Raw genomic sequence first — 47583 nt, 5'->3', positions numbered from 1 at the left:
CCCGCCCACGACCGGGCATCAACAAGAACCCCACCCATGAACAATCCAACGACCGACCTGTCCAACCGTCACAGCAAAGACCGTTGCAGTACTAGACCGGCGGGCCCTCGACCGGCGGGCCCTCGACCGCCAGGGCCCGCTGCAGGCAGTCGGTCAGGCGGCCGGCGATCGTCCCGTCGGGGTCGAGTCGCGGGTTGAAGATCGTGACGTCGAACCCGACAGCACGCTCGTGGCCCAGGGCAGTCCTCAAAACGCCCTCCAGTTCGGGCCAGCTCAGCCCGCCGGGCTGCCGGTAGTCGACGGCGGGCATGATCGCGTCGTCCAGGACGTCGACGTCAAGGTGGACCCAGAACCCGTCCCGCTCGGCGAGCCGGGCAACGGCGCCGCGCGCGGCCTCGACCGCGCCGGCCGCGCGCACGTCGTCGAGGGCGAGGGCGTACAACCGCGGCGGGAGCGGTCGACTGCCCGCCGCGGCGGACTCGTCGGCGTCCCGGAACCCGAACGCGACGACGTCCTCGTCCCGCACCAGCGGCCCCCGCCCCTCCAGATCGGCGAGCGGCCGGGGGCCGCGCCCGGTGGCCAGGGCGAGTTCCATCGACGCGACCTCGCCAGTGGGCTCGGCAGACGGCTGGTAGAAGTCCGTGTGTCCGTCGAGGAACACCAGCCCGTACCGCCCCCTGCGCCGCAGGGCGAGCAGGTTCCCGAGCAGGATGCTGCAGTCGCCACCCAGGACGACGGGAAAGCGCCCGGAGTCGAGCGCCTCGCCGACGACGTCCGCCAGCTGTACGGAGTACCGCGCGATCCCGCCCGGGTTGAGCACCCCGGTCACGGCGTCCCGCACCGGGTCGTACGCGGGCGGTTCGACCCGTGCGACCCGCGCCACTCCCCCGAGCACGGCCTCCGGCAGCTCCTGCACCCCGGACGGCCGCAACCCGAGCACGGACGGCGCCTCGACGACGGCGAGGCCACGCTCGCCGGGCAGCGTCATACGTCCATGGTGTCCCCATCGGGCAGACCGTGCTCGCGCCGGTGAAATCGGCCTGCTCAGGGCGTTGCCCGGGCAGTAGCATCCCCGGATGCGAAGCATCGAGACCCTGATACCGCAGGCCGGATCCGACGACACCGCAGGCCTGCGGGAGGTCGGCGCGGAGGAACTCGCCCGGTACGTGGCGGACCCGGGGCACCCGTGGTGGCGGCGCAGGCCGTGCGTGATCGCGCTGACCGGCCGGGTCCCCGAACGGTACGTCCCCGAGCTGATCGCCTGCGTCCAGGACCCCCAGGACACCTCCGAGGTGCGCAGAGCCCTCCTCGACCTGCTCGCCGACCGGGTGGAGCTGCTGCCCTGGCTGCGGCACGAGGACCGTGCGTCCGACACCTCGTACGGAATGGGAGAGGCCTTCCTCAAGGCGCGGGGCCTGCTCGGCGACCGTTCGGCCGCGCGCGAGCTGGCGACGCTCGCCGCCTCGCCGGGGCGGAGCGCCCGCGACGCGGGCGATGCCGGTCTGGACGGGCTCGTGGACCGGTACGGAGCGGACGCGATCCTGGCCGAGCTCGGCGAGGACCGCCCCGAGGACCGGGAGTTCCGTGTCTGGATGCGGTACCGCGCCGACGAGGACGTGACCTACGCGCTCGCGGACCCGGACCGGCGGGTCGCGTACGTCGCCCAGTCGCTCGCGACCGACGCGGACCGACTGCGTGCCTACCTCGAAGAGGCTCCGACGACCGAGGCGAAGGTCTGGGCGGCGTACGCGCTGTACGGCCTCACCGAGGACAGGGCCGAGGCCAAGGCGGTCTACGAACGTCTGGGGTGCCCCCGGGTCGAGGTCGAGGGCTTGGACGAAGAGATCCGCCGTGCGATCGTCCACGAGTACGGTCCCGGCTGTGAGCGCCTGAGCGACCCACGGTGGCGGATCGAAGCCGTCTGCGCCGAGCCGCCCGCCCGCCCCGACGTGGACGGCCGGCTCCGCCGGGCGACGGCCGCCCTCACGGCCGCCGGCCTGGCGCCGAAGCCCCCGGTCTCCTGCGGCGAGGACAACCAGCAGGGGGACGGGACGTACCACGTGATCGAGGTCGGCGGGGACCGGCTCCTGATCAGCACCCTCGGCCCGTTCGCGACCGCCGAGGAGGACGCTCCCGACGCCGCCTGGCGTGCGCTCGAATCGGCGGGCTTCCGCTGGATCGACGGGGAGACGGGAGCGATCCGGGTCACGGACCTCTGCGTCTACTACTTCGGCGGACGGAACGCCATCACGGTCGACACGGCGCTCTTCTACTGGCAGGACTAGGCCCTGTCCGGCGGACCAGGCGGATCATGTGGCTGTCGGGCTGCCTGCTCGTTGTGCCCGGCATGGGGCGGGGTGATCCGACGGGTGCCGGGTGGGTTCGGCTGGAGCCGCACTGCCGGCGTCGGGACAGCGTGGCGGGCGGTGGAACGATCACCTCAAGGTGATCGGCGCGATCGTGTTGCGGGTCCGGACGGGCATACCGTGGCGGGAACTTCCCGCCCGTTCAAGGAGGGGTCGGGGCCGGCAGCGTGAGCCGCGGGTCGCCGAGCCTGGAAGCGCACAATCCCGGCGCCTGACCTCACGGAAGACCCGACGGTCCGTTGCGCGGACCGTGTGCGACGTCATCGTCGTCAGGTCGACCTGGCCGTCAGTGCGGCGGGAAGGCCAGTGCCGTCGGAGCCGGCCCCAGCGTCGTCGTGCCAGGGGGCGACCGGTGGCCCAGCCCCGTGCGGTACGCGTCCAGCGCGGCCTCGGTGCGGCCGCCGCGGCGCAGCAGGTCACCCAGTAGACGGCACAGATCGGCGAGGTCGCCGCTCGCGCCGCTGCGCTCCAGCAGCCCCAGCGCCATGACGTAGTGCTCCTCGGCGGTCTCGCTGTCCCCCCTCTCCTCGGCGATCAGCCCGAGCAGCCTGTGCGCACCCCCCGCGTGCACCGCGCCGTGCCGGTCACCCAGTTCAAGAAGTGCAGAGAGCAGTTCCGACGCCTCGTCGTGCCGTCCGAGCCGCCGGAGGACATCGGCCAGCTCCACTTCCACCTGCGCGGTGAACAGTGCCGCGCGTTTGACGTTCAGCATGTCCCGGGCGGCGCGCAACTCCTGTTCGGCTGCGACCAGTTCTCCGTTCTGAGCGTGGACGTAGCCGCGCATCCAGTGGCAGTGCGCAAGATCGGTACGCAGGCTCAGCTGCTGGTAGATCGCCTGCGCCTTGGCCAGTGAGGCGTCCGCGTCAGCCGTGCGCCCCTCGGCGAGGAGGGTGCGGGCCACCTGCCGGTGCATGCCCGCCACCAGCGCCGGGTCGTCGACCTGTGGAGCCAGCGCCAGGGCGAGCTCGGCGGCGTGTGCGGCACGGGCGTGGGCGCCCATGTCCATGTACGGGCCGATCACGGCGGCGTACAGGACGACCAGCGCCTCGGGGTCGGCCAGGCCGCTCGTGCCGAGCTCGTCGATGGTGGACTCGAGGAGGTAGCAGGCGTAACGCAGCTCCCCGGCCAGGAGGTGTGCGACGGCACGGCCCCGGATCGCGCGTGCGCGGCGGGGCAGCGGCTCCTCGGCGAGGAGCCGCTCGGCGGCCTGGAAGTGGTGGGCCGCGTCGACCAGTTCACCGGTCTCCAGGGCACAGTCACCGAGCCCGAGCAGCGCCTCGGCCTGCTCGGGCACGAGTCCGAGGTGCTCCGCGTCGGTGAGCAGGCGCCGGTAGCGCACGGCGGCCTCCTGCGCCGTCCCGGTGGCCAGCTGCCTGCGCGCGTCGACGAGAGCGAGCCGCAGCTCCGTGGCGAGGTGCGCGGGCCGGCCGGTGGCCAGCTCCTCGTACGACGTACCGAGCCGCTCCGCGAGGAAGCGCAGTGCGGTCTCCGAGGGCCTGACCCTGCCCGACTCCAGCGTCGAGACGTACGCGGGGGTGTACGAAGGCTCGGCCAACTGCCGCTGCGTCAGCCCGCGTTCAGCGCGCAGCCGTTGCACTCGGTGGCCGATCGTGGCCGGATCGTCCATGTGGACCCCCTGGTTCGTGAACTGCCCAGTATCCAGAAGCAGTAGGCATTGCGCACGCCATCGCCTTCCGCCTAGGTTAAGCGACTCGTTCAGCACATTTACTGATGCACTTAACTCGCCTGGCAAGGGGCTGATTTCATGCGTTCAGCACGACGAGGAGCCATGGCGGTCGGAGTGGCCGTCGCCCTCACGGCCGTACTCGCCGCCGCACCCGGCAGCGCCGCCGCGGACCCGACGGCACCCCCCACGGCCGGGGTCGAGGTCGAGATACCGGGGCCGGAACACGGGACGCTCGCCGGATCCGGCCACACGCATGTGCCTTCGGAGGGCCGGAACCAGGCGGCCTCCCGCCTGACGGCGACCGAGGTGGCCGCTGACGGCGAGGTGGCGAAGATGGTCGACAACGGCCCCACCGCCGACCGGCTCGACATCGTCGTCGTCGGAGACGGCTACACCGTCGCCGAACTGCCCCGCTTCCACGCCGACGCCCAGCAGAAATGGGCCGAGCTGACGGCCGTCGAGCCGTACACCACCTACCGCAACCTCTTCAACGTCTGGACCGTCGACGCCGTCTCGAACCAGTCCGGCGTCTCCGGCGACCCCTCTCCCGACACCCTCCGGGACACGGCCCTCGGCTCGTACTTCTGGTGCGACAACATCGAGCGGCTGCTCTGCATCGACCAGGACAAGGTCGACGGATACGTCGCGAAGGCGCCTGAGGCCGACCTGGTGCTCGTCCTCGCCAACAGCACCAAGTACGGCGGCGCGGGCTACAACGAGCCCAGCGAGACCCTCGGCTACGAGGGCATATCAACGGCCTCGGCGGGCAACGAGAAGTCCGGCCAGGTCGCGATCCACGAGACCGGCCACTCCCTGGGCAAGCTCGCCGACGAGTACTTCTACCCCGACTATCCCGGCTACGAGCGGTACCTGGGCCCCGAGCCCGCCGACTCCAACATCACCACCCTCACCGCCGACGACATGGCCGACCGGGGCACCAAGTGGCACCGCTGGCTCGGTGAGCAGTCTCCCGACGGCGACACCGTCGGCGCGTACGAAGGCGGCGGCTACTACGTCACCGGGCTGCGGCGCCCCACCGAGGACTCCCTGATGCGCTCCCTCGGCAAGCCCTTCAATCTGCCCGGAGTGGAGGCGATGATCGCCGGCTTCTACCGCGAAGCGCGCATCGCCTCCCCCATCACGGCCACCGATCGCACCCTCCGCACGGGCGACACCGCCAAAGCCCTCGTACCCCGGCTGGCGGGGGCGGACGGGCGTCAACTCACGGTCCGCTGGTACCTGGACGGGTGGGAGATGAAGTCCCTCGCGGGCCGCACCGATGTACGCGTGTCCGACCTGGCCCTGCGGCCGCTCGACCGTCGGACGCACACGCTGTCCCTCACCGCCGAGGACCGCACGCCCTCGGTCCGGGACCGCGGCATCGCCCGGACGATGAGGGCCACGGTCAGCTGGACGGTTCGGCGCTGACGGGCGCCGACAGGCAGGCGCCGCGGTTCGTGGCCGGCTCTCGGACACCCTCGAGGAACGCGACGCAGGGGCGGTTTCGCCAGCCCCGCGGCATGCTCGATCCGGCAGCCGTCGCCCATACACACTGAGCCGCGCCGTGCCCCCTGCCTCCCGCCCGCGAGGACGTCGACGCGGCTCGGGCAGCCAACGGCGCGGGCCGTCTCGTGGGCGACGACTGGTCCAGCGCGGCGAGCATGGAGCCCAGGTCGCTCGGAGCCGCGCCCTGTTCCACGATCAACTCGTCGCCCTCGCCCCCCCCCAGGGCAACGGACGCAATAGCGGACTGGCCTGCGATGATGACGGCGTGCCAGAGCCAGGGACCACTGCCGTCGTCATTGTCTTGCCCGATGCCGCCCCGCTCCTCGAGGCGGCGTGGCGTATCGACCCGACTCTGGTGCGTCGTGGGGTGCCGGCGCACGTCTCGCTCCTCTACCCGTTCGTGCCGGAATCGGCGCTGACAGATCAGGACGAGACGGGTGTGCGTTCCCTGGCTGCGAGTTTTCCGGCAGCTGATCTGCGCTTGGAGGAGGTCGTGACGGCGTCCGGCTTCGTCGCCGTCACCGTTCCGGGACTCCAACCGATCGTCGATGCGTTCCGCTCCGAGTGGCCCGGGTTGCGCCCGTACAGGGGCCGCTTCGGGGCGCGGCCCGCCGCCCATGTCACGGTCGCTATGGGTGCGGACAACCCGACAGCTGCAGCCCATGTCCGCGCTGCGATCGGCCGCCTGCTGCCGCTGGAGACCCGTGCGACGGCGGTCCAGCTGGTGGTGCTGACGGAGGAAGGCTGGCAGCCGCGGTTCACGGTGCCGCTCGGCGTCCCGGACGGGCCGTAATCACCGCCCTCCAGTCCCTCGCCCCTGGCCGCAAGCACAGCCCGAGGGCAGGCGCCTCGTCCCCTGCCACGGCAAGGTCCTCGGCCGCACCCTGGGCCCCGCGACCTCCTGGAGTTGCTGCGGCGGGCAGGACTGGACCCGGAAAACGTCCACATGGACGACCCGCTGCTCATCGAGTGGCGCGGCGGCGGGCCAGCCGTCTGGAGCCACTATCCCTCCGATGAGTGAACACAGCAGTGCGTGCCGCCACCCAACGAGGGCGGCGGCCCGCACTGCTGCGCTACTGCTGTTAGCGGGGCATCGCAGGCCCGTTGGCCTTCACCGGCTACTGCGCCCCGCCGTCGGCTGTCTTTGGCTGAGGGTGATCCCCGATCAGCGGCGGCCGGTGGCCAGGATGACAAGGAACTGGCCGCCGCCCGCCTCGATGTCGGCGGTCACCGGCAGCCCTGGTAGCAGCCGGGAGAACCGGTCCACCAGCCAGTCCGCCGCCTCTTGGGCATCCTTCCTGGTCGGACAACGGCCCACCATCTCGCGGCCCCCCTTGCGCTCCAGCCTGTCGGCAACGGCGGTCAGCGGCGCGGGTTCGACTACGTACAGGCGCTCCGGCCAGGCGATGACGACCTTGACCGCACCCTTGCGGCTGTTGCACCCGCGGTGCGCGAGCCGCTCGGCGACCTTGGCCTTCCGGTCGGCGGTCCGGCTGTCGACACTGGGCCCCCGCGGGTCGTTCACCGACTCGTCGGGGTCGACCGGTTCGTCACACACCCAGCACCGCCAGCCGTCGCGCTCGGCCACATCATCAAGAAGACTCATCCAAGCAAACTAGCCTGCCCGGCCGCCACTCGCGCACCAGGGCCCCGGCAACGTCCCACCACCGGACAAACAGCGCTGCAACACCAGACTGGCTCTATAGACGACCGTCCGAGCCGCCCTCCTCCTCGGCTACCTCGCCGAGCACCGCTCGGGCCGGCCTCTGGACCGGTCACCGAACTCCAGGCCTAGGACGACGAGAAGGGCCTGATCACCTGGGATGTCCGTGTCGAGTCGACGGTGTGCCGCGCTCATCAGCACGCTGCCGGGGCGGTCAAAAGGGGGATCTCCGGAAGCAACCGCCCGGCGACATCGAAGTCGAGCCGGACGACCACGGGCTCGGGCGCTTGCGAGGTGGGCTGACCACCAAGGTCCATCGGGGATCCGATGCACGATCCCGGAGAAGAGGGACCAGATCCGCAACCGCAAGAAGCGCGGTTCCCAGTTCCCACGGCGGCCGGCCCCTGGCGTTCGACAAGACCGATCACCGCGAGCGGCACTCTGTGGCTCGCCGTTCGCTATGAGGCAACCGTACTGATCACGGCCATCAACGAGTGGCTGTGACCCCACGGTCGCACCTGCCTTCAGTTAACCCTTTGCCGAGGAACCGATGGGCCAGCTACGTTCGCCCAAGCCGTCCATGGTGTTCCGGACCGGCACTGTCGACGAGGAGGTGTGGAGCGCATGCGCACGAGTGCCCAGCAGGTGAGCCCGCGTACTGACCTTCGCCACCTCCTCACGACGGAGACACCTTGTCGCTTCGCATCACCCCACTGACCGACCCCGCTCATGGGGCGCACAGCCGACGCCTTGCATGGCTGGCATCCGACGCCGATTCCATCCCCGTTGGGACGGCCTTTCTGCGCCTGTTCGATGGCGGACAAGAGCACCTGGCCGAACTGACCCTCCAGGTCCATCCCACGGAGCGCCGCAAGGGCGTCGGCTCCAGACTCCTCGACACCGCCGTGGCCGCCGCCCGGGACAACGCCCGACGCTGCGTCAGCGCGCAGGCCCAGGCCGGATCGCCCGGCCATCACTTCCTGCCGGCCCACGGCTTCCGCAAGGTGCTCACCTTGAGATTCGCCCGCTTGCCACTGGCCGACGTGGACCCCACCGCCCTCGCCGAGATCATCGAGGGTCCGCACCCCGGCTACCGGCTGGCGTCATGGCAGGGAACGGTGCCCGACGACCTCGCCCAGACGTTCGCCGCCTCACGCCGTGCCATGGACGACATGCCCACGGAAGACACCGACTACGGCACCGTAACCTGGGACGTGGACCGGGTCCGGGCCGCAGCGAAGGCCGTCCAAGACCGCGGAAACCAGCTGCACACGGTCGTCGCCATCGACACGACCGACGACTCGATCGCCGGGTTCACAGAACTCGTCGTCCCCGGCAACGGCACGGGGGATGGCCAGCACTACGGCACCGGCGTGCTGCCCGAGCACCGCGGACACGGCCTCGGTCGATGGATGAAGGCCGAGTCGATCCGACAAGCCCACAGGCGCTATCCAGACCTCGGCGGCCTCCTCACCGACACCGCCGACAGCAACACGCACATGCGACACATCAGCGACAGCCTCGACTACGTGCCCACACACACGACAGTCCAGTACCAGCTCGACCTGTAGAGACAAGCGGACGACGGGCCGGACCTGGGCATCCCCTGGTCCGACCAGTCGGCACTCTCACAACAAACCCAAGTGCCTTGCGCAACGGCTAACTGTTGGGGTGGTAGCGGCAGGAGGAATCGTCGCAGGAGGTGGGTACCTCCCACCGGCTACTGATGCGGTGCAGCAGGCCCTGATCCGCAGGCCGGGCGGGGAGGTTGCACAAGATTTCGGTCGGGGAGTAGATCGGGCGCGCGTCGTCCTCGATGTGCTCGGGGTCGGTGTAGTGGAATTCCTCCCGGCGTTCCCAGGGCAGGGTGATGTGCGGCCGATGGTCGAGAGGGTTGTCTTCGGCGAAGGAGGGGTGGAGCTGCCACTGGGTGCCGAAAGCTCGGTTGTGGACCTCACCGAGGTACCAGGCCGCAACCGCGACCAGGGGCGCGTCCATCACCTGGCGGGCCTGAGCGGGGCTGTCGAACGCGTCCCGGATGAGTGTCTCGAGCCTGGGGAGGGAATCCACGGTGAAGTCCCACGGCCCGCGGCCGGCGCGTTCCTTCGCCCAGGCGGGGAATCCGGTGCGCTGCTGTTCCAGCCAGTTCTCCAGCACCGCGTTGTGGGCGCTGACGTGGTCTCGGGTCTTCTCTTCGCGCAGGTACTCGGCGTACTCGTCTTCGTCCATGTCGCGCGGGTCGGTCCACTCCATGCCCCGAGAGTAGGCCAACCATGTGTGTGCGATGTAAAGATCCCGCATGGCACGTGAGTTGTCGGTGCACCGTTAGTAACTCCGGTGCGGGCGGGGCCCGTTGTGGTCCTAGGGTTGGGTGCTCCCGCAGAGGCGCCGAACTGACCACGGGGGCCCGTGGCGCCGCGCGAGGAAATCTGACTGACCTGGGGCCCCCAGGGGGTTTTCGTGACCCAACACATACGTTCTCGACGCCGCTGGTGGGCGCGGGCAGCAATCGCGCTGGCCTGCGCCGGCGCCGTCTCGCTGACCGGCCTGCCCGGCTGGGACCAGGCCGAGGCGAAACCTTCGCTGAAGCAGGGAAAGCGCTGCGACGAGGAGTACAAGGACTTCTACGACTTCTCCGACGTCGTAGAAGGCGGCCTCCCGGACGACGGATACATCCGGCCGGACGCGGACCTCGACGAGTACGACTACGTCAACGGGCAGAAGCAGTGGGACGGCCTGCGCGCGCCGACCCCCGACGAGCTCAAGGAGATCAGCGACGACCCGGAGGACTACAAGAAGGGTGACAAGCAGCGGGTCTGGGCCTACTACAAGAAGGCCCTGAAGACGTCCCGGTGGAGTGGGGTGCCGTTCGAGACGTACCGGGACGACTTCTACATCCCCAAGGGCGGCAACGACCCCCGCGGCAAGGCGTACATGGCCAAGCTCGTCTACGACTTCGGCCTGGTCGGCCCGGACTGGATCTGCGAGAAGGAGTTCGAGGTCGTCGACCCGGACACCAAGGAACGCTACGTACGGCGGGCGGACGCCTACAACAAGCGCACCGGTGAGATCGTCGAGGGCAAGTCGAACGACAAGCCCGACCCCACGCAGCGCCCCAAGGACAAGGCGCTGCTGAAGGATCCGAACCACAAGGACAAGAAGATCTCCTACGCCTACGGGCGGGAGACGAAGGGCGGCGCGAAGAACCACGACGCCGACCTCCGGCGGATCGCCCCGGACCGGGTGAAGAAGATCAGCTACCGGGCCTCCGCGGTGGAGAAGGCCCCGAGCGGGACGTCGAACAGCCCGACGCGTCGTGTCGACCCGTACATGAACGCCAAGCCCGGCACCGGCACCGGTTCCCGTGGCGGCGGCAACGACATGATCCAGAAGTCGCCGGAGAGCCCCAAGCAGCTCGCCGACCGGCTTCAGCGCATGGGCCGGATCCCCGGTGTCTCCCAGATGCCCACCCCGGGCGGCATCGACTTCTCCACCCTGGAACTCCAGTACGTCGGCACACCCGTCAAGGGCAAGGGCCTGGACTACTCCTTCGGCGCGAAGGAAGACCCGGACAACGACACGGTCGGCTGGGGCGGCAAGGCGAAGGCGCAGATGGCCTCGGACGCGTTCTTCACATGGCTCGCGCTGACGCCGGACAAGTTCTGGGTGAACCTCAACCCGGACACCCCCGGCACGATCATGGACGACAAGTTCGCCTCCACGGACGCCGGCCGGGTGCTGCTGGAGGCCGACCTCCGGCTCAAGCATGACTTCTACAAGGCGATGGACCCCAAGACGGACCTCGGCAAGAACACCTGGGACAGCCTGTCCAAGGTCAACGGCTGGCCATGCCTGACGTCGATGCGGAACTGGATCGAGCCGAAGCCGGCGAAGGTCCGCGAGCAGGACGGCGGGATCTACATCCTCGACGCGCCGCTCAAGCTGCAGTCCGAATACGCCGACGTCAACACCCCCGGCCCCGGAGGCGGCAGGCCCTGCCAGGACTCGCTGACCAAGGCCGAGATCGAGCACAACGAGCGGGTGTTCCGCCGCACGATCGTGCCCGAGGTCGAGAAGTGGATCAACGAGGGCCCGCAGTACGCCGACCTGCGCCGCGTCTACAAGTCCCGGGTGGCGGCCGAGTTCGTCCGCCAGCAGGACGCGCAGCGGCCGACGGACTACCGCACCATCATCAACAGCAACAATGTGATGCAGTGGCCCATCCGTGCCCCGCACCAGGACTGGAAGAAGACCGACGTCTTCAACAAGTACGTCAAGGTCTTCAAAGAAGGCGAGTTCAAGTACGAACTCACCAAGGGTGAAGAAGTATGGGTCATCAGCATCGGTGGCGTGGACCTGTCCAAGCAGCCCAAGCGCAACGTCACCCAGGCCGAGTTCCGCCTCCAGAACCGACACCTGCCCCGCCAGACCAAGACCTCGGTCAAGACCATGACCGAGGACACCGAGCGGGAGCGGCTGCTCCTCTTCGGAGGGAACTCCAATGGTCAGAAGGACGACGGCGGCGGCACCACCCCGTCGCCGAACCCGACCGACCCGCCGAGCCCGACCGACCCGCCGAACCCGACCGATCCGCCGTCGAGCCCGGCTCCGGACCCCACCACCCCGGACCCCACCACCCCGGGCCCCGGTGAGGGTACGACGGCCCCGCCGGCGAACAAGCCGGACCCCGAGGGAAACCTCGCCGACACCGGCTCCGACACCCCCATCGGTCTGATCACCGGCATCGCCGCGGCGATCGTCGCCCTCGGTGGTGGCCTGATGTGGTGGATGCGCCGGCGCAAGGGCCTCGGCGGGTAGCCTGAACAGGCAGGACACGCCTCTTGGACAAGGGCCCCAACCCACATGCCTCGGCAGGGTTGGGGCCGTTGTGCAAGATCGTCGGCGTTCCTGTCCCGCCTTTGCGGGGAGGTACCGAACCACAACGCCGACCTCCGGAAGATCAGGCCGTCCGCCCTGCCCGCGCGGGGCTGCCCCGACTCGGCCTGCGTCCGCCGACGCCTGGCGGAACCCGGCACGTCGGCGAAGGGCGGACTGTTCGCCTTGAAGGTCGTCGGCGACACGCCCCGACGCCACAGCCGCCGCGTGGACCGACGACGGCTGCTTCACCCCCGGAGACCTCGCCGTCCGCGACGCCGGGTTCCACCGTATCGTCGGCCGTGAGACCGGGCCGGCTGTGTCAGTGTCTGCCGGGGCGCCCCTTGCCAGTCATCCTCCCCTACGGCGCGAGGAGATGGCTCGCCGCGACGGCAGAGGCCACCGTCCCTCCGGCCACCACCGCCGAGGCAGCGAACAGCGGAGCCCTCAGGGCCCAGGTCCGCAGCGCCGGGGAGCGGGAAACCCGGTCCAAGAGTGCGTCCCGGCCGCGGAGCACGACCAGACCGACGCCGGTCAGTGTCAGCGCCATGCCGAGTCCGAAGGCTGCGACCATCCCGAGGGCCAGGGCGACCTTTCCGGTCAGCAGGCCGGTGAGCAGGACGAGGAACGCGGAGGGCGAGGGCACCAGACCGCCCGAGGTGCCGAGAAGCAGGATCCCGCGCCAGGTGAGCAGCGAGGGCGCGTCCGGGATGCGGTGGCTGTGGCTGTGGCCGTCCCCGTGCTCGTGATCGTGATCGTGATGGTGGAGGTGCATTCGGTGGTGGTGCTTTCGGTGGCGCAGATGCCGCCTCAGCAGGTCCACCCCCACCCCTGCCACCACGAGCGCGGCGATCAGCTGCAACCAGCCCGTCAGCGCCGCGATGTCCGGCGTGCTGTTCGCTGCCAGCCACCAGCCGACCGCGAGAACCGTCACCGAGAAGGTGTGCATCACGGCGACGATCCCGCCGAGCCACACCGCGTCGCGCGGCCTGCCCCGGCCGCCCACCAGATATCCGGCGGCCAGTGACTTCCCGTGCCCCGGGGCGCAGGCGTGCAGCGCACCCACGGCCGCGGCCACGAGCAGCGCCACCGGCAGAGCCGCCCCGTGGTCCAGCAAGGACGTCAGATCGGTGGTCCACGACCACGCCGACGTCCCAGCACCGGAGGTGCCTGCCATCGCCGTGAGCGCCAGCGTCCGCATCGGCTCCTTCGCGGTGTGGAGCCCTCCGGAGCCCGTGTCCGTCACCGACATCGTCCGGTACGCCGGATCGATGTCGGTCAGCGCCGTGACGGTCAGGTCGATGCGGTCCACCGGCCGCGGGCAGACGAGGCGGAGCGTCAGTCCGGTCGCTCGGTCGACGCGGCAGGCGCGGCCGTCCTGGCGCACGGCGATGTGCGTGCTCAAGTAGCCTGCCGTGTCACCGCCGGACTGCTTCTGCAGGACGGCGACGTCGTCCCGCTCCGCGGACCAGGTCACGTCGACGGCGGTGCCGGCCGCCTCGACCTTCACGACGGGTGGGGTTCCGAAGGGGTGCGCCTGCGCCGTCCCCGCGCTGCCGAAAAGCAGCGCGAGGACGGGGGCCAGCAGGAGCAGCACCCCGGTGCGCAGTGATCGCACGGTGGTGCTTCCTCTCTACTTTCGACGTGCGGCGAGCGCGTGGACCGTGCCGTCGTCCGTGAGGGCGAAGAGCCAGTCACCGCTGACGGAGAGGGCCGAGGCCACTCCGGCGCCGAGGTTGTACGAGGCGTTCTGCCGGCCGGTGGCCCGGTCGAGGACGAGCAGTCGCCCGTCCCACGTCCCCACGTACACCTGATCCTTCGTCACCAGCGGGTGCATCGTCGGCGAGCCGTCGCCCACCGAACAACCCATGGCGACACGCGACTCGTCGTCCAGCGGGCTCTCCCCCGCCAGGTAGCCGGTCGTGGTCACCCACACCGGCTTCGACGGATCGGCCGCGCCGGTGTCGTACGCGCGCACGACACCGTCCCGGCCCGCGACATAGGCGGTGCCCCTCCACACAGCGGGACTGGTGAGCGGGGCGCGCCCCGGCTCGCAGGTGCTGCCGCCGCCGAGCCTGGACTCCCAGACCACGGCTCCCGTCTTCGGGTCGTGGCCGCGGGTGCCGTACGCCGTGAACGTCACCAGCTGCGGGGCGCCCGTGGCCGGGTGGGTCAGGACGGGCGAGGAGTGGCTGTCGATGTCGCCCGCGGTGTCCTTGACCCACAGCTGGGTGCAGGTCGCGAGGTCCATGGCGACGACGGTGTTGCTCGACATGGAGTGCAGATAGGCGGTGTCGGAGCCGGGCTCGCGGATCACTGTGCTGTGGGCCTGTCCCCAGGAGAACGAGGCGCCGAAGCCGCCGGGCAGGATGCCGCCGGTTTCGGCGTCCCGGCAGCGCACCGTGGAGGCGTCCTGGTAGACGGCGACCGTGCGGGAGTCCGCGCCCGCGAGGGTGAAGACGCTGACGGGGCCGCCCGCGCGGCCGTAGCGGCGCACGGTGTCCCCGTGGGCCTCCTCGCGGTCGATCGACTGCCAGACGATGGTGCCGCTCGACGCGTCCAGGGCGTAGATCCGGCCGACACCGGTAGTCAGGTAGACCTTGCCGCCGTGGAGTGTCGGCGCCGACTCGGCGTCGCCGTCCAGGTACGTACGCCACAGTTCGCGCCCGGAGGAGATGTCGTACGCGAGCATCATGCTGTACGGCGAGTCGAAGGCGCGGGACGAGACGATGAGCCTGCCGTCCGCGATCACCGAGCCGTTGAGGTTGAACTGCTCGCCGGTGTGGCGGGTCCACCTGAGGTCGAGCGTCGCTCCCGGCGCGTCGCCGCTCGCGGACCGCCCTGCCTCGTCGCCGCCCTGCCGCAGCCAACCCTGGCCGGTACGCGGCCTGCCGAGCTCGGCGTCGCGCACCACCTGGAAGGTGTTCTTCACGACGGGGAACCTCACGCCCCGGGTGTCGTACGCGACCGACTCGGCGGTGTACGTGCCGGGCCGGAGCCCGCGCAGTGTGCCGCTCGCCCGGGTCCAGGCGCCGCGCGCGTCGGGGCAGGGCTCGGGCGTGCCGCCGGGCGCGGTGTAGCAGTTCTCGATGCCGGGGCGGGAGGCGCCGTTGCCGAAGCGGACGGTTTCGCGCTCGACGACGCGGCCACGACCGTCGCGGACGGTCAGCACGGCCTTGGCGGGGGTGCGTCCGTCGTCCTCCGCGTACGCCTCGACGGGCACTCCGGCCCGTGCGCCGTGGACGCTGCCGTCCGCGGGACTGACGAGGGCGGCGTCGTCGTCGATGTCGAACTGGCGGTGGATGCCGGTCACATGGCCGGTGTCCTCGTTGCGGTGGGTGCGGGGATCGTCCGTGATGCCGCTGAAGTCGAGGACCTTGTAGTCGGGGCGGGCACCGTCGATGCCGTACGTGCCCTGGTTGTTGATCTCGACGGACCGCTTGAAGGCGCCGCGCCGGAACTCGGCCTGCTGGTTGTGGCCCGCGGCGACCATGCGTACGTCGTACTTGGCGAGTTCGTCGATCGTCGGCTGCATGCCCGCGCCGGGGCCCCACTGGGTGAAGAGCGAGCGATGGGCGAAGACGAAGACCTGCTTGCCGACGGCGTGCCGGGCGAGGTCCCGGCGCAGCCACTCCAGCTGGGGCTTGAGCCCGCTGGCGTCGTAGTTGTCCTCGAGGACGACGATGTGGCGGCCGTTGCGGTCGAAGCTGTACCACTCGGGCGCGAGGTTTCGGCGGTAGTACTCCAGGCTGCCTGCGTAGCCCTTGGAGGTGGCCGTGCCGCCGAAGTCGTGGTTGCCCATCACCGGGTAGAACGGGTGGCCGAGCCGGCCCTGTTCCAGCCCCTTGCTGAAGAGGTCGTAACCGCCCTGGCGGCGCGGCTCGTCGGCGTAGTCGGTGACGGTGAGGTCCCCGGTGGCGATCTGCATCGTCGCGCCGTCGACCTCGGACATCGCCCGCACTTGGCCGGTCCACTGGGGCAGGGCGCGGCGGGCCTCGTCGTCGTTGCGGTTGCCGACCTCGGTGTCGGAGTTCATGACCCACTTCTCGGTGGGGTTCGAGGCGTTGCGGTCGGGTACGAGCGCGAAGTCGACGCCCGTGCCGCCGGTCTCGGGGATCTTGTGGAAGAACTGCGGGATCCAGTCCTTGCGCAGGGCGGGCGTGTAGCCGTCCGGCGAGACGATGCTGACGAGGTCGGTCTCGCGTCGCCGGGGGTCGACTTCCAGGCGGTACGCGCCGTCCGCGCCGGTCGTGCTCCATGAGGAGCCGTCGGTGACGTCGATGCCGGGCATGGGCCGCTCGCCTTTGTCCCGCTTGCCGTTTCCGTTGGTGTCCTTGAAGACGGTGCCCTCGACGGTGACGGTCGCGGCCGGGTCCGCGGCGTCGCCGGCGAACGCGGCCTGCGGCGCGAGGAAGGACAGCGCGAGGGCGCCCGCGGTCGCCACCCGGATCCGGCGCGTCGTGCGGCGCAGCCGGAGGGCCGCGATCAGCAGGGCGGCGCCTGCCGCCGTACCGAGTGCGACCGTGAGCACGGTGGTCCACGGGAACGACGGCAGCGTGTGGACACCGCGTACGTCGACGAGCGGCGTGTCCGCGGTGGCGTCGGCGGCCGTGCCGTCGAACTCGACGACGACCTGGGTCAGTCCGCCCTGCTCGATGAGCGGGGTGAGGTCGAGCGCGTCGACGTGGCAGCTCCACGCGAGCTCGACGACGACGCCGCCGGGCACGCCGCCGTTGTCCCCGGCCACGCCGGAGCCGGTGGCCGGGCAGCCGGCTGGGAGCAGTCCGGCCGCCCAGGCGCCCGCCTGCTCGGGCTGCACCACGCCACCGTGCACGATGAGGCGGCCACTGGTGACGTCGCCCCGGGTCGCGACCACGAGTTCGGCGTGTTCGCGCGAGACATGCGCGAACGCGGGCTGGGCGCCGATGCCCAGCACGAGGAACAGCAGCGCGAGCGCGGCTGCTGTGCGTATGGGTTTCATGAATGTGGAGGCTAGGCATCCGCTGTCCGGATACCGGTCAGTACCGGCCTGATTTCATCATGCTGTGCGCAAGAGTTCAGCGTCAGCGATCGGATTCGTACCGGGTCGTCCCCTCAGAGCGGCGGGCCGCGTACGCGGCTTCACCGCCGCCGAGCGCGCAGCCGGGAATTCGTCTCCCTCTGCCCCGATCCGCCTTGAGCGCGTGGCGATGCCGGGTTCAGAGAGTTGGGGGCGCCTCGTCCAGGAGGACGCGCAAGCGCTCCAGTGCCCACGCTTCCGCATCGTCTGCCGGCTCCCGTTCAAGACAGGCGCGCAAGTCGACGTGTCTGTTGGTCCAGCTCCTTCCTGCCTGGTCGTACGGGTAGAGCACAGAGACGAGGAAGTGTGCAAGGTCCGAGCGCCGGGGATCCTCCGGCTCGGGGGAGATGAAGAAGGTGCGGATCGGCGGAGCATGGTCGCCGATCACCCCCGCCGCCTCCAGGTCGACCACGCGCACACGCTCGTCGGCGTCGGCGTCGGCGTCGGCGATTGGGCCCACGAGGAAGTTCGCCAGTTTGGCGTCGCCCAGGTAGACGCCTTCCGCGTGAAACCGTTCGAGCAGCAGCCACGCCTGCTCGAGGTGCCGCGGGCGAAGCCGACCGTTCAGCTTGTGGTGCAGGAAGTTCGGCCCGTCGACGTATTCCAGGACGAGGACGACCTTGCGCGGGACGTCCAGCGTATCCAGCAGCGCTGGGGCCATCCGGTCCAGTCGGCGTTCGGCGAGGAGCCGGTAGCAGGCGATTTCCCGGCGCAGCAGGTCGCAGCCGTCGGTGCCGTCCGGCTGCAGCTGCCCGCGGTGATAGCCGGTTTTCAGCACGACCTGCCGAAGCGTTGCCGCCGTCGCGTCCATGGCGTGGAAGACCCCGCTCTTGCCCTGTTGGGCGAGTGCGCGGAAGGCGGGGTAGCGGCGCAGGAAGCGCCCCACACGGAGGTCCTCGGCCTCCGGCTCGGTGAACCCGGCGAGGACGTCCCGCACGCCCTCGGGCACGGCGTGCGCGAGGCTGCTGCGGTCGTCCGTAACCTCACGACCGTCGAGGACGAGCGTGCTGCCCACGTACGCGCCGAAGCGGTAGAAAAGTGGCAGCCGGCCGCCGAAGGGCCGGGCGCACGGCACCGCGGGGCACTGGTCCCGGTACGGCCCGAGCGCCTCCTTGAGCGCGCCCAGGAACGACGGCTGCGGATCCGACAGGTAGACGACCAGGCACTTCCCGATCTGGGAGTAGCCGTGCACCCCCGCGTTGAGGTGCTGCAGGGTGGCGAGGTCCTTCACGTACTTGAAGTGGAGGCCGGCCCCGAGCAGCAGCGGCGCCACCCGCTGCAGCATCTCCCGGGCGTTGAGCGGCGTCATCGGAACGTACAGCTTCCACCCCTGACGGATGCCCGGGGCCGGAACCCCGCACGCGTACCAGAGGGCGGACTCGGCGAAGGAGCTGCCGGCGCCGAGCTCGCGGGGGTGGGGCAGCGCGGAGATCGCCGGGGCGGCGGGTGCTTCCGGGACCGCCGTCGGCGCGCCGCGCACCACGGCAGGGCCGGCCCTCAGCACTCCACCAGGACTGTGGTCACGGTCACCGTGGTGATCGTGGGGCTGGCCGCCTCCGCATCCTCCCCGGACCGAGCCGGAAGGAGGGCGGCCAGCTCGCGCTCACCGGTCGCGAAGCCGATCAGCCGGTGCACCCGCTCCTCGTCCGTCTTCATCGCCTCCAGTTCGCGGATGACGGACTTGTACTGCTCAGGGTCCTCGCGCATGGTCCGGATGACCTCGAGAATCGACTCTTCCGTTTCGCGCTGCGCGTCCTGCTCACTCGGCTCGTAGGCCATGATTCCTCCTGGTCGTGGGAACGAAGATCGACTACGCCATCACTGCTGTCCGGGTGTCGACAAGAGCCTCGGGCACCGTCCCGGCCACGGCCGCCACCGGCTCGGGATTCCGCTCTGCCATCCGGCTCGCGCGGACGGCGACGGCGAGGATCTTCCCGTCGATGCGGATCACCAGGCCGTCCGACAGCCACTGTTCGACCAGCCCCGTCATCCCGCTCGCCCCGCCGAGCGCCTCGAACGCGTCGCGGTCCTCGTCCCGGAACTTCTCGGCGAGCAGTCTCTCGGCGACACCGGCATCGAGATGCCGGTACAGCGCGCTTCCGGCCCGGTCGAGGGGATGCCGGACAGGTGGGCTCCCGACGTCGCGGTGATCGACGATGACACCCTCCTCGTCGGGCCGTTCGATGAACTCGAGGCGCGCGCCCGCCTGGTTGGCCCGCCGCCACTCCGCGACCGCCGCCTCCACCTCCGAGGTGTCCACGGGCTCGCCCAACGACGGGTCCAGCGTGAAGTCGTGGAGGTAGACCAGTTGGTCCAGGTCCGCCTTGTCGACGGGGAAGGCGTAGGCGAACATCCGGTGCGCCCCCTCCCACCGCACACCGTGGGCTTCCGGCTGCTCGAAGTACGGGCTGAAGCGGTGCAGCTGGAACCGGCCGCCCCCGGACGGTGGCTGGAGGTGCGTGAGTTTGGGAATGAGTTCCGCCATCCGCGCGTAGGACGCCTGGCCCTCTCCCGGAAGACCGAAGAGCAGGTTCCAGCCGCAGTAGATGCCCAGCTCCTGGCACCACTTGAGCAGCTGAATGTTCTGGTACGGCTTGACCCCCTTGCGCATCAGCGACAGGAGGTCGGCGTCCAGGCTCTCGATGCCCGGCTGCACCCAGCGGACTCCCGCTGCGGCGAGCGTCTCCAGCTCGCTGCGGCGCATGTTCGCCTTGATCTCGTAGAAGAACATCCAGTCGTGGCCGCGCGCGGTGATCTCGGGGAGGAGGTTCCGCAGGTACTCCCGGGGCATGATGAGGTCCATGGAGTAGAAGCGCCCCACGCCGTAGCGCTTCTGGAGGCTCTCCAACTGTGCCAGGACGACGTCCGCGTCCCAGGCGCGGAAGTCCATGATGTCGTGGAGGCCGCAGAACGTGCACTGCACCTTCTGCCCGTACCAGCATCCGCGACTGCTCTCGAACGGCAGCCACGGGTTCATCTTCTCCGTCAGGCCGAGGCGCGCGAGCCGGTGGAAGTAGGCGTCGTAGTCCAGCTCCAGTTTCCGGCTGCCCGCCACGACCAGCTCCGCGGCGGGCGCGGTCACCACCTCGCCGTCCGCGGTCCGACGGCTCACTCCCGCCAGACCGCTCAGCGAGCGGCCATCGCGGAACCGCCGCACGAGTTCGCCCAGCACCTGCTCGCCTTCGACGTGCACGACCGCGTCGACGTACGGGCAGATCCGCATGATCGTGCTGCCCATGGGACCCGCGCACTGCGACCCGCCGAACACGATGCGCAGGGAGGGGAACGCGTGCTTGAGCCGCCGCGCGAACGCCATCGAGGCGCCGAGCTGGGAGATCGTCAGCGAGAAGCCGACCACGTCGTACGCGGACCAGTCGACCTCGTCGACGAGGTCGTCCAGGTACTCCTCGGTGACGGGCGCCAGCGCTGCCAGGATCGTGTCGGCGAGCTCCGGCCACGGGAAGCCGACGCCCAGCGGACGCTGTTCCAGCATGCCCGTGAGGTGGTCGCCCTGCTCGGGCCCGTAGTAGTGCTGGGAGAAGATCCACTCTGGCAGCGGGCCGAGCAGGTTGCCCAGGACGTTGTAGAGGTTGAGCCCGATGCGTGCCGCGTAGTCCACGTACACCTCGTGGACGTCGGACGCGATGCCCTCCTGCCGCAGTGCCGACGCGAGCGTCGCCAGCTGGATCGACGGGAGGGTGGGCGACATCCACGGCAGCGAGACCAGCGCCACCCGGGCGCCGGCGGTATCCGTTCCCCTCGTCTGCGCTTCCCGGGCCGCCAGCGCCGGGAAGTCCACGCGCTGGCCGGGGAGGCTGCCGGAGCCGGCGATGAGCCGGTCGACCTCCTGGAGGAAGCACCTGGCCAGCCGCCGGTGCTCCCGCTCCAGCTCCGCGGTCCCGAGAGAAGCCATGCTCGCGGTGGCCGCGGCCCCGAGCCCATCGGGGGCCGTCGGCTGCACGGCACCGTGGTCCCTCGCCGTCGGGGACAGCGGGCCCTTCTCCGCGCGGCGGGCCTTCTCCGTGTCGGCCAGGGTGAAGAGCAGGCGCAGCAGCTGAAGCCGTACGGGGTCGGACCGGCCCGGGTCCGAGCGGTCAACGACAGAGTCCTCTCGAACAGTCACGGCCCCATCGTGGCCGAGTGCCGCCTCCCCACAGCACCGCCCTGCCAAGGACGCGCCGACGCTCACCCAATCGGACCGAGAGCCACCCACGGACACCTTCCGGGCGCCGCCTGCCCCGAGGACGGAATACATCGACACCGGCGGCGACGGGATCCGGGGCCGGGGGCGAAGTACGCCCGACATGGGAGAAGGCCGCGGCGCACGCCGGCGGCCGTAACCTCGCCGCGCACGCGGAGGTCGCGCTGCAGCTCGTCCACGGCGAGACGGGACCGATCACCGTTTGCTCGAACCGGCACGCTGACGTCCGTTCTCTGGGGATCGGACGGTATCCCCGAAAGTGGGATCCCCGGGATCCCCCGGGGCGACGGATCAAGCGACGCTGGGAGTACGGGCGGGGCGGTGGGCCCGACGAGGGCGGGTGGCACAGCGGCTGCCGCGCCACCCGCCCTCTCAGGTCAGTTCGCGTTCACGAGGTCGTGCGCGGGGACGGTCACGGTCCGTCGGCCGGGGGCGCCGCCGAGGATGACCTTCCGCAGGGCACTGTTGTTGTCGAGGTTGGTTTCCTTCAGCCGCTTGGCCGGATTGGCCAGCACCTGGATGTAGTAGGTGCCGTTGGGCACGTCCGTGATGTCGAACGACTGGCCCGGCAGGTCCTGGGTGTAGGTGTCGCCGGAGCCGACGTCCAGCACCTCGCGGACGGAGATGGAGTTCTCCTGGCCGCAGGCGGTGGCCAGATCGGTGTTGAACGGGTGCCAGTTGGCGTTCTTCACCGTGTAGTCGACGGCGTCGGTGTTGGCCAGGCAGAAGGCCTCCTTGCCACTGCGCACCGCTTCCTTCTTGTCCGCCTTCAGAAGCCGGTAGCTGGCGAAGTCGGTGAAGTGCCAGTGCACGTGGCCGGGACGCGGGTCCCACTCCATCGTGCCGGTCGGGGTGTAGCCGACCTGCTTGCCCGCGGCGTCGTAGAAGTACTGGTAGGCGTCCATCTTGGCTTTCCCGGGCGAGCGGAAGCCGTCCACGACGAGCTGGGCCGGGCCGGCGTTCCACACGTTGGCGCTGAAGGCCAGGTAGTCCTTGCCTGGGACGTTCTGGCCGCCGTCGCTGATGGTGATGCCGTAGGCCGGCAGCGACCGCAGGTCGGGCTTGGGGACGTTCGGGACGGAGGGATTCCCGCTGGGCCGCTTGGCCTGCGGCGTGAGGGCGGGCGCCTGGCGCGAGCCGTCGGTCTGCCCGGCGGTGTCGCCGACCCGCATGTCGGCACGCGCGGCCTGCTGCCTCTTCGCCGCCCACGGCACGGCCGGCGGCGCGGCCTTCAGCGGCCCGTGGCCCACGTTGTACGAGGGGCCGGCCCCGCTGGTCTCCGGTGCGCCGGCCTGGGCGGGGGTCTGAGCGTGCCCCGGCCCGTGCCCGGCGTGACCGGCCGGAGGCCGGTGGGCGGCGCCGTGCCCGGCGTGCTCCCCGGCGGTGGCCGACCGGGCGGGCTCGGCGCCAGCGCCGTCCTCCCAACTGCGCTCCTGGACGGTGACCTTCACCGTCGCGGGCCGGTCGGCGATCCCGAGGAGGTCCCGGTACTTCTTGGCGATCCCGATCTTGGCCGTGTACGCGCCGGCGGCGAGCTTCACCGGCTGGGTGTAGGAACCGCCGTAGGTGTTGGCGGCCCACCCCTTCTCGACGCCCCACACGGAACCGAGGGTGAAGGCGTTGGTGGGACAGCTCTCCGGATACTTCGAGGTGGAGGGCGCGTCGGGTCGGACCCGTCCGCTGGCGTTGTTCGGGCAGAAGCTCTCCGTCCGGCTGACGACCTTCTTGCCCGTCTTGTCGGTGACGGTGATCTCCGCGAAGCCAGGCAGCCCGGAGAAGTCCTTCACGGTGCCCAGGGGCAGCTTCTTGGCCTTGGCCTTGCCGCCCTCGTACACGGTCTGGGTGATGGTCACCGGGTCCTTGTAGGACTTCCGGGTCACCTTGAGCTCCAGCGGAGTTCCTTCCGCGGTCAGGTAGGTGCCGAGGTCCAGGTAGACGCCCGGCTCCTCCTTCCAGGAGGTGAGCGTGACCGAGTCGGTCGCCGCGATGAGACTCAGTTTGGGCCCCGTCGCGGCCGTCGCCTGATCCGGCGTCGCGGCCATGAAGCCGGCCGTCACGGCCATGGCGGCGACGGCCGTGGTCCCGGCGAGCAGCGGACGCCGCAGCCGGGTGGTGCGCGTAGTGGTCATCGTTCCCTCGTTCTCCGGATGCTGTGAGAAGGAAGCGGACAGCGGGCCACCCGGCCGACGGGACGGCAGAGCCGCCCGCCCGGCACGGTGAGAGGCACTCGCTGCGCCCGTGCGGTGAGAGGAGGGGACCGGATGCCTGGTTGTCCGGAGAGTCGAAAGCGTCGGGATGTTGGCCGGATAGCGCTGTTGTGTCCATGAGGGGTGCCCGTGAGGCACCCGGCGGGGCGGGATGGGAGCAGCTGAGCATCGCACCCCTCAACCCTGGTGCGGCAGGCCAGGATTGGCCCGCCCTCGACCCTCGGTGGACGGGAGTCCGTCCCCGGTTGCTCAACCGTGCGGATCGAGTGCGCGATCAGGGAGCAGCCCGCAGGTTCGCGTTCGACGAGGTCGGCTCGCTGGGAATCCGCCCGACAGACGGTTCCTGTTGGGCCGAGGAAACCGTCCCGACCGGGCGCCTGGTGGCTTGAGCATCCTCAGAGCTGTTGGTTCCCCGATCGCCACACATACCGGATGTCCGGCTCGCGTTCCTCGTTCCGGTGACCGTCGGTGTATTCGGCAGGTACGAAGCCCTGGAGGGGCGGATAGCCTAGAGGGGGGCGGTCCCGTCGAGCGCTCGCCGGGTCGACCCCGGGCCCCGGGCGCCGCCGATCAGTCAGTCGATGTACCCACGGTGAGGCATCCTGCGCGATGCGCCCCATCCGCGTCGCTCGGTCGGCGCCGCCGGCGGGCGGGCAGGCGGATACTCGCCTCGCCGAGAGACACCCATCGATGTCACTCAATCCCCGGCCGGCGAGCAATGTCGGCCACCTCGCCGCTCGCTGGTGCGCCGCCGCCCACGGGCGCCACATCGCAGCCGCCTGACATGCACTGAGACAAGGCCATGAAGAGCAGCCTCGTAAAGGCCGCGACGCACGTACTTGGCGAATCGACTCGGTGTGGCGTGATCCGAGTCCAGGGCACCCGTCGCGACGTGGTCTGGCCGCCCTACTCGGCGATCTCCGTACGCTCCCACCATTCGTACACCCGCAGGGTTCCCTCCGCGGTGTCGTTCCGGCGTTCGGTCTCCCTGAAGTGCTCGTATCCGCCGAGGTGCGGGATCTTCACGTCCTCGCCGGGAATCTCGACCGTGGCGATCCGCTCGGGGAGGTCGTCCGGCCCGCCTTCCAGCAATACCTTGTGCGCCATGGCACCAGTGTCACCACCCTCGGTGCGCATCGCACCCGGGAGAGGCGTCCGCCGGGCCTACACATCTGACGTAGCTGCCCGGAAACACCGGCCGAGCGCAGCCCACAGGACGTCGGGTCGGAGCCGCCCGATCGTGGTGTTCTCGCCGCACTCGTACGCCAGGTGGGCGGGGCCAAGGCAGTCCAGCGGCATCGAGCTCCTCGCCGGTGAGGAGCCCGGCCCAGGGCGTTGCCCCACCCCGTACGCGGTCGACAGCTCGCTGATCATCTGCTCCGTGCAGGCGTTGCGCTTGGCGCGGCGGTTCAGGCCGAGCAGCGGTTCATGCCCGTGGGGCGTCCGTTCCAGGCCCGCACCGGCCCGCTCGCCCGCTGTTCGGGCCGGTGCTAGACATGGACTATGGCCGGATTCCTCGGCCGCCTGCGCTCCGCGTTGAGCGTCCGCACCGTCGCCCGCCAGGTCTTCTCCCTACAGGCGGCGATCGTGGTGCTCCTCGTCGTGGCCGCCGTGGTTGCTCTCGTACTGCAGTCCCAGGCCGACAGTGAGCGGGAAGCGCGCAACCGGTCCCTCGCCGTGGCCGAGACCTTCGCCAGCGCGCCGGGCATCGAGGAGGCCCTGGCCGGTCCCGACCCGACCGGGGTGCTCCAGCCACGCGCCGAAGCAGCGCGAAAGGGGTCCGCCGTGGACTTCGTCGTGGTGATGACCACGGACGGGATCCGCATCACCCACCCCGATCCGGCACAGATCGGAAAGCACTACATCGGCACGACCGGCCCTGCGGCAGCAGGCGGGGTCGTCAGGGAGACCGTGACCGGCACCCTCGGCCCTTCCACCCGCGCCGTGGTCCCCGTGACCGACGCCGAGGGCGACGTGATCGCTCTGGTGTCCGCCGGGGTCACGCTCGAAGCCGTGAGCGGAGTCGTCGATCACCAGCTGCCCCTGCTGCTCGGTGCCGCGGCGGCCGCGCTGGCAGTCGCCACCTTCGGTACCGCTCTGGTCGGCAGGCGACTGCGCCGCCAGACCCACGGCCTGGAGCCCGCCGAGATGACCCGTATGTACGAGCATCACGACGCGGTGCTGCACGCCGTGCGCGAGGGCGTTCTGATCCTCGACGGCGACGGTCGGCTGGCGCTGGCCAACGACGAGGCACGCAGGCTGCTCGGTCTGAGCCCGGACGCGGAGGGCCTGCTCGCCAGTGAGCTGGGCCTCGCCCCGGACATCGCCCGGCTGTTTGCCTCCGGGCGCTCGGCCACCGACGAGGTGTACGTGGCCGGGGACCGGTTGCTGGCCGTCAGCCAGCGGCCGACCGACCCCAAAGGCGGGCCGTCCGGCTGTGTCGCGACGCTGCGGGACACCACCGAGCTGCAGGCCGTCACCGGGCGGGCCGATGTGGCGCAGGAACGCCTGAAGCTGCTGTTCGACGCCGGAGGGGAGATCGGCACCAGTCTCGACGTCGAGCGGACCTCCCAGGAGCTGGCGGACTTCGCCGTCCCCCGGTTCGCCGATTTCGTCACCGTCGACCTGGCCGACCCGGTCCTGCGGGGCGAGGAGCCACCGAGGGGCGGTGCGGCGATGCGGCGTGTCGCGTTCCGCGGTATCCGGGACGACACACCGCTGTACCCGCCCGGAAAACTGATCCGATTCGTCCCGTCCACCCCGCAGAGCCTCGGCTACGGCTCGGGCGAGACCGTCCTGGAGGCGGACATGACCGCCTTCTCCGGCTGGCAGGCTCAAGACCCCGAACGGGCACGGGGACTTGTCGAGGCCGGTATCCATTCGATGATCGCGGCTCCGCTGCGCGCCCGCGGCGTCATCCTGGGTGTCGTCACGTTCTGGCGGTCGCGCAAGCCCGAGCCGTTCGAGCACGACGACGTGACACTCGCCGAGGAACTGGCCGCGCGTGCGGCGGTCACCATCGACAACGCCCGGCGCTACACGCGCGAGCACACCATGGCGGTCGCGCTGCAGCGCAGCCTGCTCCCCCGCGCCCTGCCGGAACAGAACGCGCTCGACGTGGCCCACCGATACCTGCCCGCGCAAGCGGGCAGCGGCGGTGTCGGCGGGGACTGGTTCGACGTCATCCCGCTGCCCGGCGCCCGCGTAGCCCTCGTCGTGGGGGACGTGGTCGGCCACGGGCTGCACGCCGCCGCCACCATGGGCCGGCTGCGCACGGCGGTCCACAACTTCTCCTCCCTGGACCTGTCGCCCGACGAACTCCTGGGGCGCCTCGACGAACTGGTCACTCGGATCGACCAGGACGAGAGCGGCGACGGCGACGTCGCGCCGGTCACGGGCGCCACCTGTCTGTACGCGCTCTACGACCCGGGCTCCCAGCTGTGCACGATGGCCCGCGCCGGCCACCACGAGCCCGTCATCGTGCGCCCGGACGGCAGCGCGGCGTTTGCCGCCGTACCGGGCGGCCCGCCCCTCGGGCTCTCCGGTCTCCCCTTCGAGACCGCCGAGATACGGCTCCCCGAGGGCAGCAGCCTCGTGCTCTACACCGACGGCCTCGTGGAGGACCGCACCCGCGACATCGACGAAGGGCTGGAACTGCTGCGGCGCACTCTGGCTCACCCCGGCCGCACGCCCGATCAGACCTGCAGCGCGGTTCTGGACGCGTTGCTGCCCGATCAGCCCTCGGACGACATCGCACTGGTGGTCGCCCGCACGCGTGCGCTCGACAGCGCCCGTACAGCCACCTGGGACGTCGCGTCCGATCCGTCGGCCGTCGGCCAGGTTCGAGCCGCCGTCTCCCGCACGCTGGCCGAATGGGGTCTGGAGGAGGAGTCGTTCACCACCGAGCTGATCCTCAGCGAGCTTGTCACCAACGCCATCCGCTACGCCGCCGAGCCCGTCCGCGTACGTCTGATCCGCGACCGTGCCCTGATCTGCGAGGTCTCGGACGGCAGCAGCACCGCTCCCCACCTGCGGCGCGCGGCGACCACCGACGAGGGCGGACGGGGCCTGTTCCTGGTGGCCCAGTTCGCCGACCGCTGGGGCACCCGCTACACCGCGCACGGCAAGGTCATCTGGACCGAACAGCCACTTCTCACCGGCACATCGGACAACGACCGGTGACGATCGGTGGCGATAGGCGACGCCTACGGCCGTCGGCCGCTCCGGCTCCCCCACGTCGGCCTGCCTGCACGGGCACCCGCGTCAGTTGTCGATCTTGATCGTCTTCATGGTGAGGGGGGATTCGATGCGCGGGACGGCGGGCAGGCCGCTGAGCTTGCCGGTGAGGAAGGCTTCGTAGGCGGCGTGGTCGGCAACGGCGACGGCGACGGCGACGGCGACGGCGACGGCGACGGCGACGGCGACGGCGACGGCGACGGCGACGCGAACGAAGTAGTCGGGCCTGCTACGTGCGTGGCAAGCGCCGACTTCGGATAGGAACGAGGCCCCTTCACCCGCGCCGCCGACCGCGTACTTGTCCGGTCTCCGCTCTGCCCTGCCTCACTGGATCTCGTAGATCCCCCCGTCGACCCCCGCCCGGTAGAGCCGGCCCGCCGAGAAGCCTCGGTCGCCCTGCCCGTACGTGATCTGGGTGGACAGGGGCAGTCCCGACGCGACGGCGCAGAAGGTGCCGCCCTCGGCCCGCCAGATCTGGCCCGCCGCGTGGGTGGCGATCAGCGGCCGGCCGCGGGCGTCGAGGGTGAGGCCGTCGGGGAGGGCGAGGGTGTCGGTCCCCTCCGTGGAGATCCAGCGCTGCGGGTGCCCGGGATCGGCCACGGGGATGCGGTAGAGGCCCGGGGCGACCGTGGTCTGGACGACGTACACCTGGCTCCCGTCCGGTGAGACGGCGATGCCGTTGGGCTGCGCCACGCGCGCCCAGTCGTGGTCGACCCGGCGGTCAGGCGTGACGCGGCCGATGGTCCGGCCGCCCAGCGTGGTCGTGTACACCGTGCCGTCGGGCGCGAGAGCGACGCCGTCGATGCCGCCGAGCCCCGAGGCGTATGTGCTCACCGCGCCTGAATCCGGGTCCACCAGCAGAAGCTTCGACACTGGGAAGATGTCTCCCGTGAGCGAGTGGAGGAGGTCGTTGCCGGTGCCCACGAGCAGGCGCCCGTCCTCGCGCACGACGATCCCGCCGTTCGCGCCGATGCCTCCCGTGATCGGGACCGGGGTGACGCCCGGGGCGTCGATGCGGTAGACCCGGCCGGAGTGGAGGGCGGTCGCGAACATCCGCCCCCGCCGATCGACGGCGATCGACTCGACCCAGTCCGGGATACGGGCCACCAGGACCGACGCTCCCTGCCCGGCCCGGTCCGCGCAGACCGGCGCCGCCCACGCCGGGGCCGGTGCCAGGACGCCTGCCGCCGCCGCGAGGACGGCCGCCGCCGTCACGGCACCACGGCCCGCGCCACGTAAGGCGCGACAGAACGCCCTGGTCAGGCCTGCTGCCCTGGCCGTCCTGGCTGGGCTGGCTGGGCTGGCTGGGCTGGCTGGACCGGCCGCCCTGGTCGTCGGCTTCATCGGACTCCCTCGCTCGTGGCTTCGGATACGAGGCCCCGTACACCCCCGTCCCCCACCCCCGCCTACCCCACCGGAGCCCCTCGCCGAACCCCCGTACGCACGCCGACATCAGCCGATCGTCAGGTCCGGCCGAGTCGGTCCAGAGCGGAGACGACGGGTGTGACCCCGTCCTCGCTCCGGATCCGTTCGGACAGGGCCAGGGCACGACGGCGGTAGAGCGGCTCGCTGGTCACCTCTTTCAGAGCGGCGGTCAAGGCCTCTGACGTGAGGCTGCGGAGGGGAACCGCTCGCGGAGCCACACCGACCGCGGCCAGGCGCGAGGCCCAGAACGCCGCGTCGAACTGAACCGGTACCGGCACGGCGGGGACTCCGGCGCGCAGCGCCGCGGCGGTCGTCCCGGCGCCCGCGTGATGGACGATCGCGGCCATCTTCGGAAAGAGCAGGGAATGGGGCACTTCGTCGATGGTGATGACGTCGTCGCCGTCGCCGTGCAGTCCGCCCCAGCCGCGCTGGATCACGCCACGGAGGCCGGCTGTGCGCAGAGCGCGCACCACGGTGCGACTGAGACGCTCGGGTTCGGGCACGGTGGCGCTGCCGAGGCCGACGAAGACCGGCGGCGGGCCGGCGTCCAGGAAGTCCCGCAGTCGGGTCGGCAGCTCGGCGAGCGGTGGGTCGTGCGGCCACCAGTAGCCCGTGATCTCCAGTCCGGGACGCCAGTCGTGCGGCCGGGGCACGACCAGCGGGCTGAAGCCGTGGAAGACCGGCCACGCCCGTTCTCGTGTCCTACGAGCGGTGTGCGAGCCGGCACGGGGCAGGCCGAGTCGGCTCCGGAGAGCACGAGTGGCGTCGACGAAGATGCGGTCGACCACGGCGTTGACCGCACGCCCGGCCAGCCGGTTCCCGGTCCCTCCCCACGAACGCGTTCCGGCCACCGGCGGCGGGAACTCCCTTGTCGGGGCGAGAGGCTGCAGGAATACGCCCATGGAGGGCAGCCCCAGGCCTTGTGCGATCGTGTGACCCACCGGGCCCAACGAGCTGGACACCAGCACGACATCACTGGCCTGCGCAGCCTGCAGCAGGTCATCGGACATCTGGCCGACGACCGCCCTTGCCATGCCGACGAGATGAGCCAGTTTCCCCACGTCGCTGCCGCTGCGCTGCATGACCTGGCCCCGCGCGGAGGCCAACTCCGCGCGCGGATCGACGGGTACCGCGTGAAATCCCAGCCCGGCAGCCGCCGCCAGTGGGGCGAAGCACGCGTGGCTCACCAGCGTCACCTCGTGCCCTGCCTGCATCAGCCCGTGCCCGAGACCGGTGTACGGCGCTACGTCCCCACGCGACCCGGCTGTCATCACCGCTACCCTCATGGCCGCAGTATCCCGCCCGTCGGCGATCGACGGCGCTTGGCGCACCGGATGCCGTGAGTGCCTCCGACGACCGGTCTCGGGCATCATCGAAGGTGGGGGGACCCGTCGACGAGGAGTGGCGATGAGGTTGTCGTTCCTTGAGCCCCTCTACGCAGAGCCGGGCCCGTACGCCTCCGTGTATCTGGACACCTCCCGGGACGTCGAGCATCCCGAGCGGGCAATCGCGCTGCGCTGGGGGCGGCTGCGGGAGAGCTTGTCCCGTCAGGGCGCGGACCGGGCGCTGATGAACGTACTGGGGGAGGCGGTCGGCGCCGACGCGGCGGTTCCGGGGGTGCACGGGCAGGCCATCTTCGCCGCCCACGGCACGCTCGTCCTGGACGGGGAGCTTCCCCGGCCGCCCGAGCACGACTCCGCGCGGTACAGCACCCTGCCGGACGCCATGCCCCTGGTCACCCAGCACGTTCCGGAGATCCCGTACATGGCCGTTGTCGTCCACTACGGCGGCCTTCCGACCGCCGAGACCCACGGCTGGGTGGTGCTGGAGGCGGAGACCGGCACCTGGCCGACGTCCACCGTCACCCCGGGTGAGCGGCTGCGCCGCAGGGTCGCGGTGGCGACCTGGCACCGTACCTGCGCCCGGCTCGGCCACCGGCTGGACGAACGGGCGCGGCGCGCCCATGCCGACGCCGTGGTCGTGGGCGGGGACGAGTGGGCGTGCAACGTGCTGATCCGCCGCCTGCCACACACCCTGCGGGCCAAGATCGTACGTGTGGGCGGCCCGACCCCCACGCACACCGGACGCGCCCTGTTGGAGCCGCAGCTCGACGGCGTCTTCCGCGGCCGCATGGCCGCGCACGACCGGGAGCTCGTGGACGTCTTCATCGGTCGGCGTGCCCTGAACGGGCCCGTGGTGGAGGGTCTGGCCGCCACCGTCGCCGCCCTCCAGCGGGGCCAGGTGGCAGCACTGCTGCTGAACCGGCCGCCGGGGTCCACACTGCGGCTCTGGGTGGGCTCCCTGCCCACCCAGCTCGCCCTGACCGAGGCGGAGCTGACGTCCTTCGGCGTGCGGGCCCCGCGCGAGGAACGCGCCGACGAGGCCCTCGTCCGGGCCCTCGTCGGCACCCGCGCCGAGCTGGTCGTCGTACCGGAGAGCGAGCTGGGACTGTACGAAGGCGTGGGCGCCTTGCTGCGGTACGCCGACCCCGGGATCCCGCCCTGACGCCGACGCGCCCCGCTTCCTGGGTCAGCAGGACGGTCGCCGCGGCCCGGTTCGTGCGGCTGTACGGCGCCCACGGCTACGACCAGCGAGGAGGCGACCAGCTCCGACGCGCTCAGCGCTGATAGGTCCCGACCAGGGTTCCGGAGGCCAGCTCCCTGCCCTTCAGGGCACGGTGCACGGCCTCGGCGCCCGGGTGGTCGCGCAACGGCAGCGGCTCGGACAGCGCGTACAGCCGGAAGAAGTAGCGGTGCGGCCCATGCCCCGGGGGAGGCATCGGCCCACCCCAGCCCACCTTCCCGAAGCCGTTGGGCCACGGCAGGCCCCCCTGGGGCTTCCGGCCCTCCGCCACGCCGGTCGTCCCCGGGTCGATGCCGGTCACCAGCCAGTGCAGGAAGGTCGCCCCCGGCGCGTCCGGGTCCTCGCACAGGAGCACCAGCTCCGTGGCCTCACCGGGCACCCCTGACCAGGTCAGGGGCGGCGAGATGTTCTCTCCCTCCCCGCTGTAACGGCGGGGGACCACCGTTCCGTCGTCGAACGCGGTGCTGCTGAGTTGCATTCCGTTCATGCGCGCCGCACTACCCGCGACGGCGCCACCGGCACCGGTCCGCACCGCATATCCCCCGTACGGCCGACGTTCGGCCGAGCCCACCCGGATCGCCTCCGGAGGCGGGTGAGAATGGTCGTGTGCCGACAAGGATCCTGCTCGAGGGCCGCCCCGGCGCGGGCAAGACGACCGCCCTCCGGCGGCTCGCCGCGCTGCTGACCACCCGCGCGGCCACCGGATTCACCACGGAGGAGATCCGGCAGTCCGGCGTGCGAGTCGGCTTCGCCCTGGAGACCCTGACAGGCCGGCGGGAGGTGCTCGCCCATGTCGACCTGCCCGGTCCGCCGCGGGTGGGGAAATACGGCGTCGACCTGGGTGTCATGGAACGACTGGCGCTGCCGGCGCTGCTGCCGGCGGCAACCGAGGAGGCAGGGCGGCTGGTGCTCATCGACGAGCTGGGGCGAATGGAGTTGGAGTGCACGGCGTTCCGAGACGCGGTCGACGCGCTGTTCGTCGCGGAGGTCGACATCGTCGCCACGCTCCACACGCACCGTGATCCGTTCACCGACACCCTCAGGCGGCGCTCCGACATCGAGGTCGTCCACCTCGGTCCGGCGAACCGGGACACCCTGCCAGGGGAGCTCGCGGCCCGGTTGCGCCGGCCCTGGACGCACGAAGGGCCGCCCTCTCACGGATGAGAGACCGGCCCTGCGCCGGAGCGCTCCCGGGCGATTCGACAAGACGCCGCTCGGGTACCTGCAGACGGTTCGGCGGAGGCGTCGAGGCACGACAGGAGGTCGCGACTGGGTACTCGGCCCCATGCTCCAGCGGCTCCGTGGCAGTGCCGACGAGTCGGAGCTCAGCGAGTTCCTGCGGCACGAGGTGGAGGAGCACTTCGGTCTCGACTCGGCCCGCGAGGTCCGTCGGGCAGGGGATGGAGAGACGGGTGCGGGCAGCCGCGCGAATGCCGGTGACCCGCCGTGGTGAGAGAGTGAAACAAGGGACCGACGTGCTCGATCCGGAGGTCTGGCGATGGCAACCGTGCTGGTCACGGGCGGTACCGGGCATCTGGGACGCGACGTGGTCGCCCGGCTGAAGCCGTCGCACCACGTGCGCGTACTCGCCCGTTCACCGGGATCGGATCCGGATGTGGAGTGGATCCGCGGAGACCTCGCCACCGGCGAGGGGATAACGGCGGCGGTGACCGGGGCCCAGGTCATCGTTCACGCGGCAACACTCTCCCCGGCCGCCAGACGAGGCTTTCTCCTGCCGGTCGACTTCTGGCGCAGCCCGCCGGAGGTCGATGTCGACGGCACCCGCCGGCTGCTCGACGCGGCCGTCCGAACCGGGGTGACCCACTTCGCCTACGTGTCCATCGTCGGCGTCGACCGGGCCCGCATCCCGTACATGCGCGTCAAGCACACCGCCGAGGAGCTCGTACGAACCGGACAGGTGCCCTGGTCGATCCTGCGTGCCACCCAGTTTCACTGGCTGACCGACCGGATGCTGGGCAAGGCGGCCCGCCTCCCCGTAGTGCCGTTGCCCACCGATCTGCGCACCCAGCCGGCGGACTCGCGCGACTTCGCCGACTACCTCGCCAGACGCGTCGTCGAAGGTCCGGGCGGGCAGTGCGCGGACTTCGGAGGGCCGGAGGTGCTCACGCTCGGCGAACTCCTCGCGACATGGCAGCAGATCCGCGGCGGGCAGCGACGCCTCCTTCGTATCCCGGTACCGTCCGCGGTCGAGCGGGCGGCCCTCTCCCTGACCTGTCCCGATGGCAACCTGGGCACCATCACCTGGGCCGAGTGGCTACGCACCCACCCGCCTGAGTGAGCCGCTGTCGTGGGGATGCCGCGGTGAGGGCGCGAGGGCGGCACGCGGCCGGCTAAGCGGGCGCGACGTCCTGCCGCAGGTCGCCCGCCTGAGTGCACCAGACCGAACCGCTCGTGCCCACTCCTGGTGGAACTCATCGCGGAGGGCGATCTCCACGGGCAGAGGTCGGTGGATCCCATCCCCCGCTGCGAGAGGCGGGCAGACGGGCCGAGCCGGAGCCGACGGCCGTGTCCCGGCGCTGGTGGAGGTGGCTGCTGGCCTCCCGCTCGTGGCAGGCTGCCAGGACAGCATCGGCATCGTTGAAGCGTGGCGCCTACCGCGATCAACGCCCGGCGGCTTCCCGCACTCCTGGCCGCGCCTCTCGGGGCTGAGCCTGCCGCGTGACGCTGAGAACCGGTCAGTGAAACCGCCTTGACCTCAACCGAACTTAAGGTTCTACGGTGATCACGTTCCGTTGATCACGAGAGGGAGGGGCACGTGAGCGTGACGATCAGGGAGTACTCGCAGGAGGAGTTGGCCGCTCAGCCCATCGGCGCATGGACTGGCGTGGCGTGCCGGCTGGTGGTCGGAGCCATCCGTGACCAGTTGGCGGTGGAGGACCTCACACAGCCGCACTGGTGGACGCTCAACCACGTTGCCGGGGAGCCGGGCAAGTGGACCCGCGCAGCGTTGATCGAGCGGCTGGCGAAGTGGGATGACCTCGGGATCGACTTCAATGGCGTCTTCGAGGACCTTGTCGCCCGTGGTTGGCTGGCGGAGGACGCAGGGCTCATGACGTTGACCGAGGCGGGAGAGGACGGGCGCGTCCGTGCCAGGGAGCGCAACTTGCGCGTGCATCAGCAGGTTCACGAAGGCATTGACACGGCCGACTTCGTGACCACGATCAACGTCCTGCGTCGCATGGTCGCCAATCTGGGCGGCGACGGCAACCTGCCCGGCTGACGGGTACCGCGAGCCACAGCACTGCTTCGGCACGGACATCGTCGGGTGGGCCCAGGAGTGCCGTCAGCGCGGTCTGTGCGTGGCCATGTGAAGGCATGTCGGCCAGGCTGTTTCAGTGCGCCCACACCGTGCGACACCCTCCCAACGGCATTGGCATCACCCGCACTCGTCGAGCAGGCCGCTACGGTCGTGACGCTGACGTCAGGAAATGCGCCAAGGCCTCACAGATCGGAAGTCCGGCGAGGATCTCGACGAAGAGGAACTGCCCGCTGGGGTTCACTTCCAAGAAGACGTGACGGCCATCGTCGTCGACTTTGAGGTCTACGGCACCGAAGTCCAGGCCCAGATCTGTCATGAACTGGAGAAGCGCCGCGTGAGTCTCGGCTGGAAGCTCGCACGCCTCGCACGGTACGGCGAGGTCCAGTCGCGTATCGACGGGCGAATCCGCAGTCGAGAACCGGGCCGCCAGGATCCTGTCACCGATGATGGTCGCCCTGATGTCGAAGGCGCCCGTGATCTCCTCCTGGAAAATCACGGGCGCGATGGGCAGAGTCTCGAGCCGGCGCGTGTCCGTCGGGTCCCACCGACGCGTGTCGAGCATGAGATGCGGAGGGGAAGACAAGGCTTTGTGAATGACCTTCCCATGGTGCCGTGCCACGAACTCGATGACCTGCGCCGGGTCGTTGCTGATCAGCGTGTCGGGAATCGGAAGGCCGGACCGGCGTGCCGCTTCCAGTTGCCTCGGCTTGGTGGCCCCGATGTCCGCGTCCGGTCGATTCACGAGCACTGCCGGTGTATCGGCAAGAACGGCATCGAGCAGGTGGCTCCATTCGTTCCGCGCGAAGGCCCGGTCATCGGGATGGCGGACGAAGTCCGGCGGCCGCGCCGCGTAGGCACGGCGAAGCCAGATGGCGCCCAACTCCATGACGGACAGCGTCACGCCGCGATGCGTCCTGATTGTCGGCGGCGTCCCGACGTGCCATTGCCATGTCTGCTCATGCGGTTGCCTCGTATCGAGGATGACGCTGTCGCCGCCGAGCCGGGAAACCTCTCTGGCGACGGCCTTTGCATGCACATCGGCCTCGGGCGCCAGGATCCCGATCACGGGATGGCTCATCGGATGCCCCGAGCGTCGAGGAAGGCTGATTCCAGTTCCCTGTACCCCTGAGGGTGGCTGTAGTCAGGTGGCGTTGGCCGGGTGGCGATCGCGAACGGCCGGTCTGACCGGCGCACGATGTCCTCCGGCATGCTCTCGGAAAGGTCCAGGATCGTCAGCGGTAGCGCCACGGTGACGCGGACGGCCGGCGTCGTCACCCGATCAGGATCGGCCTCGATGGACTCGACCTCGACGACGGACTGACGAGGCAGTGTGAAACGCAGATGGCCGACGATCAGAACGAGCTGCTGATCATCGGCAGCGGCCAAGAAGCAGTTGATGATTGCCATGTGTCCCCGAGAGGACGGAAGCATGGGAAGGTGTCCCAACAGGCTCGAAAGCCCCTCGTCGCGCCCAGCCCGCTCCCTCTTCCTGCGCATGACGTCACAGCCCCATGGACGGCGGGGGATCGTCGTGATAGCTCGGGTGAGTGTGGTCATCCGTCGAATCCGGGCCGACTTCACCGCAGACCGTTGCCGTGTCGTTTCCTTCACCCGGCGTCATGGTTGACCCGAAACCGAACAGGCTGTTCGGGAGGAACCAGCCCTTCGATCCAGGCAAGCGCACCCGCGCCAGCTGCCCGTCGCGGCTCAGTGTCTCCGGGTAGCCCGGCACGCGGACAGGGAGTATGACCCGAACTGCGGCGGGGTCAGACAGCTGCAGCGTCACCAATGTGGGGTCGTCCGGTCGCGAGGCGAAATGAGTCACGATCGCCAGGGGCACTTCGACAATGCCGTACGGCGAGGCAACGTGGACAGCATCCTCCGTGCGACTGAGCGCTCGGCCCCGTACGAAGCCGCCCATCGGCTCTTCGTCCGAGTACATCGGCAAACGTTCCAGGACGTCACGCATACGATCCGCGTCCACGATTCCCACCGATCCTTTCGCCTGAGACTGCCGAAGCCGCAGCTAGCGTAGAGCCCCATGACACGCCTGCCTCTTTCGTGACGGTCCGTCGGTCCGTCGGTTCTTCGGCGGGTCGTCACGAAAGATCGAGGTCAGTAGCTAAGCGGCCAGAGAAGTGGCCCACACACGTGCCACTCGAATTCGGGACCATGGTAAATGTGGTGCAGGTGGGCGATGTACCAGAACACCAGGTCCTGTCCGTCGATGTTCTCGTTATTCACCTGCGTGGAGATCTGAGACGAGTAGGCGGTGCCTAGACGCCCCTTCAGGTCTTCCACTCCGCGGTACGCAGTCGCGTACATATCCGCAGGTTCAAAAGCGTCAGATGGCTTGTCGTGCGGGCCGCGATCGATGATGTACCCACGGTTGGTCTGCTTGTTGAGTACTGCCCACCCGGTGGCCGCACTTGTAGCCTGCGAAGTCTCACGTGGTAGCGGCATCCATCCGGGTCCGTAACCCCAATTTCCACCGGTGGCCACGTGTGCCAATGCCAGATTGTTGGCCGCCCCTTCGATGTCGAAGTCGAACCGCCAATAGACATGGTGCTGGTGGCTGGAGGGGTGCTGAAGGCCTGCGCTGTGAAGCTGCGGCAAAATGAGCCCGTCACTGCGGAAGAACCATCGATTGACAAGGTGATACTGACCAATCCGGTGGTAACTTTCCACCACCAAGTGGCGGAAGCCCGACTGATTGTGCTCGTAGACCTTGACCGGGCCCTGCATGTTTCCGATACTCAGCGGATCCTTATAGGGGCCGGCGCCCGAGTCGTAGCGGACACGGATCATCGGCAGGCTCGCCTTATGGCACACCTTCTTTCCCCGGAAGTGCAAGTTCCGCAAGGCGATGGCTTCGCTGTCACCGTCGTTGACCTCCCACAGGAACGTCCACACAGGAGCCTCTGGAGGCCAACTCACCTGGCCAGAAACACTCATGACGCCCCTCCTTCCTGCGGCAGAAGGCCGGTCCTGACGACCTCCCCATCGCTCAGATCGACGATGGCGAAGGCCGTAGGCAGGTACCGGTTCTCGGGACCAAAGCGAAGGTCCACCAGTCGGTGCCCATAACGCGGGCTTCGAATGTTCACATCCTCGACAATCAGTCCTACACCGGTGGCGAAGTCGATATCCGCCTCGGTCAGCTGGCTGCCGTCGCGGACCATCTCCAGAGCTTGACTTTGCTCGGAGGCGGTCAGCGCAGGCTGGTAGCGCTCCACGGTCACTTCGTGCACCGATCTGCGAACCTGGTCGACAGTGACTTCCACGACGTCGTCGTCGGTGTAGTTGTAGATGATCACCAAGGGAAAGTCGGTCTGACGATCCATCGACCGCGTTCCCACCTCCAGGACGGCATAGCGCTTGCCTTCCAGTTTCCCGGCAGCCCTATCGGAGGCGAGAGCCACGTCCACCGCCTGCTGGCGGCGCTCGTCGGTGATCTTGGGCTCGATTGTCTCGAATTCGACGGGGCTAGTGTCTGCCGGGGTCAGGTACTGACTGAAGTCCGGGACGTCGACGAAGGGGGGATCGATAACGGGCCCGAGGTTGGGGATTTCGACGCTGCGCAGGCCAGGCGGAGGCAGGTCAGGGGGATGCAGCCTGTTCTTGTCAGACATTGTTCCACCTCACTGGGTCATGAGGCCGTCGAACGGCGAGTTGAAGATAGCTGACTTCACCCCTTGACGCGGGCTCCCCCAAGGCCATACGAGTTCGCTGATCCCCTGCCGATGCCGTGAGGGGTCACCATCTAGCTGTAACCCAGGGAATGCGAATTCCTGACCTGCTTCGGCAACCAACGATCCCGGGCTCTTGCCCCGCCACAGGGGACTCGAGACTGACCATCGGAATCGCTTGCTGAAGAACTACCTCTGGCAAGGCCGCGAGGAAGTCGCGCCCTCGGCGCATTACAGCCGGTTCGGCAACCTGTCGCACACAGCACAATCGTTGCGCGTGAAGGCCGCCTCCGCAAATTGGCCGCAGACTGAGAAGATGCCTCGCGCGGTGCTTCCGTGGTGCGGCATGATGCTGCACGGTTGAGGGTTGATCTGTCGCGGCCGCATGAACGAAATGTGGGAGCTTGCAGCTCTGTTGATAGCGAGGTTCACGTCTCGTCCGCAGAGTGGGGTACTGCTCCGGTGGGCGAGCGGGCGGTGTTCACAGCCGTGGTGTGCGGCGCTGACGAGCGGGTGTGCGTGGCGGTTCTGTCGGAGTCGTCCGGAGTCTCGCCGGCCACCGCGCACCATCGGTTCACAGCGTGGACCCGGGCCGGGCTGTGGCGCAGGCTGCACTGGGCTGCTGGACGAGCTTGGCGCCAAGGACGAGCCCCGCGGCGCGTACCGTCCGAGGCGAACTGCCCAGCTCCTGACCTGAATGTGAGTTCATGGGAGGGCCTCGATCCGCTCCATGTGCTCCTCACCCCATGCGCCGAGCGGCGCCATCGCGCTGTTGAGCGAGCGGCCGAACTCGGTCAGCGAGTACTCCACCTTCGGCGGAACCTGGTGATACACCTCGCGGTGCACCAGGCCACTGGACTCCATCTCGCGAAGCTGCAGGATCAGCATCCTCTCGCTGATCCCGGGCACCGCACGCCTCAACTCCCCGAAACGCACCGGTCCTTCTCCGAGCGCGAAGAGGATCAGCCCTTTCCACTTGCCTCCCATGACGGCGATGGCAGCGTCGAGCCCGCAGGTATAACTCCGGCCCATCCTTCACCCCTCCTACGAACAAGAATGTGGGTACCTCACAAAAATGTAGGTACTTGAGGGAATGTACGTGAGCACCCAGCATGGAGTGAACGACGAGGAAGCACTGACGACTTACCGTGGACTGGAGCTCAGCATGACCAGGGACAACCGCACGCCCGTGACCGTCATCGGGCTGGGTTCGATGGGCCGCGCACTGGCCGAGGCGTTCATCGACGCCGGACACCCCACGACGGTGTGGAACCGCACACCGGGCAAGGCCGCGCCCCTGGTGGACAGGGGAGCGGTCCACGCCGATCGGGTGGAGGACGCGGTCGCCGCAAGCCCGCTGGTGATCGCCTGCCTGACCACCTTCGAGGACACCCGGCACGCCCTGGATCCGGCCGCCATCGCGCTGCGCGGGCGCAGCCTCGTCACCTTGAACAGCGGCTCCCCGGCCGGTGCCCGCGAGGCCGCCGCCTGGGCCACCGCCCACGGCGCCCGGTTCCTCGCCGGAGCGGTCAAGAACGTGCCCTCGGCGGTGGGAGCGCCGGACACCCTGCTGTACTACGGCGGCGACAGGACCGTCTTCGAGGAGCACCGGACGACCCTGAAGGTGCTGGGTGGCGACACCGTCCACCTCGGGGACGAGACCGACCTGGCCGCGCTGTACGAGATGGCGGTGGGCGCGATGCTGCTGCCCGCGCTGACCGGCTTCTTCCAGGGTGCCGCCGTCGTCCGGGCTCGCGGCCTCCCGGCGAGCAGTACGGTCCGGTTCGCCGAGAAGTGGCTGGACATGATCAAGTCCCTGCTGCCGGTCTACGCCGAGGAGATCGACAGCGGCGACTACACGGACGGTGCCTCCTCCGTGAACCTCTTCCTCGCGGGAGCGGCCCACGACGAGGCGCTGGTCGAGGAGACGAACGTCGACACGGCCTGGCTCGCCCCGCTCAACGACCTCCTGCGACGGGCCGCCGACGCCGGCCACGGCGAGCACAGCATCGCGGCCCTGACCGAAGTACTCAGGCACCCGACGCGGGAGGGGTGACGCGTCCGGCAGGTTGCCGGTCTTCCGCCCTCGGGTAGCGGTACCGGTCAGCGCCCGTCGAAGAGATGGGGCAGCCGCGACGGCGTCAGCGTCATGCGGTCGAATCTGACGACACAGCCGTCTCCGACCGGCGACTGGACTTCGATCCCGACCCGCACGTCGGGCGCATTGCCCAGGCTGAACTGGCGTGCCAGGCGCCAGGAGTCGCCGTCGAGCGATGCGTGGAAGGCGAAGCCGCCGTCGATGCGGCTGATCCTCAGCCAGACCGGACCGTGGTGGAGGGGCCACCCCACGGCGTCATCCGAGAGCCCCCGTGTGACGACCGAGTACAACGTGGGCGGGCCGTCGGGCGACTGCTCGAAGTTGAGCTTGGCCCAGACGTCGGGTGCCGACCAGACGACCACGGCGCCGGCGTCCCACGGCGCCCGGAAGTCCACACGGAGACGGGCCGAGAACTGCCAGTCGCCGGGGGACGGGATCAGGAGAGCACGTGCCGCGTCGTTCCTGACCTCTCCGGTCAACGGGTTGGTGAAGACATCCGTCCTGGCACCCGCCTCCACGGTCAGCACGTCGTCGTCGAGTTCGAGGGCGACCGGGGACTCTGCCCAGTGCCGAGCGTCCACCAGGGTGGATTCCAAGGTCATGACACCCACCCTGACGACGTCGGCGAGCTCTCTCAAGGGGAAGCCACGAAGATCCAAGAGGTGACCCGAAAGTCCAGATCCCCGGAGTCGGGACCACCGGCCGGACCGTAGGGCGGTCACGGGGAGGGACCGAAGCGGCCGGGGATGTCCTGCGGCGGACATCGCTGACACGTACGACGTGCTGCGCCCGCGCGCCGCTCCCGGTGACTTTCGCTGGCACACCCCCGCGCGTCTCGGCGACTGGCCACGGCGCGCCCGGGGGCGGATCGACGATGCCCAGATCGAACGGGACATACGACGGTGCCCTGACGCGGGCCGCCCACCGCCCGGTCTTCCGGCGGGGTGGGGGCCGGCCGCACGCCGGTCCCCACCCTGGGCGGCCAAGGGGTGCGCCGCCCGGTCACGGGGTGGTGGGTCAGCAGCCGCTGGTGAGCCAGCGGCAGGCGGTGATCAGCGCGGCGGCGTGCTCCTCGCCGCGGGCGTCCTCGGTGCGGACCTCCTCCGGCAGAACCTGCAGGGCATCGATGTCGTACTCCGTCATGACGGTCTCCTTCTTCGGTTGCTTCGACGGGATGCCGGTGGCCGGCGGCCACCGGACACTCAGGGGTGGGCCGGACCGCCCTCGGGCAGCCAGGCGCGGGGGCCTCCGCACCGCATACGCAGCAGCAGGGAGAGGCTTCCTGCGAGGCCGGTGGCGTACTCGGCGAGGACGGCCCTGCGGTTCTCGTCGGGCACGAGGAGGCGCCCGTCGCGCAGGACTGCCTGGGCGGCGAGGTGCTCGACCAGCAGCTCGGCGGCGGCACCGTGGCTCTCGTCGCCTGTCCGTACGGCGCTATCGAGCAGGAACTCGGCGTTGCCCGCGAGCCCGTGGCAGGTGGCCGGCGAGTCGGTCACCCGGCCGGCCCGTACCGCGAGGGCCGCGCCGTCCACCAGGTCGCGCAGGACCTTGTCGGACGCGCCGGTGGCCGCCCAGAGCCGGACCAGGAAGGTCCCGACGCCGGACGAGCCGCTGCACCAGTGGCGGGCGAGCTCCGGGGAGTCGGAGAGGTGGCGGGCGCGGTCGACGGGCCAGAGCGCACCGGCGGGTCCGCTGCGGGCGGCGGCCACGAGAGTGGCTCCCGCTTCGGTGGCCGCGTCGAGGAAGCGTTCGTTCCCGGTGGCCTCCGCCGCGAGCAGGAGGAAGGTGCCGACCCCCGCCACGCCGTGCGCGAAGCCGTAGTGCCAGGCACCCGCGAGCGCCGACCCGAAGTCCTCCGGCACCGGCCAGAACACCCCCTCGGGGGTACGCCGAGCCGCGTCCAGGAGCCCGTCGGCGACCTGGGCGGCACGGTCCAGGAACCGCGGATCCCCGGTGGTGCGCCAGAAGTGAAGCTGGGTCAGACCGGAGCCGGCCGCGCCGTGGCAGACGTCCGGGTTGGGCCAGCGGACGGGGAGGGCGAGCCCCAATGCGACGGCGCGGTCCGCCAGAGCGGTGTCGTCCAGCGCCCTCGCGGCGTCGAGCAGGGCCCAGGCCGTACCCGAACGGCCGAAGTGCAGACCGGGCAGGTCACCCGGCAGCGCGTCCAGCCGTCCCACCGTCCAGCGGGCGGCGGAGCGGAGGCCCTCGGCGAGCGCCTCGCGGGTCACGGGCGGCGTCGCACCGATCCCCGGGGAGCTGAACGGCCCGGTCGTACCGGCGGCCCATTGGCCCAGGGCCCGGGCGAGCAGGGCCACGCCACCCGCCGAACCGTGCTGCACGGCCACCGGATCACATGTCTCGCCGAAGGAGTCCGAGGCCCACAGCCGTTCGGGGTCGTTCGGACGCATCGTGGCCAGAAGGTGGGCGATGCCGTCGTGCAGGAGCCGTGCGCGCGCGGCCTCGGCGTCCGGGTGCTTCTCCTGCGTCGCCTCCGGACCAGGGGTCCGATCCGGATCCACCGCCTTCGCCGAATCGACCGACCTCGCCTGATCGACCGCCTCCGCCGGATCGACCCCCTTCGCCTGATCCACCGACCTTGCCGGATCGACCGCCCGCGCCTGATCGTCCACTCGCTCCGGCGACGTCGATTCCCCCTGGCCGCCCGTGAGGAACTCCCGGGCCCGCTCCAGGGTCCAGCGGTCGTCGGGTTCGTCCCGCATCAATCCCCGGATCAACGGCGAGAAGCGGCGTACGAGCGCGTGGTCGCGGGCCAGCAGGTCCACGAGGCACGCCAGGCGCCGCTCGTCCGGCCGGGCCGTGTCCCGCGGCAGGTCCTCGGCGAAGAGCGGATCGGCGCCGCTCACGGCGTGCAGGACGGTCGCGCCCAGGGCGTACATGTCGACGGTCGACGGCAACGCGGGTGCCACCTGGTCGACGGTGCGCAGCTCGGGGGCGGTGTAGCCCGGGGTGGCGCCGAGGACCCACCGCTCCCCCGCCCGGGCCGCCATCTCCAGGTCGATCAGGACGAGCCGTCCGTCCGGGGTGACCATGACGTTGTTGGGGTTGAAGTCGTGCAGGGTGACGCCCAGTTCGTGGGCTGTGGCGACGAGTTCGACGAGCTGCCGGACCAGGGAGTCGGCGGTACGGTCGTCGGGGCAGCCGCTGCCGTCCCTGGCCAGTCGCTCGGCGACGGCGCGCCGCAGCGTCGCCCCCGGTACCGATGCGGTGGCCAGGAACACGCTGCCCTGCTGCTCGAACACCTCGACGAGCCCGGGGACACGGTCGGGGCGCGCGCTGCCGAACCGTTCGAGCAGCGCGGCCTCGCGGCGCAGCAGGTCCCGGACGTCGAGGCCTTCGAGGCCGGCTCCCACGTGGGGGCGTGCCTGCTTGACGACGACCTGCTCGCCGGTCCGGGTGTCCTCGGCGCGGTACACCCCGCCCTTGTTGGAGTGCTGGATCGCGCCCCGTACCAGGTAGCGGTCGTTCAGGAGGACGGGTTTGGCCGTGGCCGTGCTGCGGGCCGGGGCGGCCGGGCGGTCGGGGAACGGGTCTCCGGCCCAGGCCGGCGGGGTGAACCAGGCGTTGCGCTCGTCGGCGACCGGCCGGCCCTCGGGGTCGGTGAGGCGGGCGGCGAAGGCGCCGTCGGCCGTCAGCTCACGGACGCCCTTGAACACGCCGTACCGGTAGAAGACCTGGCTGTCGGGCCGGTAGCGCCGGTCGGAGAGGACCGCGGGGCCAGGCAGTCCCTCGGTGGCCCGGTGCAGCTCCTCGGCGAGCAGCCTGAACCGGTCGTCGTCGGCCGGGTACACGGTCAGGAACTTGCCGCCGCCGCCCCGCGCGAAGCGCCCGGACACCAGCGCGGCGATCCTGGCGGGACTCCCCGCGAACTTGAAGGCCGTGCGGTGGGCGACGAGCACCTCGGCGGACCGAGCCAGGACCAGAGGTGCCGAGAGCGGGGTGGCCGGGACGTGGATCTTCCAGCCCTGGGCCCGCCCGACGGACTCGCCGGGTACGACATGGCACCAGAACTCACCCTGCTCGACGCTCCAGTCCACCGGCCCGGCTCCAGCCGTTCCCCACCCGCCGCACTCCGTACCCGGTGCGCTCCGGGCGATCACGGCGCGCACGATGTCGGGCAGCAGCGCGAGGTCCGACGGGCTCTCGGCGCGCGACCGCCGGGGCCCGGGGCCGGACGGGGAAGGACTCACAGTGGGTGACGACACGCTCTTCGTCCTCGCCTTTCGCATGGGAACGAGCACTCGATGAGCCCTGGACGAGCCCTAGGCGACGGGCCGGACGTAGTCGTCGCCCCAGCTGGTGTCCAGGGGGCTCCCGGCGACCGTCCGCGTCGTCCCCGGTCCGCCGTCCGCCGTGGCGGCGGTGGCGCCACCGGCGAGCAGGACCGTGAGGAGAAAGAGGCAGCGGACGGCAACGGACATGGTGCGGCTCCTGGTTCGGGAGGTGAGCTGGCAGGCGGGAACATCCGCGTCTGGCGGGTTCACGTCGAATGTCGGCCTGATGGGGTTTCCCTCGACCGGACACCTCCAGTTCATCCTGGCGAGCCCGCTTGGTCCAGGGCCATGACCTGGCAATACCCTGCATGGCAGGGAAGTAGCAGGGCCGCATCACGGGGGAAACACGTGACTACTGGGATGGATGTGGACGGAATACCTCGTCTGGACGCGAGGGCCGTCGCCGTCTTCGCGTACGTACTGGAGCGCGGCAGGCTCGCGCGCCGGACACCCGACGTGCTTCCGGCTCTCGGACTGAGCCAGGAGGAGGTGGAGGCGGCCTGCCGCACCCTGCAGCGGCTACGCCTCCTCAGACCGGCTCCCGGCAGGCCCGAGGAACTGATTCCGGTCAGCCCGGACGCCGCGGCGGCGGAAGTGGTCGGCCCGCTGGAGGCGGAGCTCGCGCGGGCCGCCGTGCGGGCCCAGTCGCTCCGCGACGAACTGCACTCCCTGATGCCGCACTACCGCGCCGCACGGCGCGAGCAGGGCCGCCGGGAAGGCCTCGACGTGCTGCCCGACATGGCCTCCGCCTCCGCGATGCTCACCGAGGAGTCGGCCCGCTGCCGGGAGGAGGTGTTCAGCATCCAGCCCGGCGGCGGTCGGGCACCGCACCGCCTCGGGGACGCCGTCGAGCGGGATGTGGCGATGCTCGGCCGAGGTGTGCGCATGCGCACCCTGTACCAGCACTCGGCACGGGCCAGCCTGTCCACACAGGGGTACGTGGAGAGGCTCACCGAGGCCGGCGCCGAGTACCGCACCGCCGCCGAACTGCCCGACCGGGCCGTGGTCTTCGACCGGTCCGTGGCCTTTCTGCCCCGACGCGCCGACGGCGGTACGGGCGAGGGGGCGGTGCTCGTCCGGGACCCGGACGTGGTGGCGTACCTCTGCAGGGTCTTCGAGCAGCACTGGTCCGGGGCGGCCCCGTTCCGGGGCACCAGCGAGGCCGCCTACAAGGAGGTCGGCCCCAGCCTGCGGCGGGCGCTGGTGGGGCTGCTCGCGGAGGGCGCCAAGGACGAGGTGATCGCCCGGCGCATGGGGATGTCGCTCCGCACCTGCCGCCGTCACATCGCCGAACTCCTGGAGGAGTTGGGGGCGGAGAGCCGTTTCCAGGGCGGCGCCCTCGCGGAACGCGCCGGTCTCACGGGAGTGGAGATAGCGACGGACGCCTCCGCCCGCTGATCCGTGACCGGGTGTGACGCCCGCGGGCTTCGCCGCCCGGGCCCCAGGGGGTTCGGCTCCCGGGGCCTGGACCCCGGGAGCCGACCTTCGGGACATCGAGACTCAGGGCGTCATCTCGTACGCACCCGACAGCGCCTCGACACGCTGCCAGACACGCTCCGACCGCGCCTCGTCGACGACGGGGCGCCGGACCGCGCCGAGCGCCCAGAGCTGCTGCGGCTCGGTCGCCGAGTCCTTGCCGTGCAGCTCGACCGCGTGCGCGGAGAAGTCGCGGACGAGGACGGCGAACAGCTCGTCCAGCACGTCCTCGTCGAGACCGGTCAGGGCGGCCTGCTCCAGGACCAGCTGGCCGTGGACGAGGAGGGCGAAGAGCTGGCCGACCGCGAGGAGAAGGTCGAGGTCGCGGCTCTGCTTCTCGTCGGGGGCCGCCTTGAGCACGAACTCGCAGAGGGCGTCGGCCTGTTCGCGGAAGCGAGCCACGTTGGACAGGTGGGCGTACGCGTCGTAGGCCGCGCGCCAGTCGTGGAAGCGGACCGAGCCGAGGCCGCGGGCCGGCCCCTGGCGGAAGAGGAAGGTGTCGTCGGCCGCGTCCAGACGGCTCGGGACGGGCTCGTACGCGACCGGGTCGAGGAGGTGGTTGCGCATGAACTTCAGGATCAGTGCCAGGTTGACGTGGACCGTGCCCTCCAGCTTCGGCAGACCGCGGATCTCCACGGCCGCCTGGGCGAAGTAGTTGTCCTTCTCGAAGCCCTTGGCGGCGATGACGTCCCACATCAGGTCGATGACCTTCTCGCCCTCCGTGGTCACCTTCATCTTCGTCATCGGGTTGAAGAGGAGGTAGCGGCGGTCGTCGGGACCCGCGGTGCGGAAGTAGTCGACGGCGCGGTCACTGAACAGCTTCATGCCGACGAGCCGGACGTACGCGTCGGTCAACTCGCGCCGCACGTGCGGGAAGGCGGTGACCGGCCGGCCGTACAGCATGCGGTTCTGCGCGTGCGTGACGGCCTCGTACATCGCG

The 47583-nt window shown here is 70.4% G+C and carries 40 protein-coding genes and 1 pseudogene (1 of these 41 only partly in view); 16 read left to right on the top strand and 25 right to left on the bottom strand.

The annotated features are described in order from the left end of the window. Positions 1-91: 91 nt before the first annotated feature. Complete coding sequence (locus ACIBG6_RS05250) at positions 92-988, bottom strand: arginase family protein (protein WP_399221137.1); 897 nt, start codon at positions 986-988, stop codon at positions 92-94. 88 nt (positions 989-1076) lie between these two features. On the opposite strand from ACIBG6_RS05250, the gene ACIBG6_RS05245 reads away from it, so the two are divergent. Next, positions 1077-2285, top strand: coding sequence for a hypothetical protein (locus ACIBG6_RS05245; RefSeq protein WP_399221136.1), 1209 nt, complete (start codon positions 1077-1079; stop codon positions 2283-2285). A 367-nt stretch (positions 2286-2652) separates the two neighbouring features. Here ACIBG6_RS05245 and ACIBG6_RS05240 read toward each other — a convergent pair whose 3' ends face one another. Then, positions 2653-3993 (bottom strand): tetratricopeptide repeat protein, encoded by a 1341-nt coding sequence (locus ACIBG6_RS05240; protein WP_399221135.1) that lies wholly within the window; start codon positions 3991-3993, stop codon positions 2653-2655. 162 nt (positions 3994-4155) lie between these two features. On the opposite strand from ACIBG6_RS05240, the gene ACIBG6_RS05235 reads away from it, so the two are divergent. Both ACIBG6_RS05235 and ACIBG6_RS05230 read left to right on the top strand, forming a co-directional pair. Continuing rightward, positions 4156-5481: a M64 family metallopeptidase gene (locus ACIBG6_RS05235; protein WP_399221134.1), complete on the top strand. Its 1326-nt coding sequence runs from the start codon at positions 4156-4158 to the stop codon at positions 5479-5481. A gap of 343 nt (positions 5482-5824) precedes the next feature. Beyond that, positions 5825-6352 (top strand): 2'-5' RNA ligase family protein, encoded by a 528-nt coding sequence (locus tag ACIBG6_RS05230; protein WP_399221133.1) that lies wholly within the window; start codon positions 5825-5827, stop codon positions 6350-6352. 372 nt (positions 6353-6724) lie between these two features. On the opposite strand, the gene ACIBG6_RS05225 is transcribed toward ACIBG6_RS05230, so the two are convergent. Then, positions 6725-7165 carry a hypothetical protein gene (locus ACIBG6_RS05225; RefSeq protein ID WP_399221132.1) on the bottom strand — a complete coding sequence of 147 codons (441 nt, stop codon included), beginning with the start codon at positions 7163-7165 and terminating at the stop codon, positions 6725-6727. Between the two features lie 204 nt (positions 7166-7369). On the opposite strand from ACIBG6_RS05225, the pseudogene ACIBG6_RS05220 reads away from it, so the two are divergent. Both ACIBG6_RS05220 and ACIBG6_RS05215 read left to right on the top strand, forming a co-directional pair. After that, positions 7370-7557, top strand: a pseudogene (locus ACIBG6_RS05220) (IS5/IS1182 family transposase); the annotation flags it as partial. A 357-nt stretch (positions 7558-7914) separates the two neighbouring features. Continuing rightward, entirely contained in the window at positions 7915-8793 is an 879-nt protein-coding gene (locus tag ACIBG6_RS05215) for a GNAT family N-acetyltransferase (protein ID WP_399221131.1), read from the top strand. An 88-nt stretch (positions 8794-8881) separates the two neighbouring features. Here ACIBG6_RS05215 and ACIBG6_RS05210 read toward each other — a convergent pair whose 3' ends face one another. Continuing rightward, a complete protein-coding gene (locus tag ACIBG6_RS05210) occupies positions 8882-9475 on the bottom strand; it encodes a hypothetical protein (RefSeq protein WP_399221130.1) in 594 nt (197 codons plus the stop codon). A 207-nt stretch (positions 9476-9682) separates the two neighbouring features. Here ACIBG6_RS05210 and ACIBG6_RS05205 point away from each other — a divergent pair, with 207 nt between their 5' ends. Then, positions 9683-12040 (top strand): LPXTG cell wall anchor domain-containing protein, encoded by a 2358-nt coding sequence (locus ACIBG6_RS05205; RefSeq protein ID WP_399221129.1) that lies wholly within the window; start codon positions 9683-9685, stop codon positions 12038-12040. 418 nt (positions 12041-12458) lie between these two features. Here ACIBG6_RS05205 and ACIBG6_RS05200 read toward each other — a convergent pair whose 3' ends face one another. The 7 genes from ACIBG6_RS05200 to ACIBG6_RS05170 form a co-directional block, all read right to left on the bottom strand. After that, the gene (locus tag ACIBG6_RS05200) at positions 12459-13715 is read right to left on the bottom strand and encodes a hypothetical protein (RefSeq protein ID WP_399221128.1); all 1257 of its coding nucleotides are present in this window, start codon (positions 13713-13715) and stop codon (positions 12459-12461) included. Between the two features lie 15 nt (positions 13716-13730). Continuing rightward, entirely contained in the window at positions 13731-17078 is a 3348-nt protein-coding gene (locus ACIBG6_RS05195; protein WP_399221127.1) for a PQQ-binding-like beta-propeller repeat protein, read from the bottom strand. Between the two features lie 217 nt (positions 17079-17295). Next, positions 17296-18465, bottom strand: a complete 1170-nt coding sequence (locus ACIBG6_RS05190) for a hypothetical protein (protein WP_399221126.1) — start codon at positions 18463-18465, stop codon at positions 17296-17298. A 188-nt stretch (positions 18466-18653) separates the two neighbouring features. Continuing rightward, on the bottom strand, positions 18654-18935 hold the full coding sequence (locus ACIBG6_RS05185; protein ID WP_399221125.1) for a hypothetical protein: 282 nt from the start codon (positions 18933-18935) through the stop codon (positions 18654-18656). A 31-nt stretch (positions 18936-18966) separates the two neighbouring features. Next, the gene (locus tag ACIBG6_RS05180; protein ID WP_399221123.1) at positions 18967-21279 is read right to left on the bottom strand and encodes a RiPP maturation radical SAM C-methyltransferase; all 2313 of its coding nucleotides are present in this window, start codon (positions 21277-21279) and stop codon (positions 18967-18969) included. Positions 21280-21734: 455 nt separating this feature from the next. After that, positions 21735-23486, bottom strand: coding sequence for a lysyl oxidase family protein (locus ACIBG6_RS05175; RefSeq protein WP_399221122.1), 1752 nt, complete (start codon positions 23484-23486; stop codon positions 21735-21737). A 984-nt stretch (positions 23487-24470) separates the two neighbouring features. Then, the gene (locus ACIBG6_RS05170; protein ID WP_399221121.1) at positions 24471-24671 is read right to left on the bottom strand and encodes a DUF5988 family protein; all 201 of its coding nucleotides are present in this window, start codon (positions 24669-24671) and stop codon (positions 24471-24473) included. Positions 24672-25067: 396 nt separating this feature from the next. Here ACIBG6_RS05170 and ACIBG6_RS05165 point away from each other — a divergent pair, with 396 nt between their 5' ends. Both ACIBG6_RS05165 and ACIBG6_RS05160 read left to right on the top strand, forming a co-directional pair. Next, entirely contained in the window at positions 25068-27746 is a 2679-nt protein-coding gene (locus tag ACIBG6_RS05165; RefSeq protein ID WP_399221119.1) for a SpoIIE family protein phosphatase, read from the top strand. Positions 27747-27752: 6 nt separating this feature from the next. After that, positions 27753-28061 (top strand): hypothetical protein, encoded by a 309-nt coding sequence (locus tag ACIBG6_RS05160; RefSeq protein WP_399221118.1) that lies wholly within the window; start codon positions 27753-27755, stop codon positions 28059-28061. A gap of 63 nt (positions 28062-28124) precedes the next feature. On the opposite strand, the gene ACIBG6_RS05155 is transcribed toward ACIBG6_RS05160, so the two are convergent. Then, positions 28125-29015 (bottom strand): SMP-30/gluconolactonase/LRE family protein, encoded by an 891-nt coding sequence (locus ACIBG6_RS05155; RefSeq protein ID WP_399221117.1) that lies wholly within the window; start codon positions 29013-29015, stop codon positions 28125-28127. A 248-nt stretch (positions 29016-29263) separates the two neighbouring features. After that, a complete protein-coding gene (locus ACIBG6_RS05150; RefSeq protein ID WP_399221193.1) occupies positions 29264-30496 on the bottom strand; it encodes a glycosyltransferase in 1233 nt (410 codons plus the stop codon). 136 nt (positions 30497-30632) lie between these two features. On the opposite strand from ACIBG6_RS05150, the gene ACIBG6_RS05145 reads away from it, so the two are divergent. Continuing rightward, positions 30633-31730 carry a hypothetical protein gene (locus ACIBG6_RS05145; protein WP_399221116.1) on the top strand — a complete coding sequence of 366 codons (1098 nt, stop codon included), beginning with the start codon at positions 30633-30635 and terminating at the stop codon, positions 31728-31730. A gap of 112 nt (positions 31731-31842) precedes the next feature. On the opposite strand, the gene ACIBG6_RS05140 is transcribed toward ACIBG6_RS05145, so the two are convergent. After that, positions 31843-32295 carry a YbhB/YbcL family Raf kinase inhibitor-like protein gene (locus tag ACIBG6_RS05140; protein WP_399221115.1) on the bottom strand — a complete coding sequence of 151 codons (453 nt, stop codon included), beginning with the start codon at positions 32293-32295 and terminating at the stop codon, positions 31843-31845. Between the two features lie 119 nt (positions 32296-32414). Here ACIBG6_RS05140 and ACIBG6_RS05135 point away from each other — a divergent pair, with 119 nt between their 5' ends. From ACIBG6_RS05135 to ACIBG6_RS05120, 4 genes are all read left to right on the top strand, one after another. Next, the gene (locus tag ACIBG6_RS05135; RefSeq protein ID WP_399221114.1) at positions 32415-32972 is read left to right on the top strand and encodes a nucleoside-triphosphatase; all 558 of its coding nucleotides are present in this window, start codon (positions 32415-32417) and stop codon (positions 32970-32972) included. A gap of 121 nt (positions 32973-33093) precedes the next feature. Then, entirely contained in the window at positions 33094-33261 is a 168-nt protein-coding gene (locus ACIBG6_RS05130; RefSeq protein WP_399221113.1) for a hypothetical protein, read from the top strand. A 45-nt stretch (positions 33262-33306) separates the two neighbouring features. Then, on the top strand, positions 33307-34107 hold the full coding sequence (locus tag ACIBG6_RS05125; RefSeq protein ID WP_399221111.1) for an SDR family oxidoreductase: 801 nt from the start codon (positions 33307-33309) through the stop codon (positions 34105-34107). 477 nt (positions 34108-34584) lie between these two features. After that, a complete protein-coding gene (locus tag ACIBG6_RS05120) occupies positions 34585-35049 on the top strand; it encodes a MarR family transcriptional regulator (RefSeq protein ID WP_399221110.1) in 465 nt (154 codons plus the stop codon). A gap of 181 nt (positions 35050-35230) precedes the next feature. Here the strand turns inward: ACIBG6_RS05120 and ACIBG6_RS05115 are convergent, their stop codons facing one another. The 5 genes from ACIBG6_RS05115 to ACIBG6_RS05095 form a co-directional block, all read right to left on the bottom strand. Next, positions 35231-36154, bottom strand: a complete 924-nt coding sequence (locus ACIBG6_RS05115; protein WP_399221109.1) for a RimK family alpha-L-glutamate ligase — start codon at positions 36152-36154, stop codon at positions 35231-35233. An 8-nt stretch (positions 36155-36162) separates the two neighbouring features. After that, positions 36163-36495 carry a hypothetical protein gene (locus ACIBG6_RS05110; RefSeq protein ID WP_399221108.1) on the bottom strand — a complete coding sequence of 111 codons (333 nt, stop codon included), beginning with the start codon at positions 36493-36495 and terminating at the stop codon, positions 36163-36165. A gap of 94 nt (positions 36496-36589) precedes the next feature. Next, positions 36590-37072: a hypothetical protein gene (locus ACIBG6_RS05105; protein WP_399221107.1), complete on the bottom strand. Its 483-nt coding sequence runs from the start codon at positions 37070-37072 to the stop codon at positions 36590-36592. Between the two features lie 131 nt (positions 37073-37203). After that, complete coding sequence (locus ACIBG6_RS05100; RefSeq protein WP_399221106.1) at positions 37204-38043, bottom strand: hypothetical protein; 840 nt, start codon at positions 38041-38043, stop codon at positions 37204-37206. Then, on the bottom strand, positions 38040-38720 hold the full coding sequence (locus tag ACIBG6_RS05095; protein WP_399221105.1) for a hypothetical protein: 681 nt from the start codon (positions 38718-38720) through the stop codon (positions 38040-38042). Before ACIBG6_RS05095 ends, ACIBG6_RS05100 begins: the two co-directional genes overlap by 4 nt. A 235-nt stretch (positions 38721-38955) precedes the next feature. Between ACIBG6_RS05095 and ACIBG6_RS05090 the strand changes: the two genes are divergently transcribed. Continuing rightward, complete coding sequence (locus tag ACIBG6_RS05090; RefSeq protein ID WP_399221104.1) at positions 38956-39141, top strand: hypothetical protein; 186 nt, start codon at positions 38956-38958, stop codon at positions 39139-39141. Positions 39142-39482: 341 nt separating this feature from the next. On the opposite strand, the gene ACIBG6_RS05085 is transcribed toward ACIBG6_RS05090, so the two are convergent. Next, positions 39483-39764, bottom strand: a complete 282-nt coding sequence (locus ACIBG6_RS05085) for a winged helix-turn-helix transcriptional regulator (RefSeq protein ID WP_399221103.1) — start codon at positions 39762-39764, stop codon at positions 39483-39485. 178 nt (positions 39765-39942) lie between these two features. Here ACIBG6_RS05085 and ACIBG6_RS05080 point away from each other — a divergent pair, with 178 nt between their 5' ends. Next, entirely contained in the window at positions 39943-40833 is an 891-nt protein-coding gene (locus ACIBG6_RS05080) for an NAD(P)-dependent oxidoreductase (RefSeq protein ID WP_399221102.1), read from the top strand. Positions 40834-40880: 47 nt separating this feature from the next. On the opposite strand, the gene ACIBG6_RS05075 is transcribed toward ACIBG6_RS05080, so the two are convergent. The 4 genes from ACIBG6_RS05075 to ACIBG6_RS05060 all read right to left on the bottom strand — a co-directional run bounded on the left by ACIBG6_RS05075 (position 40881) and on the right by ACIBG6_RS05060 (position 45314). After that, a complete protein-coding gene (locus ACIBG6_RS05075; RefSeq protein WP_399221101.1) occupies positions 40881-41477 on the bottom strand; it encodes a DUF1349 domain-containing protein in 597 nt (198 codons plus the stop codon). Between the two features lie 415 nt (positions 41478-41892). Continuing rightward, positions 41893-42018, bottom strand: coding sequence for a hypothetical protein (locus ACIBG6_RS05070; RefSeq protein WP_255325155.1), 126 nt, complete (start codon positions 42016-42018; stop codon positions 41893-41895). A gap of 59 nt (positions 42019-42077) precedes the next feature. Next, a complete protein-coding gene (gene lanL / locus ACIBG6_RS05065) occupies positions 42078-45098 on the bottom strand; it encodes a class IV lanthionine synthetase LanL (protein ID WP_399221100.1) in 3021 nt (1006 codons plus the stop codon). A gap of 57 nt (positions 45099-45155) precedes the next feature. Continuing rightward, complete coding sequence (locus tag ACIBG6_RS05060) at positions 45156-45314, bottom strand: hypothetical protein (protein ID WP_399221099.1); 159 nt, start codon at positions 45312-45314, stop codon at positions 45156-45158. A 219-nt stretch (positions 45315-45533) separates the two neighbouring features. Here ACIBG6_RS05060 and ACIBG6_RS05055 point away from each other — a divergent pair, with 219 nt between their 5' ends. Further along, complete coding sequence (locus ACIBG6_RS05055) at positions 45534-46565, top strand: hypothetical protein (protein WP_399221098.1); 1032 nt, start codon at positions 45534-45536, stop codon at positions 46563-46565. Between the two features lie 102 nt (positions 46566-46667). Here ACIBG6_RS05055 and ACIBG6_RS05050 read toward each other — a convergent pair whose 3' ends face one another. Further along, positions 46668-47583, bottom strand: partial view of an acyl-CoA dehydrogenase family protein gene (locus ACIBG6_RS05050; RefSeq protein WP_399221097.1) — the 3' portion only. 809 nt of this gene lie beyond the right edge of the window; only the last 916 of its 1725 coding nucleotides appear in the window; its start codon lies off the right edge, out of view; its stop codon occupies positions 46668-46670.

The sequence above is a fragment of the Streptomyces sp. NPDC050842 genome (assembly GCF_044456565.1).
GTDB lineage: Bacteria > Actinomycetota > Actinomycetes > Streptomycetales > Streptomycetaceae > Streptomyces.
The sequence above is the reverse complement of the archived record's forward strand: the minus strand, read 5'-3'. Positions and strand labels throughout refer to the sequence as shown.

Coding starts and splice junctions, on each gene's coding strand:
- ACIBG6_RS05185 (WP_399221125.1), bottom strand. CDS start 18,935: ATGGCCTACGAGCCGAGTGAGCAGGACGCGCAGCGCGAAACGGAAGAG.
- ACIBG6_RS05095 (WP_399221105.1), bottom strand. CDS start 38,720: ATGTCTGACAAGAACAGGCTGCATCCCCCTGACCTGCCTCCGCCTGGC.
- ACIBG6_RS05170 (WP_399221121.1), bottom strand. CDS start 24,671: ATGGCGCACAAGGTATTGCTGGAAGGCGGGCCGGACGACCTCCCCGAG.
- ACIBG6_RS05235 (WP_399221134.1), top strand. CDS start 4,156: ATGGCGGTCGGAGTGGCCGTCGCCCTCACGGCCGTACTCGCCGCCGCA.
- ACIBG6_RS05145 (WP_399221116.1), top strand. CDS start 30,633: ATGAGGTTGTCGTTCCTTGAGCCCCTCTACGCAGAGCCGGGCCCGTAC.
- ACIBG6_RS05075 (WP_399221101.1), bottom strand. CDS start 41,477: ATGACCTTGGAATCCACCCTGGTGGACGCTCGGCACTGGGCAGAGTCC.
- ACIBG6_RS05130 (WP_399221113.1), top strand. CDS start 33,094: ATGCTCCAGCGGCTCCGTGGCAGTGCCGACGAGTCGGAGCTCAGCGAG.
- ACIBG6_RS05125 (WP_399221111.1), top strand. CDS start 33,307: ATGGCAACCGTGCTGGTCACGGGCGGTACCGGGCATCTGGGACGCGAC.
- ACIBG6_RS05060 (WP_399221099.1), bottom strand. CDS start 45,314: ATGTCCGTTGCCGTCCGCTGCCTCTTTCTCCTCACGGTCCTGCTCGCC.
- ACIBG6_RS05250 (WP_399221137.1), bottom strand. CDS start 988: ATGACGCTGCCCGGCGAGCGTGGCCTCGCCGTCGTCGAGGCGCCGTCC.
- ACIBG6_RS05175 (WP_399221122.1), bottom strand. CDS start 23,486: ATGACCACTACGCGCACCACCCGGCTGCGGCGTCCGCTGCTCGCCGGG.
- ACIBG6_RS05110 (WP_399221108.1), bottom strand. CDS start 36,495: ATGGCAATCATCAACTGCTTCTTGGCCGCTGCCGATGATCAGCAGCTC.
- ACIBG6_RS05190 (WP_399221126.1), bottom strand. CDS start 18,465: ATGACGCCGCTCAACGCCCGGGAGATGCTGCAGCGGGTGGCGCCGCTG.
- ACIBG6_RS05195 (WP_399221127.1), bottom strand. CDS start 17,078: ATGAAACCCATACGCACAGCAGCCGCGCTCGCGCTGCTGTTCCTCGTG.
- ACIBG6_RS05245 (WP_399221136.1), top strand. CDS start 1,077: ATGCGAAGCATCGAGACCCTGATACCGCAGGCCGGATCCGACGACACC.
- ACIBG6_RS05225 (WP_399221132.1), bottom strand. CDS start 7,165: ATGAGTCTTCTTGATGATGTGGCCGAGCGCGACGGCTGGCGGTGCTGG.
- ACIBG6_RS05085 (WP_399221103.1), bottom strand. CDS start 39,764: ATGGGAGGCAAGTGGAAAGGGCTGATCCTCTTCGCGCTCGGAGAAGGA.
- ACIBG6_RS05165 (WP_399221119.1), top strand. CDS start 25,068: ATGGCCGGATTCCTCGGCCGCCTGCGCTCCGCGTTGAGCGTCCGCACC.
- ACIBG6_RS05240 (WP_399221135.1), bottom strand. CDS start 3,993: ATGGACGATCCGGCCACGATCGGCCACCGAGTGCAACGGCTGCGCGCT.
- ACIBG6_RS05140 (WP_399221115.1), bottom strand. CDS start 32,295: ATGAACGGAATGCAACTCAGCAGCACCGCGTTCGACGACGGAACGGTG.
- ACIBG6_RS05080 (WP_399221102.1), top strand. CDS start 39,943: ATGACCAGGGACAACCGCACGCCCGTGACCGTCATCGGGCTGGGTTCG.
- ACIBG6_RS05210 (WP_399221130.1), bottom strand. CDS start 9,475: ATGGAGTGGACCGACCCGCGCGACATGGACGAAGACGAGTACGCCGAG.
- ACIBG6_RS05070 (WP_255325155.1), bottom strand. CDS start 42,018: ATGACGGAGTACGACATCGATGCCCTGCAGGTTCTGCCGGAGGAGGTC.
- ACIBG6_RS05100 (WP_399221106.1), bottom strand. CDS start 38,043: ATGAGTGTTTCTGGCCAGGTGAGTTGGCCTCCAGAGGCTCCTGTGTGG.
- ACIBG6_RS05150 (WP_399221193.1), bottom strand. CDS start 30,496: ATGACAGCCGGGTCGCGTGGGGACGTAGCGCCGTACACCGGTCTCGGG.